Below are 56,366 nucleotides of genomic sequence, written 5' to 3'. Positions count from 1 at the left end.
CTGGCAGCCATTTTCGTGCTGTGGCAGGTGGGCGGCTGGTACCGGCTCAACCACCTGGCCGCCGGCGCGCGCGCCAAGCCCAAGGCGGCGGCCGCCGCGGCTGTCAGCCCGGTGCCGCCGCGCACCGTGGCGCTGGCCATTGGCGTGCTGCTGGTGCTGATCTTCAGCAAATATTTCTACCTGACCAGCATCACCAGCTACTACACCTTCTATCTGATGACGCGCTTTGGCCTGTCGGTGCAGGCCGCGCAACTGCACCTGTTCGCCTTTCTGTTCGCCGTCGCCGCGGGCACGCTGGCCGGCGGGCCGATTGGCGACCGCATCGGTAGAAAACGCGTGATCTGGTTCTCCATCCTGGGCGTGGCGCCGTTCACGCTGGCACTGCCGCACGTCGGGCTGTGGTGGACGGGGGTGCTCAGCTGCATCATCGGGCTGATTCTGGCGTCGGCCTTCTCGGCCATTCTGGTGTTTGCGCAGGAGCTGATGCCCGGCAAGGTGGGCACCGTGTCGGGCCTGTTCTTCGGTTTTGCCTTCGGCATGGGCGGCATTGGCGCCGCGGTGCTGGGGGCGCTTGCCGACGCGCGGGGCATCGTCTTCGTCTATGCGCTGTGCGCCTGGCTGCCGCTGCTGGGCATGCTGACCATCTTTTTGCCCGACCTGCGCAAGGGGCAGCTGGTCAAACACTGAGCGGCGCCAAGCGCCAAGCACCGGACAGGGGCAAAGGCGTGGTTACGATCGGCGCCAGGAACCAAACGCGCCCGCCGCAGTCCCACCCCGTTGCCATGTTGCCCCACCTGTTCCAACGCCTGAAGGCCCTGCCCTCCCTCGCCGCTGCCGCAGCCCTGGTGCTGCTGGCTGCCGCGCCCGCGCCCGCTGCGGCGCAATTCCTGCTCAAGAGCAGCGCCGGCGGAGCCAGCACCGTCAGCACGCCACGCGTGCAGGCCGAGCTGGTCGCCCACGCGCCCGAGGGCATCGGCGCGGGCCGCCCGCTGACGCTGGGCCTGCTGCTGACCCACGCGCCCGACTGGCACACCTATTGGCGCAATCCGGGCGATTCGGGCCTGCCCACGCAGCTGACCTGGCAGTTGCCCGAGGGCATGGACGCCGGCGAGATCGCCTGGCCCGTGCCGCGCAAGATTCCCATCGGCACGCTGGCCAACTACGGCTACGAGGGCCGCGTGCTGCTGCCGGTGCCGGTCACCGTATCGCAGGCGTTCACGCCCGGCCCGCTGCAGCACGAGGCGACGTTTGAGTTGCACGCATCGTGGCTGGTGTGCCGCCAGGAGTGCATTCCCGAGGAAGGCAGCTTCACGCTGAGCGTGCCGCTGGAAGGCTCCACGGGGGGGCATTCCCAGGATTTTGCCGCCGCCGCCAAGGCCCATCCGCAGCCGCTTGCGGCGGGCGCGGACAGCTACGCCAGCGTCGAAGACGGCGCGCTGGTGCTGCGCGTGGCCGGCCTGCCGCAGGTGCTGCAGGGCCGGGCGCTGGACGTCTTTCCAGAAACCGAGGGCGTGGTGCACAACGCGGCTGCGCCGGAGCAGCGCTGGGACGGAGCCCTGTGGACCGCGCGCTGGGCGCTGTCGCCCGAGCGCAGCGCCAGCCCCGAGACCCTGCCCGTGGTGCTGGCCCAGGACGGGCGCGGCTGGCGCACCGCGCTGGCGGTGCAGGGCAGCTGGCCGGCGACGCGGCCGCTGGCCGAGGTGTCGCCCGCGCTGGCCGCAGCGCTCAAGGCCAATGCACAGCTGGGCTCCACCAGTGCGTCCGCGGCGGGCAGCGTGGACGCGGCGCCGCTGGCCACCTGGCTGGCTGCGCTGGGCGCGGCCCTGCTGGGCGGCGTCATCCTGAACCTGATGCCCTGCGTGTTTCCGGTGCTGGCCATCAAGGTGGCCGGCTTTGCACGCCACGCCGACAACCGGCGCGCCCACCGCATCTCGGGCCTGGCCTACACCGCCGGCGTGCTGCTGTCCTTCGTCGCGCTGGGCGCGCTGATGCTGGCGCTGCGCGCGGCCGGCGACGCCGTGGGCTGGGGCTTTCAGCTGCAGTCGCCCACGGTGGTGGCGCTGCTGGCGGCGCTGTTCACGCTGATCGCGCTCAACCTGCTGGGCGTGTTCGAGTTCACAGCCATGCTGCCCTCGCGCCTGGCCGGCCTGCAGGCGCGCCACCCGGTGACCGATGCGTTTCTCACCGGCGTGCTGGCCGTGGCCGTCGCCTCGCCCTGCACCGCGCCCTTCATGGGCGCGTCGCTGGGGCTGACCGCCACGCTGCCCGCCGCGCAGGCGCTGGGCATTTTTGCCGCACTGGGCCTGGGCCTGGCACTGCCCTATCTGCTGGCCAGCTGGCTGCCGGCGGTGGCGCGCTGGCTGCCGCGCCCGGGTGCGTGGATGGAGGCGCTGCGCCGCCTGCTGGCCTTCCCGATGCTGGCCACCGTGGTCTGGCTGACCTGGGTGCTGGGCCAGCAAAGCGGCATCGACGGCGCGGCCGCGCTGCTGGCGCTGCTGGTGCTGCTGGCGCTGCTGGTTTGGGCGCTGACGCTCAAGGGCCGCTGGCGCGCGGCCGTGGCGCCGCTGGCGCTGGCCGCCGGCGCGTGGTTGACCTGGTCATGGGCGCCGCTGATCCACCCGGCCGAGCCGCCCGCGCTGGCGGCCACCTTGCCGACAGACCAAACCACCGGCTGGCAGCCCTGGAGCGCCGAGCGCACCGAGGCGCTGCTGGCCCAGGGCCGGCCGGTGTTCGTCGACTACACCGCCGCCTGGTGCGTGACCTGCCAGTACAACAAGAAGACCACGCTGGCCGACGCCGAGGTGCTGGCCGATCTGGCTGCCAAGAACGTCGCGCTCTTGCGCGCCGACTGGACGCGGCGCGACCCCGCGATTACCGCCGCGATCACCGCGCTGGGCAGAAGCGGCGTGCCGGTCTACGTGCTTCTGGCGCCTGGGCGCGCGCCGCAGGTGATGAGCGAGATCCTGAGTGCGTCGCAGTTGCGCAGCGCGCTGGCCGGGCTGTAAAAGCGCGGAGGCCCGCCTCGGGCCGATGGATGTTGCGCCGGAGCCGATTGCGGGGAGGGCGCCGCTCCCACAGGGGCCGGCCTTGCGCACGAGGGGCTTGTTTGCGCATCGCCCTAGGGCCTGTTAACGCTATTTTTGACGGATGCGTTGTGATCAAAAGGGCCACTCGCCAAGGCGCCAGCCGCAGCCAAGGTGCCACCCTTGGCAAGGCTGGCAACGCCGGCGATGGCCCTTTTGATCGCAACCCGAAGGGAACATACTCAGAACGGCGCCACTCTTCGTTGCGCTCCTTGCCCAGACACCCGGTCTGGGCTGCGTCGCACGTCTCGATTGACGCCGTTCTGAGTATGTTCGCACCGCCAAAAATAGCGTTAACAGGCCCTAATCCTCGCCAAAGGCTGCCACGATCCACTGCAGCTGCCCGCCGTCGATGACCACCGCGTCGAAGCGGCAGGCCGGCGGCGCGCTGCCCCAGCGCATCAGGTAGTGGCGCGCGGCCAGCAGAATGCGCCGGCGCTTGGCCGCGCCGATGCTGGCGGCCGCGCCGCCAAAGCCCGGGCGAGCGCGGCTGCGCACCTCGACGAAGACCAGCGTGGCGTCGGGTGCGCGCATGATCAGGTCGATTTCTCCGCCGCCGCGGCCCGGGGTTCGATAATTGCGCTCCAGCAGCTGCAGACCGGCGCCGCGCAGGTGCTGCAGGGCCAGGTCTTCGGCGCTTTGCCCGCGCACGCGGGTGCTGGTCCCGGTGGCGGCCTGCGGTGGCGGCGCTGTCTTTTTGCCCAGGAAAAGGAACCCCATTGATCACCTCTTTTCAGCAGGCATTGGGCGCCGCCCGCGATGCGGCGGCCATGCAGGATTACCCCCAGGGGGCGCTGTACGTCGTGGCCACGCCGATCGGCAATCTGGCCGACATCACGCTGCGCGCCCTGCACGTGCTGCAGCTGGCCGACGCGATTGCCTGCGAGGACACGCGCCACAGCCAGGCGCTGCTGCGCGCCTATGGCATCGACAAGCCGGGCGGCGCCTGGCTGGCCGTGCACCAGCACAACGAGGCCGAGGCCGCACACAAGGTACTTGCCGCGCTGCAGGACGGCCAGCGCGTGGTCTATGTGAGCGACGCGGGAACGCCCGGCGTGAGTGACCCGGGCGCGCGCCTGGTGGCAGCGGTGCGCGCGGCGGGGCTGCGCTGCATTCCGCTGCCCGGTGCCAGCAGCGTGACCACTGCCGTCAGCGTGGCTGGCTGCGTGGCGCATGATGCGCAGCACGGCGGCTTCGAATTCGTCGGTTTTCTGCCCACGCGAGCTGCAGCGCGGCGCGACGCGCTGCAGCAGCTGGCGCGCCAGCGCGGCTGCCTGGTGCTGCTGGAGGCGCCGCACCGCATCCTGGATCTGGCGCAGCAGCTGCAGGCCTGGGGCGGGCGCCAGGTCACGCTGGCGCGTGAGCTGACCAAGCAGTTCGAGGAGGTTGCCACGCTGCGTTGCGACGCGTTGCACGACTGGCTGCGAGCCGATGCGCGGCGTACGCGCGGCGAGTTCGTCGTGGTGCTGCATCCCGACGCGGCGCCGGCGGATGGCGACGAACGCGCGCATGCCGCAGCCGACACACTGCAGCTGCTGCTGCAGGAACTGCCTTTGAAAACCGCGGTGAAGCTGGCGGCGGAGCTGACCGGCCAGCCGCGCAATGTGCTGTACGAGCAGGCCCTTCAGTGGAAGAAGGCGCAGGGCGGCGCGTCTGATCCAGCGTGATGAACAGATGTGATGTGCAGGTGCGCCGACTGCGTTTTGCAACAAGCCCCGCGCGCGGCGCGACTATGATCGGCGCCCATGCTTGAACCGCGCATCCAGCAGCACTTCGTCGACAGTGCAGACCTCGCCTACCAGTCGGCACAGGTGCTTGGCCCCGCCATCGAATCGGCCGTCCAGGCGCTGGTGGCGGGCATTACCAGTGGTGCCAAGGTGCTGGTCTGCGCGTCGCCCCAGTCGCATGCGCTGGCCGAGCGCTTTGCGCTGCTGTGCGTGACGAGCTTCGAGCGCGAGCGCCCGGCGCTGGCCGCGCTGGCGCTGGGCTCGCACGCCATCTGCGCGCGCCAGATCCATGCGCTGGGCCAGCCCGGCGACGTGCTGCTGGTGGTCAGCGCGCAGCCCGCAAACGAGGCGTTGTGCGACGCGGTGCAGGCGGCGCACGAGCGCGAAATGACCGTGGTGGCGCTGTTGGGCGCGGGCAGCGATGCCTTGCTGGCGCAGCTGCGCGAGACCGACGTGCCGATCTGCGTGGCGCACGAGCGTGCGGCGCGCGTGCATGAGATCCACACCATCGTCGTGCACTGCCTGTGCGATGGCGTGGATCTGCAATTGCTTGGTGAACAGGAGAATTTTCAATGAGATTGCAACCCTTGCGCGCCACCTGCGCGGTGCTGGCCGGCGCCAGTCTGATGCTGGCGCTTAGCGCGTGCGCGCCGCTGGTCGTCGGCGGCGGCGCCGTCGTCGGCACCCTGGTGGCGGTGGACCGGCGCACAGCCGGCGCGCAACTGGACGACGAGAACATCCAACTGCGCGCGGCCAGCCGCATTCGCGAGGCGCTGGGCGACAAGGCCCATGTCAACGTGACCAGCTACAACCGCCAGGTGCTGCTGACCGGCGAGGTGCCGGCGCTGGCCGACATCGACCGCGCGCAGCAGGCGGCGGCGACGGTGGAGAACGTGCGCGGCCTGATCAACGAGCTGGCGGTGATGCCGGCGTCGTCGCTGGGGGCGCGCTCGAACGACACCTACATCACCGGCAAGGTGCGCGCCAGCCTGGTCGATGCCCAGGATCTGAGCGCCACCGCGTTCAAGGTCACGACCGAGCGCGGTGTGGTCTACCTGATGGGGCGCGTGACCCAACGCGAGGCGCAGCGCGCCAGCGACATTGCCCGCGGTGTGAGCGGGGTGCGCAAGGTGGTGCGCATGTTCGAGACCATCTCCGAGAGCGAAGTGCCCCGTGCGGGGCAGCAGCCTAACAAGGACAATTGATGCAGGTGCGTCTTCAGCCTTGCTCGCGCTGCGCCAGCCGCGCGATCAGGCTGGAGGTGTCCCAGCGCCCGCCGCCCATGCGCTGCACCTCGGCGTAGAACTGGTCGACCAGCGCGGTGACGGGCAGCAGCGCGCCGTTGCGCTGCGCCTCTTGCAGCACCAGGCCCAGATCCTTGCGCATCCAGTCCACGGCAAAGCCGAAGTCGAAGCGCCCCTCGGCCATGGTCTTGCCGCGGTTGTCCATCTGCCAGCTTTGCGCCGCGCCCTTGCCGATGACGTCGAGCACCAGCGGCATGTCCAGTCCCGCCTGCTGGCCGAACGCCACCGCCTCCGACAGACCTTGCACCAGGCCGGCGATGCAGACCTGGTTGACCATCTTGGCCAGCTGGCCGCTGCCGCTGGCGCCGATCAGCGTGCAGGCGCGCGCGAAGGCCATAGCCACGGGACGCATTGCCTCGAAGTGCGTGCTCTCGCCGCCGCACATCACGGTGAGCTGACCGTTCTGCGCGCCTGACTGGCCGCCCGAGACCGGCGCGTCGACGAAGCCCACGCCCTGCTGCGCGGCCACGGCGGCCAGCTCGCGCGCAACCTGGGCCGACGCGGTCGTGTGGTCGACGAACAGCGCGCCGGCGGCCATGCCGGCCAGCGCGCCGTGCTCGCCCAGCACCACGCTGCGCAGGTCATCGTCGTTGCCCACGCAGCAAAAGACGATGTCGGCGTCCTGGACCGCTTCGCGCGGCGTGGCACCGCTGCGCCCGCCGAACTCGGCGCACCAGGCGCCGGCCTTGGCGGCAGTGCGGTTGTAGACGCTGACCTGGTGGCCGGCGGCGGCCAGGTGGCCGGCCATCGGGTAGCCCATCACGCCCAGGCCGAGAAAGGCGATCTTGCGTGCGGGGGCGCTCTCGTAGCTGCGGGGGGTGATGCTGGTGGTCATGGTGGTATCCAGTGCAAAAAGGTTCAAACGATGGCGAAATCCTCGGTGCCGGCGGCCAGGTCGCTGGAGCGGCTGCGCTGGCTGCCCAGCTTGATCTGCAGGCGCAGGTCGTTGACCGAGTCGGCGTTGCGCAGCGCGTCCTCGTAGGTGATCTGGTGGGCCTCGTACAGGTCGAACAGCGCCTGGTCGAAGGTCTGCATGCCCAGCTCCCGGCTTTTCTTCATGACCTCCTTGATCTCGGCGACCTCGCCCTTGAAGACCAGGTCGGCGATCAGCGGGGAGTTGATCATCACCTCGACCGCGGCGGTGCGGCCCTTGCCGTCCTGGCGCGGCAGCAGGCGCTGCGAGACCATGGCGCGCAGGTTCAGCGACAAGTCCATCAGGAGCTGCGCACGCCGCTCCTCGGGGAAGAAGTTGATGACCCGGTCGAGTGCCTGGTTGGCGCTGTTGGCGTGCAGCGTGGCCAGGCACAGGTGGCCGGTCTCGGCAAAGGCCACGGCGTGCTCCATGGTCTCGCGGTCGCGGATCTCGCCCATCAGGATTACGTCGGGCGCCTGGCGCAGCGTGTTCTTGAGCGCCGCCTCCCAGCTGTCGGTATCGAGCCCGACCTCGCGCTGCGTGATCACGCAGTTCTTGTGCGCGTGTACGAACTCGATCGGATCCTCGACAGTGATGATGTGGCCGAACGAGTTCTCGTTGCGCCAGTCGACCATGGCGGCCAGCGTGGTCGACTTGCCCGAGCCGGTGGCGCCCACCAGCACGCACAGGCCGCGCTTGGTCATGGCCAGCTCCTTCAGGATCGGCGGCATGCCCAGGCCGTCGATGGTCGGCAGCGTCAGCGGAATGGTGCGCAGCACCATGCCGACGCGCCCCATCTGGATGAAGGCGTTGACGCGAAAGCGCCCGATGCCTGCGGGCGAGATGGCGAAGTTGCATTCCTTGGTGCGCTCGAACTCGGCGATCTGGCGGTCGCTCATGATCGAGCGCGCCAGCGTCAGCGTGTGCCCGGGGGTGAGCGGCTGGGGCGAGACCTTGGTGATCTTGCCGTCGACCTTGATCGCCGGCGGGAATTCGGCGGTGATGAACAGGTCGCTGCCGCCGCGGCTGACCATCAGCTTGAGCAGGTCGTTGATGAATTTGCTGGCCTGGTCGCGTTCCATTGTCAGTCCTCCCGGGTTGATGCGCTGGCGCACGCACGTATCGAGCTCATTGTCGCTGCTCGCTCAGCCGCGCCCCGATGACGCGCAGGCGCTGCGAGAGCTTGCGCGCCAGCAGCGTCACGACGCTGGCGGCCAGCATCGGGTCGCGGTCCATCATGTCGTCCATGGCCTCGGCGCTGAGCACCGCGATCTCGCAGTCGCTCAGCGTAGTGCAGGCCGAGAAGCGGATGCCGCTGTCGATCAGCGACATTTCGCCCAGGATGTCGCCGGGCTGCGTCAGCGCCAGGCGCTGCTGCTCGCCGCCGGCGTGCTGGCGTTCGATCGCCAGCGTGCCGTCGAGCACGACGGCCATGAAGTTGCCGTATTCGTCCTGGCGGATCACCTCGCGCCCGGCGGGCACATGGGCAAACAGGCAAAACCGCGCCAGTCGCTCGATTGCCTCGCTGCCCAGCACCGCCATGGTCGCGTCCTGCGCCCACAGCTGCGCCAGGCGCCGCCCGCCCTGGCGGCGCGACAGCTTCGAGGCGCCCACCTCCACGGCGCGCGCCTCCCAGGGCACGAGCCGGGCAGCGTCCACGCCCTGGCCGGCGAAGGCCGTGGTGAAGAAGGTGGTGTCCTGCGCGCTGGGCGCTGCGCTGCGCGCGGCGGGCCTGAGCAGGCCGAGAATGCCTTTCATCGCGGCTCCATCGAAGGCGTCATCCTGGGAAATTCTCCGGGATCTTGGCCTTGCTGCGCGCCTCGGCCGCGCTGATCACGTTGCTGCGCACCAGGTTGGTGAGGTTCTGGTCCAGCGTCTGCATGCCCACGTTGTTGCTGGTCTGGATGGTGGAGTACATCTGCGCCACCTTGGCTTCGCGGATCAGGTTGCGAATGGCGCTGGTGCCCAGCATGATTTCGTGCGCCGCCACGCGCCCGCTGCCGTCCTTGAGTTTGCACAGCGTCTGCGAGATGACGGCCTGCAGCGACTCCGACAGCATGGCGCGCACCATCTCCTTTTCCTCGGCCGGGAAGACGTCGATGATGCGGTCAATCGTCTTGGCGGCGCTGCTGGTGTGCAGCGTGCCGAACACCAGGTGGCCGGTTTCGGCGGCGGTCATCGCCAGGCGGATGGTCTCCAGGTCGCGCAGCTCGCCCACCAGGATGGCGTCCGGGTCTTCGCGCAGCGCCGAGCGCAGCGCGGCAGAGAACGACAGCGTCATCGGCCCGACCTCGCGCTGGTTGATCAGGCATTTCTTGGACTCGTGCACGAACTCGATCGGGTCTTCGATGGTCAGGATGTGGCCGTACTCGCTCTCATTCAAGTGGTTGACCATGCCGGCGAGCGTGGTCGATTTGCCCGAGCCGGTGGGGCCGGTGACCAGCACCAGTCCGCGGGGTTTCAGCGCCAGATCGGCAAAAATCTTGGGCGCGTTGAGCTGCTCCAGCGTCAAAATCTTGCTCGGAATCGTGCGGAACACCGCTGCCGCGCCCCGGTTCTGGTTGAAGGCGTTGACGCGAAAGCGCGCCAGCCCGTCGATCTCGAACGAGAAGTCGACCTCCAGGTACTCTTCATAGGCCTTGCGCTGCGCGTCGCTCATGATGTCGTACACCATGGCATGCACCGTCTTGTGGTCGAGCGCCGGCACGTTGATGCGGCGCACGTCACCGTGGACGCGGATCATCGGCGGCAGGCCCGACGACAGGTGCAGGTCGGAGGCCTTGTTCTTGACGCTGAACGCCAGCAGCTGGGTGATGTCCACGAAGCAGTCCCTTGAAGTGATTTTTCAAACCCGAACCGGCCCTGGGCGCGCCAGTGGGCCGGGGTTCTACATTTGGTAAAGATTATGACCACGATTGCCAGCCAGCTCCAGCAAGTCAACGCCCGCATTGCCGCCGCCTGCGCACAGGCCGGGCGCAGTGCGGACAGCGTCGCGCTGCTGGCCGTCTCCAAGACCTTTGGCGCCGACGCGGTGCTGCAGGCCGCGCAGGCCGGCCAGCGGGCGTTTGGCGAGAACTACATCCAGGAGGCGGCCGACAAGATGGCGCAGCTGCGCGCGCTGGCGCCCGCGCTGGCCGCGCAGCTGCAGTGGCACTGCATCGGCCCGATCCAGAGCAACAAGACGCGGCTGGTGGCCGCGCACTTTGACTGGGTGCACACGATGGACCGGCTCAAGACGGCGCAGCGCCTGTCGGACCAGCGCCCGGACGGCCTGGCGCCGCTGCAGCTGTGCATCCAGGTCAACGTGGACGGCGGCGCCACCAAGTCGGGCGTGGCGCCCGGCGACGCGCTGGCGCTGGTGCAGGCCATCGCCGGCCTGCCGCGGCTGCAGTTGCGCGGGGTGATGAGCATTCCCGACCCGGTCGAGGGCTTTGACGCGCAGGTGGCGCTGCACCGGCGCGTGCGCGCGGTCTTCGACGCGGTGGCCGCCAGTGGCCTGCCCGGGCTGCAGCGCTGGGATACGGTGTCGCTTGGCATGACGGCCGACCTGGAGGCGGCAGTGGCCGCGGGCAGCACGCTGGTGCGCGTGGGATCGGGCATCTTCGGGGCGCGCAGCTACCCGGCTGCGTGACCGGGCGCGGGCGGCTGCGGGGCCGCATCGGCAAGTCCCAGCATGCGGCAGGCCAGCGCCGTCAGCTCGGCCTCCATCGCCTCGGGTGACAGGCGCCCGTCGGGGCGGTACCACTGGTAGAGAAACCCGGGAATGCTGCACGCGGCCTGCGCCGCGATGCGTGCCTCGCCGCCCCGAAACCAGCCCTCGCCGCGTCCCTGCTCCAGCAGTGTGCACAGGCGCTCGTAGAAGTGATTGGCCAACTGCTTTTGCGCGGCAACGAACTGCGGCCGGTAGACCTGCGGCTCGCGGTAGGGAAAGAACGCCGCCGGGTAGTGGGCGATGGTGGCGTGGATCAGCTGGCGCAGGCCCGCGTGCACCTTCTCGCGCGCACTGCGCCGGTCGCCGTCTTCAAAATCCATCGCCGTGAAACATGCGACGGCCGGGCGCCAGGACAGCATCTCGAAGATTTCTTGCTTGTTGCGAAAGTAGTAGTAGACGTAGGGCTTGGTCACGCCCAGTTGCTGCGCGATCTGCTCCATCGTCGTGCGGTCATAGCCCTGGGTGGCGAACAGCGCTGTCGCCGCTTCTAGGATGGCCTCGCGCTTGGCGTCGCTGGAGGCGCTGCCCGCCAGTTCGGCGCGCTGGCGCCCGCGTCCGCGTCCGCGGGCGGCTTGCTGTGCTTCTGTCACCTTGGTTATACCCATGGGTAGAATTATCCCGCCTCCAGGCTTAAGCTGGGGAAAATCTTCCACAGGAGACGCCTTGATGACATCCCCGCTGCCCTTGCACGAACATCTGCGCCGCCATGCGCGCACCCGCCCCGACGCCGCCGCCTTGGTCTGGTACGGCCGCAGCTTCACCTGGTTCGAGCTGGACGCGATGAGCGACGCCTTCGCCGCGCGCCTGCAGGCGCTGGGCGTGGCGCCGGGCGATCCGGTGGTGCTGTTCCTGAACAACTGCCCGCAGTACCTGGTGGCGCACTACGGCATCCAGAAGGCCGGCGCCATCGTCTGCCCCAGCGGCCCGCTGAACAAGGCGCACGAGCTGGGCTACCAAGTGGGCGACCTGAAGGCGCGCGTCATCGTTGCCGCCAGCGACCTGCTGCCGGTGGTGGCCCAGGTGCGCGGGGAGGGCAGCACGCTGGCCCACGTGTTTGCGGTGCACTACGCCGACTGGCTGCCCCGGGAGCCCGCGCTGCAGCTGCCCGCCGAGCTGCAGGCCGCACGGGGCGCCGCGCGCGCGCAGCCGATGGATGGCGAGGATTTCGAGGCCGTGGCGCTGTCCGGCGCCCGGCCCGCGCCGGTGGCGCTGGCGCTGGACGACGTGGCGCTGATGACCTACACCAGCGGCACCACCGGCCTGCCCAAGGGCGCGATGCTGAGTTACGGCAACGCGCTGTTCAAGACCGAGGCCACCACCGCCTCGGCCGGGGTGCAGGCGGACAGCGTTGCGTTGTCGGTCGCGCCGCTCTACCACATAGCCGGCATGCTGATGGGCGTGAACGTGCCGGTCTACGCCGGCGCCACGCAGGTGCTGCTGTTTCGCTTCGACCCGGTCGCGGTGCTGCAGGCCATCGACCGCTACCGCGTCACGCACTGGTACTCGATCGCGCCGATGAACGCCGCCTGCATGCAGGTGCCCGAGCCCGGGCGCTTCGACCTCACCAGCCTGCAACGCAACCCGGTGACCAGCTTCGGCATCACGCTGACCGAGCCGCTGGCGCAGCAATGGCAGGCCTTCACCCAGGGGCCGTGCGTGAGCTACGAGGCCGCCTACGGCCTGTCGGAGACGCACACCATGGACACCGGCATGCCACATGACGCCATCCGCTGGGGCACGCAGGGCAAGCCGCTGCCGGGCGTGAGCATCCGCATCATCGACCCGGCCACCGGCGCCGAGCTGCCGGTGGGCGAGATGGGCGAGATCACTGTGCGCTCGCCAGGCAACTTCCAGGGCTACTGGAACAGGCCCGAGGCCACGGCCGCCACGCTGCAGGGCGGCTGGGTGCACACCGGCGACATGGGCAAGGTGGACGCCGAGGGCTACCTGACGTTTTCCGGCCGCTTCAAGGAAATGATCAAGGTCTCGGGCTACAGCGTGTTCCCCGAGGAGGTCGAGACCATCCTGATCCGGCACCCGGCCGTGGCCCAGGCCGCCGTCATCGCCGAGCCCGACGCCGACAAGGGCGAGGTGGTCAAGGCCTTCATCGTGCGCCGCCCGGGCCAGGCGCTGGACGAGGCCGCGCTGATCGCCTGGGCGCGCGAGAACATGGCGACCTACAAGGCGCCGCGCCAGGTGCGCTTCATCGACGCGCTGCCGGTGACCGGCGCGGGCAAGGTGCTGCGGCGCCTGCTCAAAGACTCTTGAAACCATAGCTGTCAGCGCAGGCAGTGCCTGGGTTTGAAGCGTATTTCGCTGTAAGAGCGTGTTTACGATCTCTGTTTGATCATTCTTCCCCGTCATACCGGCGAAAGAACGTCACCCCGGACTCTGATCCGGGGCCGGTATCCAGCCCTCGCCGTGAAGGAGGCGTCGTCGCTGGATTGCGGCTTTCGCCGCAATGACGGAGTAAGGGAATTCCTGTCTCTGGGTGGGCAGCGAGCTGCGGAAAGATCGTAAACACGCTCTAAATAACGCCTGGAAGGCTGCATGTTCAACAAAGTCCTCATTGCCAACCGAGAGGGTCCTGCCGCAGGCAGGGCGAAGCAAATTGCACGGCACGCGCAGCGTGCGCAGGGCGATGAGCCGCGAGACCACCATGTTTAAAAAAGTCCTTGTCGCCAATCGCGGCGAAATCGCCCTGCGCATCGTCCGCGCCCTGCAGGACCTGGGCGTGCCCAGCTGCGCCGTCTTTGCCGACGACGACGCCCACGCGCCCCATGTGCAGGCCGCTACCACGGCGGTGGCGCTGGGCGACAGCGGCCCGGCCGCCTACCTCGATGGCACGCGGCTGATCGCCATCGCCCAGGCGCAGGGCTGCGACGCCATCCACCCCGGCTACGGCTTCCTGGCCGAGCGCGCCGACTTCGCCCAGGCCTGCCTCGACGCGGGCCTGGCCTTCGTCGGCCCGACGCCGGCGCAGCTGGCGCTGTTTGGCGACAAGGCGCAGGCGCGCGCGCTGGCCGAGCAGCAGGGCGTGCCGCTGATGCCCGGCACGCAGCACGCGGTGACGCTGGAGCAGGCGCAGGCCTTCTGGCGTGCGCAGCAGGCGGGCGGCACGGCCGTGGGCATCGTCATCAAGGCGGTGGGCGGCGGCGGCGGGCGCGGCATGCGCGCGGTGACCGCCGAAGACCAGATCGCCTCCGCCTGGCAGACCTGCCGGCGCGAGGCGCAGGCGGCGTTCGGCGTGGCCGACGTCTATGTCGAGCGGCTGATGCAGGGCGCGCGCCACGTCGAGGTGCAGGTGCTGGGCGATGGCCAGGCGCAGATCGCTCTGGGCGAGCGCGAGTGCACGCTGCAGCGGCGCTTCCAGAAGCTGGTCGAGATCGCGCCCAGCCCGTCGCTGCCGCCGGCGCTGCGCGAGCGGCTGCAGCAGGACGCGCTGGCCCTGGCGCGCGCCGTCGGCTACCGCGGCCTGGGCACCTTCGAGTTCCTGGTCGATCTGGCCAGTAGCGACCTGCCCTATGTGTTCATCGAGGCCAATGCGCGCCTGCAGGTCGAGCACACCATCACCGAGGAGGTCACCGGTGTCGATCTGGTGCAGGCCCAGCTGCGCCTGGCCGCGGGCGAGACGTTGAACGATGTGGGGCTGGATCCGGCCGCGCCGCCGCCGGTGCGCGGCTGCGCCATCCAGTGGCGCATCAACGCCGAGACGCTGGACGCACAGGGGCGGGCGATTCCGAGCAGCGGGCCGCTGACGCGTTTCGACCTGCCCAGCGGCCCCGGCGTGCGCGTCGATACGCACGGCGTCGCCGGCGGCACGCCGTCGCCGCACTACGACACGCTGCTGGCCAAGCTCATCGTCCACGCGCCGGGGGGCTTCGGCGCCGCGCTGCGCCGCTCGCGCCGCGCGCTGGCCGAGCTGCGCATCGAGGGTCTGGCAACCAATGCGCCATTGCTCGCCGCGCTGGCCGCGCACCCGCAGATGGCCGACCAGCAGGTGCACACGCGCTGGCTGGAGTCGGTGCTGCCGCAACTGCTCGATGCTGCTGAAACAATGGCTGCCAGCGCTTTCCAGGCAAGCGTTGCAGACCAAAAAGATCCAAAAACCGAAGCATCCGCCCCTGAGGGCGCGGTCTGCGCCCCGATGGCCGCGCGCCTGGTGCAGCGCGGCGTGGCCGAGGGCGCGCTGGTTGCCGCCGGCGCCGAGCTGGCAGTGCTTGAAGCAATGAAGATGGAGCATGTGCTGACCGCGCCGCACGCCGGCCGCGTGCGCGCCTGGCTGGCCGCGCCGGGCGCGATGCTGGAGCCGGGCCAGACGCTGGTGCTGCTCGACGCGGTCGAGGACACGCAGCTGCAGGCCGATGAGGCGCAGGCCGCCATCGACCTGGACGCGCCGCGCGCCGACCTGCAGCGCGTGATCGACCGCCACGCCTTCACGCTCGATGCCGCCCGCCCCGAGGTCATCGCCAAGCGCCACGCCCAGGGCGGGCGCAGTGCGCGCGAGAACGTCGCCGACCTGTGCGACGCCGGCAGCTTCATCGAATACGGCGCGCTGGCCGTGGCCGCGCAGACGCGCCGGCGCAGCATGCAAGACCTGATCGCCCACACGCCGGCCGACGGCATGGTCACCGGCATCGGCGGCGTCAACGGCGCGCTGTTCGGCGCCGAGGCCGCGCGCACCGTCGTGATGGCGTATGACGCCACGGTGCTGGCCGGCACGCAAGGCATGCGCAACCACGCCAAGACCGACCGCATGCTCGACATCGCCGGGCGCGAGCAGCTGCCGGTGGTGCTGTTTGCCGAAGGCGGCGGTGGGCGTCCGGGCGACACCGACGCCGCCGTCGTCGCCGGCTTGCACATCACCACGTTTGCGCGCTACGCCCAGCTGTCGGGCCAGGTGCCGGTGGTTGGCGTGGTGCACGGGCGCTGCTTTGCCGGCAATGCTGCGCTGCTGGGCTGCAGCGACGTGATCATCGCCACGCGCAGCGCCAATATCGGCATGGGTGGGCCGGCGATGATCGAGGGCGGAGGCCTGGGGGTGTTTCGCCCCGAGGACATCGGCCCCGCGCCGGTGCTCACTGCCTGCGGCGTGATCGACCTGCTGGTCGACGACGAAGCCCAGGCCGTAGCCGCGGCGCGCCACTACCTGTCGTTCTTCCAGGGCCGCGTGGCCGATTGGAGCGCGCCCGACGCGCGCGCGCTTCGCGCCGTGGTGCCGGAAAACCGCCTGCGCGCCTACGACAGCCGCGCGGCCATGCAGGGTCTGGCCGACGAGGGCAGCCTGCTCATGCTGCGCAGCGGCTTTGGCGCAGGCATCCACACGGCGCTGGCGCGCATCGAGGGCCGCCCGGTCGGCCTGATCGCCAACAACCCGCTGCACCTGGGCGGCGCCATCGACGCGCCGGCGGCCGACAAGGCGGCGCGCTTTCTGCAGCTGTGCAACGCCCACGGCCTGCCGCTGGTCAGCCTGATCGACACACCCGGCTTCATGGTCGGTCCGGAGGTCGAGAAGACCGCGCAGGTGCGCCACGTCAGCCGCCTGTTCGTCGCCGCCGCCAAGTTGCGCGTGCCCATGGTCGGTGTCGTGCTGAGAAAGGGCTACGGCCTGGGCGCGATGGGCATGGCCGCCGGCAGCCTGCATGCGCCGCTGGCCACCATCGCCTGGCCGACGGGCGAATTCGGCGCCATGGGGCTCGAAGGCGCGGTGCGCCTGGGCTTTCGCAAGGAGCTGGCCGCCGCGGCCGAGGGCGCCGAGCGCGACGCGCTGTTCCAGAAACTACTGGCGCAGCAGTACGCGCACGGCGAGGCGCTGCACATGGCCAGCACGCTGGAGATCGACGCGGTGATCGATCCGGCCGAGACGCGCGCCTGGATCGTGCGCGCGCTGGCCGGCAGCCGGGTGCGCGAGGGCGGAGCGCGCTTTGTCGACACCTGGTAGCTGGCAAAACCCGCCCGCGCGTGAGGGCAGTGGGGCGGTGGTGGTGATAAGCTGAAAAACATTGCGCCAGACGCACCCACCACCCCCGCACAAGGAGAAAAACATGGCCGCACTGCTACCCGACGTCGACCCCGATGGCCTGCTCGAATTTTCGGTCGTCTACACCGACCGCTCGCTCAACCACATGTCCAGGCGCTTCGTCGGCGTGATGCAGGACATCCTGGGCGTGCTCAAAGAGGTCTACCACGCGCACAGCGCGGTGCTGGTGCCCGGCAGCGGCACCTTCGGCATGGAAGCGGTGGCGCGCCAGTTCGCCAACCAGAAGAAGGTGCTGATCGTGCGCAATGGCTGGTTCAGCTACCGCTGGAGCCAGATCTTCGACGCCGACAAGGGGCTGGGCGGCGGCGCCGTGGTCTGCAAGGCGCGCCGCCAGGGCGAGGGCGCGCAGGCACCCTGGGCGCCGTGCCCGGCGGGCGAGGTGGCCGCGGCGATCCGCGCCGAAAAGCCCGCCGTGGTGTTTGCCCCGCACGTCGAGACGGCCAGCGGCATCATGCTGAGCGACGACTACGTCCGCACCATCGCCGACGCGGCACACGAAGTCGGCGCGCTGATGGTGCTCGACTGCGTCGCCTCGGGCGCGGTGTGGGTGGACATGGAGAAGACCGGCGTGGACGTGCTGATCAGCGCGCCGCAAAAGGGCTGGAGCAGCTCGCCGTGCTGCGCCATGGTGATGCTGTCGGCGCGTGCGCGCGAGGCGATCGAGTCGACGCAAAGCTCCAGCTTTTCGTGCGACCTGAAGAAGTGGCTCACCATTGCCGAGGGCTACGAGAAGGGCCAGCACGCCTACCACACGACCATGCCGACCGACGCGCTGGTGCGCCTGCGCGACGTGATGCTGGAGACGCGCGCCTACGGCTTCGAGCGGGTGCGCGCCGAGCAGTTCGCGCTGGGTACGCAGGTGCGCGCGCTGCTGGAGGGCCGGGGCTTTCCCAGCGTCGCCGCCGAGGGCTGGAAGGCGCCGGGCGTGGTCGTCAGCTACACCACCGACCCGGGCATCCAGAGCGGCAAGAAGTTTCTCGACGTCGGCCTGCAGGCCGCCTCGGGCGTGCCGCTGCAGTGCGACGAGGGGCCGGATTTCAAGACCTTCCGCATCGGCCTGTTCGGGCTGGACAAGTGGCACGACGTGGAGCGCACCGTCGGCCATTTGCGCGCGGCGCTCGACCGCATGGAATGAAACGCCGCGCCGTCAGGAGTGGGCGTTGCGCTCGGCCTCCTCGGCGGCGTGGGCGTGGGCGCGGGCGATGGCCAGGATCACGTCACGCACCAGCCGCCGCTTGGGCACCGGCAGGCGCAGATAGAGGTCGAACAGCTCCCGATCCTGGTAGCCCAGGCCGGCATGTCACTGGGGTTGCTTTTCCTGTACCCGATGGGGGCTTCCCTGCGGGTCGTACAGGTCGGCCACCGACAGGTTCAGCCAGGTCGCCAGGGTGGCCAGCTTGCTGTAGTCGGGCATGGTCTGGCCCAGCAGCCAGCGGCGCAACGTAAGAAGGGAAGAAATCATGCCCAGATACACCACCGATCCGGGGGGGCCAGTGCCCGGCTCCGACGGGGCGGGCGACCACCGGGATGCCGCGCGCCGCGGCCCCTTGCCTGCGCCGCTCACGCGCGCGCAGCGCGAAGCCATGCAGGAGAACCTCCGGCGCCTGCGCGAGCTCGACCAGCACGATAGCCTGAACAGCCGCGGGAGCGCGCCAGGCACGTCGACATAGCGTCAGGCCGCCGAAGAGGGGTGCGGCCTGCCCGCGCCGCGGCTATGCTCACGGGCATGCAAGCCTTTTCCGCGGATCATGAATCGCAGCAATCGGCTGCACCCGACGAGCACGCCCGGCTGCTTCGGCGTGCCAAGCACCAGGCCACGGGGCTGCTGCTGGCGGTGGTGGCCGTCTTCGTCCTGACCCATTTCCTGCCCCGCGGCCTGGCCGTGGATTGCGTGCGCGCCGTCGCCGAGGCGGCGATGGTCGGCGCGCTGGCCGACTGGTTCGCGGTCTCCGCGCTGTTTCGGCGCATTCCGCTGCCGCTGCTGGCACGCCACACCGACATCATTGCGCGCAACCAGGCGCGCATCGGCGCCAATCTATCGGCCTTCGTGCGCGACAAATTCCTCGATGCACCGTCGCTGGTCACGATGATCCGCCGCCACGACCCGGCCGATCTGCTGGCGCAGTGGCTGACCGCGCCCGACAACGCCGACCTGCTCGGGCGCCAGGCCGCGCGCCTGGTGCGCATGCTGCTGGACGCCGTCGAAGACCAGCCCGTCGAGCAACTGCTGGTGCGGGCGCTGCGCTCGCTGGTGGGGCAGCTCGACCTGTCGCGCAGTTCGGCGGCGGCGCTGGCCGCGCTCACGCGCGAGGGGCGCCACCAGGTGCTGCTGGACGCGCTGCTGGCCCAGCTGGGCGAGCGCGTGCGCAGCGAGGGCGCGCGCACGCTGGTGGCCGATACGCTGGCGCAGTGGCTGCGCCGCGAGCATCCGCTCAAGCAGCGGGTTTTGCCCACCGAGTGGCTGACCGACAAGGGCGCGGACGCGGTCACGCATGCGGTCGACCAACTGCTGAAGAACCTGGCCGACGACCCGCAGCACGAGCTGCGCGGCGCGCTGGATGCGGCGCTGGCGCGCCTGATCGAGCGCCTGGACAGCGACCCCGACTGGCGCCGCCGGGGCGATGCGATGCGCGACTTTCTGCAAAGCGACGAGCGCCTGGCGCACTATGTGCACGGCCTGTGGCGCGGGCTGCGCCGGCGCCTGCGCGCCGACCTGCGCGACGAGGGGTCGCGCCTGTCGGCGAGCGTGACGCAGATGGGCCAGTGGCTGGGGCAGGCGCTGGCGCAGGACGCGGCGCTGCGCGTGCGCCTGAACGTGCGCCTGCAGCTGTGGGCCGCCAGCTTCGCGCCTGAGGTGGCGCAGTCGGTGGCCGACCACATCCGCGCCACCATTGCGCGCTGGGACGCGCAGGAGATGTCGCGCCTGGTGGAGCTGCACATCGGGCGCGACCTGCAGGTCATCCGCATCAACGGCACCGTCGTCGGCGGGCTGATCGGGCTGCTGCTGTTCGCGGTCGGCAATGCCGGTGCGCTCTGGGCTTTGGCGAGCGGCTGATTCCATTTCTATATCGATCGAGTACGCGAAGGTGAAGCGCAGACAGTGCTGCAGCACGACAAGCGAAGCCGACAAAGTAATCGGTTGATATATTGCTCCGGCCTTGTGATGTTTGAACTCGTCATCCCGGCGAAGGCCGGGATCCAGTGCCTTTGAGAGGAAGTCATGGATTGCGGCCTTCGCCGCAATGACGAAAAATTGCTACTTCAAAGGGCCGAATCAATAGAAATGGAATCAATCAATCGATCGCCGGCGGCAGGTCGATGGCCCCCGCGCCTGCGCTTTGCACCGACAGCAGCAGCGCCTGCACGCCGTCCCAGACGATCTCCACGCCCACGGCCAGCAGGATGAAGGCCATCAGGCGCAGAAAGACGATCTGGCCCACGTCGCCCAGGCGGTGAAGCAACTGATTGGCGTAGCGAAACGTCACCGCAATCAGCAGCCCCAGCAGCAGCGCCGCCACCAGGCCACCGGCCACATTGGCCATCGACAGCGTCCAGCTGCTGCGCGTGCGCAGGCTGGCGCCCAGCGCAATCGCCACTGCAATCGTCCCTGGCCCGCAGGTCAGCGGAAAGGTGAGCGGGTAAAACGCCTTGATGCGCGCCTTTTCCTCGGTCAGCGACTGCGCCATTTGCGTTGCGTCGTCGCTCACGGTCTGCTGTGCGTTGAGCATGCGCCAGGCAATCGACGCCACGATCAGCCCGCCGGCCACGCGCACCACGGGCAGTGATACGCCGAAGAAATGCAGCACATGCGATCCCAGCAACATCGCGGCGACGATCAGCACGAACACATGCTTGCCGATGTTCATCGACAGATGGGCGCGGCTTTCGTCGCTCAGGCCGCGCGTCATGTCCACGAAGATCGGCGCCGATGCCAGCGGGTTGATGATCGGCAGAATGCCGGCCAGCACGAACAGCAGGCTTTTGCCAAAGGCGGCCAGCAGGGGGAGGGCGATGTTTTCCATGGGCAGCGAGGGGGAAGGACGCGGCATCCAGGGCCGCAGCGCGAATGTATACCGGCAAGCCTGCCCCTTGCCTGCGTGCGCCCGGGCAGACCCGGCCAACCGTGCCGCGTGCGCACCGTGGTTTTTTGGGGAAAACCATATCTATGGTTTTTCTCGGTGGAAAAACGCTATATATTGCGTCCGTCGGTATCCGGCCGCTGCGTGCAGCGGAGGGATTGAAAAGGGAATCCGGTGCGAACCCGGAGCTGCCCCGCAGCGGTAAGTGGAATGCGACCGGCCTCAAGAATGTTCTGCGTCACCCTCGCGCGTCGGTGGCAGTGCAGATCGGGATGGGATGCAAGGCGCTTTTCTTGCCGATAGCCGCAGCTATCGGCAAGAAAAGCAACGCAGCAGACCGCCCGAGGCTGCGCTGTCACAGACCGCAGGGAGTGATGCGGGACATTCTCAGCACTGGATGCCAGCATCCGGGAAGCGAGGTCCAGTAGGTGGAGAAAGGCGCAAGCGCGCAGCCTCCGTGCCACGAGTCCGAAGACCTGCCGACACACTGCCGCCGCCGCGGCGGTGCGGGTGGCGTCTTCCGCGGGGAGGTGCGTCGCAGGCCGGGCCGACGGGGTTCGGCCGTGCGCGCGCTTTCCCCCACGTCCCCACCGGTCCTGCGCGAGGGAGCAGGTGATTGGTCTGCGCGCCGCCAGCCTGTCTGCGGTGCGCCTCCGAGGGATGCCTGCGTGCTCGAACTCATCATCAAACGCGACGGCCATGTCGAGCCGTTCACCCCCTACAAACTCAACCAGTGGGGCCAGTGGGCCGCACAGACGCTGGGCGACGCTGTCGATTGGCCCTCGGCCGTGCTCGAAGCGGTTTCCACGCTCTCGACCACCGCCACCTCGCGCGAGCTGCAGCAGCAGCTGATCCGCACCTGCCTGAACTTTGACACCTGGTCGTACAACCGCATGGCCGGGCGCCTGTATGCGACGCTGATCCGCAAAGACCTGTACCGCAACAGCCGCCCCACGGTGCTGGAGCTGCACCGCAAGCTGCAGCAGCTGGGCTTCATGGAGATGCTCGACTACTCCGCGTCCGAGTACGCGGTGATCCAGGAGTGGATCGACCATGAGCGCGACTTCGAGTACGCGCACTACCAGTTGCACACCCACCTGACCAAGTACGCGATTGCCGACCGCGTGGCCGGCGTGTACTACGAGTCGCCGCAGTTCATCTATATGCGCATGGCCATGGCGCTGGCGGTGGACCAGCCGCGCGAGCGGCGCATGCGCGACGTGCAGCGCTTCTACGAGCATTTGTCGAAGAATCGCATCAACGCGCCGACGCCCAACCACGTCAACCTGGGCACGCCGCTGCGCGGCTACGCCAGCTGCTGCCTGTACACGGTGGCCGACAACGCGCGCTCGATCGCCGTGGGCAACCACATCGCCAACACCATGACCTATATGAGCGCGGGCATTGGCGCGCACATGGCGACGCGCTCGGTCAACGACCCGGTGCGCGGCGGCGTGATCCGCCACCAGGGCAAGCTGCCCTACTACCGCGCGCTGGTGGCGGAAGTGAAATCCAACCTGCAGAACGGCCGCGGCGGCGCCTGCACCACCTACTTCCCCATCTTCGATCCCGAGGTGGATACGCTCTTGCGACTGAAGAACCCCATGTCCACCGAGGACAAGAAGATCCGCGGCATGGACTACTCCTGGGGCGGCAACCGTTTCTTCGCGCGCAAGGTGGCGCGTAACGAGGATATCTTTCTCTTCAACTGCCACACCGCGCCCGACCTCTACGGCGCGCTGTACAGCGGCGACGAGGCCGAGTTCGAACGCATCTATGCCCGCTACGAGGCCGACGAGGGCTTCGAGAAGAAGTGGGTCAGCGCGCGCGAGCTGCTCATTACCGCCAGCAACGAGTGGAACGAGACCGGCCGCGTCTACGAGCACAACATCTCGGAGATGAACCGCCACACCCCCTTCAAGGACACCATCCACAGCTCCAACCTGTGCGCCGAGATCGCCCTGCCGACGGCCGCCTACAACCACATCACCGAGCTGTACGCCGAGGACGACATCTCCTTCGTCGAAGTGCAACTGATCGACGGCACGCGCCGCGAGCTGCCGGGCAAGGCGCAGGTGGCCACGCAGCGCGGCCCGCAGTGGCCCGACGACCTGCAGGCGGGCGACGAGATCGACGGCGTGCCGATCGAGTCCGTCGTGCGCAGGAGCGCTCCCGAGGTCGCCACCTGCAACCTGGCAGGCATCGTCGTCTCCAACGTCGAGTCCGAGGAGCAGTACGCCGAGGTGGCCTACTACGCGCTCTTGATGATCGACAAGTGCATTCATCTCGCGCACTACGAGCTGCCCCAGGTGGGCGTGACCAGCCGCCAGCGCCTGAACGCGGGCGTCGGCATCCTGGGCCTGGCGCACCTGATGGCCAAAAACGGCCAGCGCTACACCACCACCGAGGGCAAGCAGTTCATCCACGAAGTGGCCGAGCGCCACTACTACCACCTGCTGCGCGCCAGCCTCAAGCTGGGCCAGGAGCTGGGCAACGCGCCCTGGATGCACAAGACGCGCTGGCCCCAGGGCTGGCTGCCCACCGACACCAGCAACCCGCACGTCGAGAAGATCGCGCCGTTCGCGCCGCGCTACGACTGGGAGGCGCTGCGCCGCGAGATCGTCGCCAACGGCGGTATCCGCAACTCGGTGCTCGTCGCCCACATGCCGACCGAGACCAGCGCCAACGCCTCGGGCACGACCAACGGCCTGTACCCGGTGCGCGAGCTGACGCTGATCAAGACCGACAACCAGCGCGTCAACTACTGGGCCGCGCCCGAGGGCGACACGCTGGCCGGGCGCTACGAATCGGCCTGGGACGTGCCGACGCGCGACATGACCGAGATGTACGCCATCGTGCAGAAGTGGACCGACCAGGGCATCTCGGCCGACTTCTACCGCCGCGTGATCGGCGACGCGTCGATCTCCTCGTCCGAGCTGATCGAGGACTACCTCTACCGCGTCAAGCTGGGCCTGAAGTCCAAGTACTACATGAATCAGAAGACTTCCAACGGCATGCGCGCCGTGGCCGATACGGTGTCGGCCGCCGAATCGGCACCCGCCGCCGCCGATACGCAGGACAGCGACTGCGAAGCCTGCACGCTGTAACCGCTCCCGCTCCCTCCCTCAGAGGGGGAAGGAGAAAGACAACCCCTTGATTGCGAGGACACACCATGCTTGAGACCGTCTTCAACTACGACAAGACCGACTACGAAAAGCCGCTGCTGCTCTTGGGCCAGCGCCCTGGCCTGTTCGACACCGTCAACCGCCACTACCCCGAGATCTGGAAGCTCTACAAGGCGCAGAAGTCGCTGGACTGGGACGAGAACGAGTTCGACTACTCGTCGTGCAACGCCGACTTCAAGAGCTGCTCGCGCGCCACCTACGACATGATGATCAAGACGCTGGCCTGGCAGTGGGAGGCCGACTCGGTGGCGTCCCGCGCCATCGCGCCGGTGCTCGCGCCCTTCATCACCTCCAGCGAGCTGTGGGCCGCCTGGCAGCGCATCTCGGACAACGAGGTGGTGCACGCCGCCACCTATTCAGAGATCGTGCGCAACTCGTTCGACGATCCCAGCGTCATCCTGGACGAAATCCTGCGCGTGCAGGAGGCGCACGAGCGCCTGGGCGAGGTGGCGCGCGCCTTTGCCGCCGGCTACGAGGCCTCGCACAAATACGCCCTGGGCCAGATCGCCAACGACCAGGCCACCTACAACGCGGTGTTCATGACCATCGTCGCGCTGCTGTGCATGGAGCGCATCCAGTTCATGGCCAGCTTTGCCGTCACCTTCGCCATCTGCGATACCGGCCTGTTCCAGCCGATCGGCAAGGCCATCCAGAAGATCGCGCAGGACGAGCTGGAAATCCACGTCGAGCTCGACCGCGCCGTGCTCAAGAACGAACTGGCCACCGAGCGCGGCCAGGCGGCGTTTGCCCAGTGCCGTCCGCAGATCGAAAAAATGATCGAGGAAGTGATCGACAGCGAGCTGCGCTGGATAGCCTACCTGTTCTCCGAAGGGCGCGAGCTCGTCGGCATGAACGCCGAGCGCCTGTCGGCCTGGACGCTGTACTGCGCCAAGGACGTCTACCAGCTGTTTGGCCTGACGACCGAGCGCTACCCACTGCCCGCGCACAACCCGCTGAAGTTCATGGAGAAGTGGCTCAACATCTCCAAGACCCAGGCCTCGCCGCAGGAGCAGGACATTGCCGCCTACAAGGTCGGCGTAATGCGCCGCACCGACGAGAACCTCGTCTTCGACGTGGATTTCTGACCCATTCCCATTCCCACCCTCACCAGGAGAACTTCATGGAAATCATCATCTACGGCAAGGACGGCTGCGTGAACTGCGAGCGTGCGCGCATGCTGTGCCAGATCCAGTCGCTGGCGCACCAATTGCTCAAGCTGGACGCCGACTACAGCGCCGAGGCGCTGCAGGCCAGGGTCGGCCGGCCGGTGCGCGGCCTGCCGCAGATTTTTGTGCGCAGCGGCGAAGATGCCCACCACGTCGGCGGCTACGACGAGCTGCGTGCGTATCTGCGCCAGTCGCAGGCGCAGGCCGCTTGAGCGGATTTCAGAACAACGAAGCCGGCAGCCAGCGAAACACCAGCGGCATCAAGAGCGCGGCCAGCAGCACCTGCAGGCCCAGCGCCAGGCCGGCGTAGGCGCCGGCGCTGGGGTGCACCTGCAGCGCGTGCGCCGCGCCAATGCCGTGCGAGGCCGTGCCCAGGCCGAAGCCGCGGATGCGCCAGTCCTCCTCGCTGTTGCCAAAACCCATGCGCCGGTACAGGAAGCGCGCGCTCACCGCGCCTATCACGCCGGTGGGCACGGCAAAAAAGGCTGCCAGCGCCGGAATGCCGCCAATCTTCTCGGCAATGCCCATGGCCACCGGCGCGGTGACCGACTTGGGCGCCAGCGACAGCAGCACGTCGTGCGGCAGTCCCATCAGCTTGCCCAGGATCACGGCCGACGCCGCGGCCACGCTGCCGCCCACCAGCGCGCCCAGCAGAATGCGGTGCCAGTGCGCGCGCAGCTCGCCCAGGCGCTCGAACAGCGGCCAGCCCAGCGCGACGACGGCCGGGCCCAGCAAAAAGTGGATGAACTGGGCGCCGGCGAAATAGGTCTCGTAGTCCACGCCGGTCAGCAGCAGCGCGCCGGTCAGCACCACCATGCTCCACAGCACCGGGTTGGCCCAGGCGGCCTGGTGGCTGCGGCGGTAAAAGCCCATGGCCAGCACGTAGACCACCAGCGTGGCGGTCAGCCCGAACAGCGGCTTGGACGCCAGGTAAATCCACAGCGCAACGAAATTGGGCATCAGCGCGGCGCTCCCTCACCGGGCGCGGCGCGCCGGCCGGTGGCGCGCAAGACCCACACGGTGGCCGCCATGCCGGCCCAGGTCGACAGCGTGATGACCACCAGGATGCGCACGCCGTAGGTGGCCAGCAGGCCCAGGTGGGCCATTACGCCCACGCCCACCGGCACGAACAGCAGCGACAGGTGGCGCAGCAGAAACTCGGCGCAGGTGCCTACGTGGCGGCGCACCGTGGGCTGGGCCAGCAGGCCCAGCAGCAACACCATGCCGATCACCGGGCCGGGGAACGGCAGTTTCAGCGCATGCGCCAGCACCTCGCCGAGCGACTGCAGCGCCAGCAGCCAGGCCATGCCCTTGAGGCCGTCCAGGCTGGGGTCGGGCGTTGCCATCAGAAGCGCTCCAGCCCGGCGAACGGCAGCCGTCCGCCGCGCACCAGCATCTTGCCGTCGGCAATGCAGCGCTGCAGCGTCGGGATGGCCTTGCCCGGGTTGAGCAGGCCGGCCGGGTCGAACGCGTCTTTCAGCGCCAGCATCTGCGCGTTCTCGTCGGCGGTGAACTGCGCGCACATGCTGCTGAGCTTCTCCACGCCCACGCCGTGCTCGCCGGTCACCGTGCCGCCCATGGCCACGCTGGTCTCCAGGATGTCGGCGCCAAACGCTTCGCAGCGGCGCAGCTCGTCGGGATCGTTGGCGTCGAACAGGATCAGCGGGTGCAGGTTGCCGTCGCCCGCGTGGAACACGTTGCAGCAGCGCAGCCGGTATTTCTTCTCCATCTCCTGGATGGCCAGCAGGATGTCGGCCAGGCGCTTGCGCGGGATGGTCGAGTCCATGCACATGTAGTCGGGGCTGATGCGCCCGCTGGCCGGAAATGCGTTCTTGCGCCCGCTCCAGAAGCGCAGGCGCTCCTCCTCGCTTTCGCTCACCGCGATCTGCGTGGCGCCGGCGCCGCGCAGCACCTCGCTCATGCGGGCAATCTCTTCCTCGACCTCCTCGGGCGTGCCGTCGCTCTCGCACAGCAAAATCGCCTCGGCGTCCAGGTCGTAGCCGGCCTTGACGAAGTCCTCGACGGCGGCGGTCATCGGCTTGTCCATCATCTCCAGCCCCGCCGGGATGATGCCGGCCGCAATCACCGCGGCCACCGCGTCGCCGGCGCGGCGCACGTCGTCAAAGCTGGCCATGATGCAGCGCGCCAGCTGCGGCTTGGGCGTCAGGCGCACCGTCACCTCCAGCGCCACGGCCAGCATGCCTTCGCTGCCGATCACCGCGGCCAGCAGGTCCAGGCCCGGCGCGTCCAGCGCCGCGCTGCCAAAGGTGGCCGGCTCGCCCTCCATCGTGTAGCCGCGCACCGCCAGCACGTTGTGCACCGTCAGCCCGTACTTCAGGCAGTGCACGCCGCCCGAGTTCTCGGCCACGTTGCCGCCAATGGTGCAGGCGATCTGGCTGCTCGGGTCGGGCGCGTAGTACAGGCCGTACTGCGCCGCCGCCTCGCTGATCGCCAGGTTGCGCACGCCGCACTGCACGCGCGCGGTGCGGCTGTGGGGGTTGACCTCCAGGATGCGGTTGAAGCGCGCCAGCGACAGCGTCACGCCCATGGCGTGCGGCAGCGCGCCGCCCGACAGCCCGGTGCCCGCGCCGCGCGCCACCACCGGAACACCCAGGCGGTGGCAGGCGCGCAGCACGGCCTGCACCTGTGCCTCGGTCTCGGGCAGGCACACGACCAGCGGGCGCTGGCGGTAGGCGGTCAGGCCGTCGCATTCGTAGGGCGTGGTGTCCTCGGCGTGCCACAGCAGCGCATCCGGCGGCACGCAAGCGGACAGCGCGTCGACGACTTCGCGCTGGCGCGCCGTGCGTTCGGCGGGCGTCGGAGAGGGCGTGGTGGTGGGGTCTTGGCTTGTCATGGGAGCCACTGTAGGACAAGCGCGGGCGCCCGGGTTGCATGTTTTTTTGATCCTGGCGTGAAAGCGCTTGAAACCCGTTCATCGTCTTTCATGGAGCCCGCCTGCAAGCCATCGGCACCTTCATTTCATCGCGGCCAGGCGCTGGCCTCCTGCGGCGCCTGAAAAATCCTGTGGGAGCGGCGTCCTTGCCGCGATGCCTGCTGCTTTGGAGCGTGCTCACGATCTTTCCGCAGCTCGCTACCCACCCAAAGACAGGAATTCCCTTATTCCGTCATTGCGGCGAAAGCCGCAATCCAGCGACGACGCCTCCTTCACTGCGAGGGCTGGATACCGGCCCCGGATCAGAGTCCGGGGTGACGTTCTTTCGCCGGTATGACGGGGAAGAATGATCAAACAGAGATCGTAAACACGCTCTTACGCCTTGGCCCAGCGGCGCAGCAGGTTGTGGTACACGCCGGTCAGCTGCACCAGCCGCATGTCGTCGGGCGCGACCAGCGGGGTCAGCTGCTGGATGGACTGGTCCAGGTCGAACAGCAGCGTGCGCTCGCCCTCGTCAGCCACCAGGCTTTCGATCCAGAAGAACGAGGCGACGCGCGCGCCGCGCGTCACCGGGGTCACGCGGTGCAGGCTGGTTGCGGGGTAGAGCACCATGCCGCCCGCCGCCAGCTTGACCGCCTGCACGCCGAACGGCCCTTCCACCTCCAGCTCGCCGCCGTCGTACTCATCGGGCTCGGCCAGGAACAGCGTGGCCGACAGGTCGGTGCGCATCTGCTCGCTGGTGCCGGGCAGGTACATCAGCGCGCTGTCCACGTGCGCGCCGTACTGGCCGCCGCCGGCGTAGCGGTTGAACTTCGGCGGGTAGATGGTGCGCGGCAGCGCGGCGCTGATGAACAGCGGCGTCTCGGCCAGGCGGCGCAGTATGGCCTGGCCCAGGCGCGTGGCCAGTGCGCTGGCGTCGTCAATCTGCTGGTTGCGCTTGACCGCCTTGGCCAGCGTGCCGGCGGTGCGGGCGCCCTCGATCCAGGCGGCGGCGTCCAGCTCGGCGCGAAACTGCGCCACTTCGGTTTTGGTCAGTACGTTGTCGATCGAGATCAGCATGGCAGTGCAGGGGTGAGGGTGTCGGGGGTGATGTCGCAAAGCTGGGCGCAGCCGGCCTGAGCCATCGTCGCATGCAGCTCTTCGGTCAAGAGCTGCAGCATGTGGGCCACGCCCAGCGCGCCGGCGCAGGCCAGCGCGTACATCTGCAGCCGGCCGACGAGCACCGCGTTGGCGCCCAGCGCCAGTGTCTTGAAGGCGTCGGCGCCACTGCGGATGCCGCCGTCCATCAGCAGCGGGTAGCCGCCGCCCACGGCGGCGCGCACGGCCGGCAGCTGGGCGAGGCTGGCCGGCGCACCGTCCAGGCTGCGCCCGCCGTGGTTGGAGACGATTAGGCCGGCGCAGCCGGCGTCCTTGAGCGCCACCGCGTCCTGCGGGTGCAGCACGCCCTTGACCCACACCGGCAGGCGGGTGCGCGCCAGCAGCCAGCGCAGGTCGTCCCAGGTGGGGGCGTGGCGCATTGCGCCCTGGAAGATGCGGCTGTCGCCCTCGGCCAGCGCCGGCACCTGGGGCGGGGCAAGGCCGGCCAGATTGGCGGGCGTGCAATCGGGCGGCATGGCAAAGCCCGCGGCCAGCGCGCTGCGGCTGGCCAGCTGGATGCTGGCGTCCAGCGTCAGCACGATGGCGCGGTAGCCCGCGGCCTCGGCGCGCTGCACCAGCGCCAGCGAGTCCTCGCGGCGCGGTTGCAGATAGAGCTGAAACCAGCGCGCCGGCCCGCAGGCGGCGGCAATGTCCTCCAGCGTGCACGACGACAGGGTGCTCGCCACCATCAGCGTGCCGGTGGCGGCCGCCGCGCGCGCCGTGGCCATCTCGGCCTGCGGGTGCGCCAGCCGCTGGTGCGCCACCGGCGCCAGCAGCAGCGGGTGGGGCAGATCCAGCCCGCCCAGCGCCAGCCGCGTGTGGCCGGCGCGCACGTCGCGCAGCAGCCGCGGCACGATGTGCCAGCGCCCGAACGCCGAGCGGTTGGCCGCCACCGTGCTGTCCCAGCCGCAGCCGCCGGCCACGTAGGCATGGCGGCCCGCGTCCATCGCCTGCGGCGCCAGGCGCTCGTAGTCGATGGCGTTGTAAATGCCGGCGGGAATGCGGTCGGGAGGGTTCATGGCGGGGAAAGAGATGAACGGGCGATGGTAGGCGAGCGCGCGGTGTCGGTCATTGACGCAGCGCAGCGCGGATTTTCTCCCTCCCCCTTTGGGGGAGGGCAGGGGTGGGGGCCTGCGACGCCCGAGCCGCCATGCCGGCCCCATGCAAGGCGCTGAAAAACCGCAGGCCACGCGCTCCGGGGTGGGGCGGGTGGCCTGCTTTTCAGGGTGAGCGCTCACGCGCCCAGCGGCGGATGCGCTGCTTCAGAAGTCCAGGTTCAGCGTCAGCCGCACCGCGCGCGCGTCGCCCTTGTACAGAAAGGCGCCCGAGCGGTAGACCGCCGTGTAGTAGTCCTTGTTGGTCGCGTTGAGCACGTTCAGGCGCAGGTCGGCATGCTTGTTGATCTTGTAGGTGGCAAACAGGTCGTAGACGCTGAAGCTGGGTATCGGCTGCGAGCAGTAGCCGGCTGCGTTGAAGCCTGCACCGGTGTCGGGCTGGCCGCCGCACTTGCTGCTCTCGTAGCGGGCAATCGCGCCAAAGGCGAAGTTGGGCGTCAGTTGGTACTTGCCCTGGATGGCCGCCGAGCGGTCGGCAAAGTTGGACAGCGGATGGCCAACGTTGGCTGGCGTGTTCGACTCCAGCACCTTGGATTTCATGAAGGTCACGCCGGCCTGCATCTGCAGCTTGGGCGTGACGTTGCCCGCCAGCCCCAGCTCGATGCCGCGCACGCGGTTCTTGCCGGTGTTGAAGGTGCCCACGGTGTCGTAGTCGGCGCCCTCCATCACGTCGCTCTTGGTGGTCTGGAAGATGGCGGCGGTGGCCAGCAGCTTGTCGTCCAGCAGGTTCCACTTGGTGCCCAGCTCCAGGTTGATCGAGGTCTCGGGCTTGGCGCCGGCCGCCTTGCCGTCATGGATCACCAGACCGCCGTAGCCGCTGCTGGTGCCGGTGTCTGCCTCGCCGCCGTTGATGTCCTGGGCAGAGCTGATGCTGCCGTAGACCATGCCGAACGGATTGATCTTGTAGCTCAGGCCGAAGTGACCATTCACCAGCGTGTCGTTGAAGCCGTAGTCGCCGGTCTGCGCACCCGTGGTGTTGTTGTAGGTGAGCAGGCTCAGGTCGTAGTGGTCGGCGCGGATGCCGCCAAACGCGGTCCAGCGGTCGGTCAGATCCACGGTGTCCATGGCCGACAGTGCAAAGGTCTTGACGCTCCAGTCACGCGTCATGCCACGGCGCGTGTAGGTGCGCCCGGTCAGGCCGCCAATATTGGGTAATGCAACGCCGTCCACGTCGGTGATGCAGAAACCAGGCTGCAGCGTGCCATCACGGCCCGAGACGGTGCAGTTTGGAGTACCTGTGGTCGTGACGCCGTAGTTGCCGGATTTGACCTTGTGGTCGGTGTATTCGAAGCTGAAGATGAACTCGTGCTTGAGACCACCGATTTCCTTGTCCCAGCGCAGGTTGTCCTGGTGGGCAAAGTACTTCACCTCCTGCCAGCCGGTATGGCCGCCGTCCAGGGCCGGGCGCCCCGCAAAGGCATTGAACGATGCACCCGTGGTCGCGTAGCCGTTATCCGAGGTGCCGTAGCGTGTCAGGCTGGTCAGCCTGAGATCGGGGGTAAAGCGGTAGTTGATGCGAGCCGTGCCGGTATCCACATCGGAGTTCATGAAGTCATTGTCCTGTGCGTAGACAGGCACGCCCTTGGCAGGGCGGCGATTGGGCGTATCGCCCACCAGAAAGCCGCCCAGGTCGGGCCGCTTGTCCTTGGCACGCAGGCCGTAGTAGTCCAGCGTGACCGACAGGTCGTCATTGGCCTGCCACAGGCCCGACAGCGCCAGGCCGTTGCGCGTGCGGCGCGACGGGCCGCGGTCGGGCACGTCCTCGCCGGCGACCAACGCGTTGGCGCGCAGCGCAAAGCTGTCGCCAAAGCCCTTGTTCATGTCCATGGTCAGGCGGTGGTGGCTGTCGGTGCCCAGGCCGATGCTGGCGCGGGTGAAGTCGTAGTCCAGCGTGGCCTGCTTGGTCACGGCGTTGACGGCGCCGCCGGCCGAGCCGCGCCCGGCAAAGCTGGAGTTGGGGCCCTTGGTGATCTCCACCTGCTCCATCGCAAAGCTCTCGCGCGTGGTCATGCCGGGGTCGCGCAGGCCGTCGACGAAGACATCGCTCTTGGCCTCCTGGCCGCGGATGATGTAGCGGTCGCCAAAGGCGTTGCCGTTCTCGCCCGTGCCCAGCGTGATGCCCGGCTGCGTGGCCAGGATCTGCTTCAAGTCGGTGGCGCCCGAGTCGTCGATGGCGGTCTTGGTGATGACCGAGATGGTCTGCGGCGTCTCCGCCAGCGGGCGGGTGTGGCGCGTGTCGGCCGAGGTTTTGGCCTTGTAGGGCGCGCCGACCTCGGCGTTGGGGTTGGGGTCGATCGCCTGCTCCTGCACCGTCACGGTGGGCAGCTGGTGCGATGCGGCCTGCTCGGCGGCTGCGGCGGGCTGGGCGGTCTGCGCCAGCGCGCCCAGCGGCAGCAGCGCGGCGGCGACGCCCACCAGGCGCAGGCTGCGTGGCTTTTTCAAATAGGAAGAATTGTTCATGTGGAGTCTCTGTTCAAAGGCCGGGGAATACGCCGCGGATTATTGATACGAATCAGTCGCATTAGTGAAAATATCGGGAAAATCACGGCAGGCGTGGTGCGTCTACGGGTTTGTACTGATTCGTTTGTTGCCGCAGGGCAACGTGGGCGGGAGGAGCCGGCTTCTTGTTTTCTGGACTCCGGCCTGCGCCTCGATACCGGGTTGTGGCGTGTTGCGCGGACGCGAGAACGGCGCGGATCGACCCGGGTCAGCTGTCGTGCAGCACGCCGTCTTCAAGCCGGGCGGCGCCGGCCTGCGCAAGTTCTTGTACCAGCGCCAGCGACCAGTCGTGCAGGCCGTGGTCGGCAAAGTGCTCGTCGTGCAGGCGCACGAAGTAGGGCGTGCCGGCCAGCCAGGCCAGCGCGTCCGGCAATGCAATGTGCTGCCACTCGATCAGCTTGTATTTCAGCAGCACCTTGGCTGCGTGGCGCGCGTGGCGCTGCGGGTCGGCCACGAAGCCGGCCAGGCGGCGGCGGGCGATGGCCAGCGCCGTGTCCACGTCGTCGAACACCGGGCCGTGGCCCGGAATGACGACGGCCGGCTGCAGCTGCTCGATCAGGTCCAGCGTGGCGCCCACCTGGGCAAAGCCGGGAATGTGGTCGAGCTCGGGGAAGACGACGCCAAAGCCGTTCTGCCACAGCGCGTCGCCCGAGATCAACACCCGCGTGCCGGCCTGGAACAGCAGCACCGCGTCGTTGTCGTGCCCGGGTGCGGCGTGCACCTGCCAGGGGCGGCCGGCAAGCAGCACGGTGCCGTCCGGCAGCAGCTCGTCGTCGGCGCGAAAGCGCGGGCATTGCTGGCCGGTGGCTTCGTAGCTCAGCCTGGCCTCGTCCCAGTCGCGCACGGCGGCGAATTGCCCGGGCGGAATGGTGGTGCGTACCTGCGGCCAGCGCGCCTGCAGCGCGGCGTTGCCGCCGCAGTGGTCGCTGTGCAAATGGGTGTTGAGCAGGCGCGTGAGAGGCCGCCCGTCCAGCGCCTGCTCGACCAGCGCAACAGTCTGCGCCGCGTCGGTGCAGTAGCCGCTGTCGACCAGCACGGTTTCGTGCGCGTCGGTCAGCAGTATGTTGTTGGCCGACAGCCAGCTGCGTTCGAGTACGGTGACGTCGGCGGGCAGGAGGGGGTGCTGAGGGGGCATGGCTTGTCTCTCTTGTCGTGAAGGCGCGCGATGGATGGTTGCCGGTGGTTGTAACCCAGGCCTGGGCGGCTGCTGGCCAACGGCAGTGCGGCCGCCACCCCAAAGCCCCATCAACCCCGCAGCTCGCGCCGCAAAATCTTGCCGACGTTGGTCTTGGGCAGCTCGTCGCGGAACTCGATCGAGCGCGGGCGCTTGTAGCCGGTGAGCTGGTCGTGGCAGTAGCGCAGCACGTCGTCTTCGCTCAGCGACGGCTGGCTGCGCACGACGAAGACCTTGATTGCCTCGCCCTGCTTCTCGTCGGGCACGCCGATGGCGGCGCATTCGAGCACGCCGGGGCACTGGGCGATGACCTGCTCCAGCTCGTTGGGGTACACGTTGAAGCCGCTGACGACGATCATGTCCTTCTTGCGGTCGACGATGTGCGTGGCGCCGCCGTCGTCCATCACGCCGACGTCGCCGGTGCGCAGCCAGCCATCGGGGGTAAAGGCACGGGTGTTTTCCTCGGGGTGCTGCCAGTAGCCGGGCGTGACGTTGGGGCCGCGGATGCAGACCTCGCCGGGCTGGCCCAGCGGCAGGTCGTGGCCCTGGTCGTCCTTGATCGCGACCTCGATGCCCGGCAGCGGGTAGCCGATGCTGCCGCTGAACTGGGTGGCGTTGACCGGGTTGTTGGTGCCGATGGCGCAGGTCTCGCTCATGCCCCAGCCTTCGATCATCACGCTGCCGGTCACCTTCTGCCACTGGCGCGCCGTTGCCTGCGAGGCGGCCATGCCGCCGGCCTGCGAGACGCACAGCTGCGAGAAGTCGACCTGCGCGAACTGCGGGTGCTGAAGGAGTGCGTTGAACAGGGTGTTGACCGCCGGCAGCAGGTGGAACGGGCGCTTCTTGAGCGTGGCGACCAGGCCGTCGATGTCGCGCGCGTTGGGGATCAGCGTCAGGTGCGAGCCCTGGCGTATCGCCAGCAGGCACAGCGTGAGCGCGAAGATGTGGTACAGCGGCAGCGCCGCGATGCTGTTGATCCGCCGCGCGTCGCCGATGCGCGCCAGCGCCGGCGCAAACCAGGCTTGAGCCTGCAGCGTGGCGGCAATGATGTTGCGCTGGGTGAGCACCGCGCCCTTGGACAGGCCGGTGGTGCCGCCGGTGTATTGCAGGAAGGCGGGGCTGTCCGGCCGGGCGGCGATCGGCGTGAGGCGCCGGCGCGCGCCCAGTTTCAGCGCCTGCTTGAAGGTCAGCACCTGGCGGCCGCCGGTCAGCGGCAGCTCGTAGGCCGGCACCATTTTTGCCAGGTGGCGCACCGCGAAGCTGATCCAGCGCCCGTACCAGGCGCCGAGCAGGTCGCCCATCGACGCGATGACGACTTGCTGCACCGGCGTGTCCTCGATCACCTCGGCCAGGGTGTGGGCGAAGTTCTCCAGGATGACGATGACGCTGGCGCCCGAGTCGCGCAGCTGGTGGCGCAGCTCGCGCGCTGTGTACAGCGGGTTGACGTTGACGCAGATGTGGCCGGCGCGCAGCACGCCGGCCATGGTGACGGCGAACTGCGGCACGTTGGGCAGCATGATGGCCACGCGCGCGCCCTCGGGCAGGTACAGGCCCTGCAGCCAGGCGGCCAGGCGGGCGCTCTCGCGGTCCAGGTCGCGGTAGCGCATCCAGCGGTCCATGCAGACGGAGAACGGCTGGTCGGCGTGGCGTGCGAAGGACTCCTCCAGCAGGCTGGCGACCGACGGGTAGGCGTCTGCGTCGACGGTGTGGGGCACGCCCGGTGGGTAGTGCGCGAACCAGCGGTTGTCCATGGATACTCCCGGCAAGATGACGGCGCATTGTGGGCGCGGTCCACGCGGCGGCGTACCGGGCTTGCCCCGAGCGGCGCGCCGTCGTCGTCACCCTTGCGACACAGGACAGGAATGGAGAAGCCGGATGAACGCACGTTGGCAACGCTGGCTGGTCGCCGCCCACTGGACCGTGCTGGCGCTGTGGCTGGCGTGGTGGTGGCCGCGCTCGCCCGCCTGGGCGCTGGCCGGGTGGGTGCTGGTGCCCTTGGCGTCGCGCCTGGCGCTGGCGCCGCAGTTCGTGCTGGCCGCCTGGGTGGGGCGCCATGACCCGTCGCCGCGGCCCGGCGCGCTGCAGTGGATTGCGGCCTGGGCGCGCGAGTCGCACTGGGCGGCGCTGGTCTTCGGCTGGTGGCAGCCGTTTCGCAGCAACGCGCTGCCCGACGCGCTGGCGGGCCAGGCCGGGCGGCGCGGCGTGGTGCTGGTGCATGGCTTGCTGTGCAACCGGGGCTTCTGGACGCCCTGGCTGCGCCTGCTGCGTGCGCGCGGCCACGCGGTCGTCGCGGTGACGCTGGAGCCGCCGTTCGCCGGCATCGATGGTTATGCGCCCGCCATCGACGCGGCGGTGCGCCGCGTGGCGCAGGCCACGGGCCGCGCGCCGCTGGTCGTCGGCCACAGCATGGGCGGGCTGGCCGTTCGCGCCTGGCTGCGGGCGTTCCATGACGCCGACGCGCGCGCGTGCCGCGTGGTCACGATTGGCTCGCCGCACCACGGGGCCTGGACGGCACGCGGCGCGCGCAGCGCCAATGGCGTGCAAATGGCGCCGGGCAGCGCCTGGCTGCGCGCACTGGCAGCGCAGGAGCCGCCGGCGCGGCGCGCCGCCATGGTGTGCTGGGCGTCCAACGCCGACAACGTGGTCTACCCGCCGTCCACCGCCCACCTGGAAGGCGCGGACAACCGCTGGCGCCTGGGCGTGCCGCACATCACGCTGGCCTTTGACCGCGAGGTGCTGCAGCACTGCCTGCAATTGCTGGACGCGCCGGACGCCGCTGGCGGAGAAAACGCGCCACGGCAGTGGCACCATTGCGCCCCATGACGCGCCCTACGCCGCCCCCCGAGGTCATCCGCATCGACGAGCAGGACTTGCGCACCGTCACGCTGGCGCAGGCCATCGAGGCGAGCGACGGCGCGCACCGCTGGGTGGGCGCCGAGGAGGTCGAGCGCGCGACGCAGGACGCGCTGCAGGCCGCCCGGGCGCGCGGCGTCGCCCGCCCGGGCGTGGCCGACGTGGTGCGCGAGCGCGCGCAGGCCATCGTCGCGCGCGCCGCCGGGCGCAACGCCACGGTGGCCGCGCTGCGCAGCCCCGGGGCCTGGACGCACTGGGGCATGCGCGTGGTGCCGGCGCTGGCGCTGCTGCTGGGCCTGCTGTCCGACCAGGTGGCCAACGCGCACCACGTGGACTTGTTCTCGCCGCCGCTGCTAATGCTGCTGGCCTGGAATTTGGTGGTCTATGCACTGCTGCTGGTGCGCGCGCTGTGGCCGCGCCGCTCTGGCCGCGCGGAGCAGGGCGACGCAGCGAAGCCGCCGCCGGACGCTCTGGACGCCCCGGACGGCGCCGCAGCGGCACATCGCCCGGGCGCCGCCCGCCTGCTGCGCGCGCTGCTGGCCGCGCTGGCGCGCTGGCGCCCTGCGAGAGAGCGCGCGTCGGCGCGCATTGCCGCCGCCTTCGAGCAGCGCTGGTGGGCGCGCACCCAGGCGCTGTGGGGCCAGCGCCTGGCCTGCATGCTGCACCTGGCCGCCGGCGCCTGGGCCGTGGGTGTGGCCGCGTCGCTGCTGCTGCGCGGGCTGGTGGTGCATTACCAGTTCGGTTGGGAGAGCACGTTTCTGGACGCGCCCACGGTGCATGCGCTGGCGCGGCTGCTGTTTGCGCTGCCGGTGGCGCTGCTGGGCCTGCCGCCGCTGGCGCTGGCCGACATCGAGGCCGCGCAGAACTTTGCCGCCCAGGGCGTGGCCGCCAGCCGCTGGGTGTGGATGTACGTCGGCCTGCTGGTGCTGTTCGTCGTGCTGCCGCGCCTGCTGCTGGCGCTGTGGGCGGGGCTGCGTGCGCGCCGGCTGGCGCAGCGCTGCACGCTGGACCTGGGCAGCAGCGACTTTGACGCGCTGCACGGCGTGCTGCCCGGTGACCTGGTGCTGGGCGTGCCGGACGCCGCCGGCGTCCGGGCGCTGGGCCAGCTGCTGGCGCGCCACGGCGGGCAGGGCGGCGCCTGGAGCGCGGGCGACGACCGCCTGTGCCTGGTGCCGGCAGATGGCGCCGGCGATGCGCCTGCGGTCGACGCGGTGCTGGCAGCCGCGGGCGCGACCGATGCGCTGCCCGCCGCCTGGCAGGGCGCGCCGCGCCTGGCGTGGCCGGCACCGGGCGCTGGGCACGACCTGCCGTGGGCGGCGCTGGAACAGGCGCTGGCCGCGCCCTGGCAGTGCAGCCGCCTGCAGCGCCTGCGTGCGGCCTGGCAGGTGCAGCAAGCGGGCCGGCTGGACCAGGCTGCCCAACTGCTGGCCCGGCACCTGGCCGCCTGCGCCGCGCTGCTGGGTGATGCGGCCGAGCTTGAACGCCGCTACCCCCAGCTGCTGCAGGCGCTGGATCTGCGGCTGCAGGCGCTGTATGCGGTTGACGCGCCCACCCCGGCCGTGCCAGCGGCGGGCGACGCGGCCCCGCCGCACGCGCCCGCATCTCCATCTGCCAGCCGCAACTGGCCAGTGGTGGGCGACGCCGACGCCGCGCTGCGCGCCGCCGGCACCGCAGCAGGGGCGGCGACCGGCGCGGCCATGGGCGTCAAGGCCGGCGCGCTGCTGGACATCGGCAGCGGCGGCATGACGCTGGGCCTGGGCACGGCCACCGGTGCGCTGCTGGGCACGATGACCGGCTGGCTGATCGGCAAGCTGCAAAAAGAGGGCGGCGACGGCGACGAGCGCTGGCTGGCCGTCGTGCGCCTGGCTTGCCTGCACTGGCTGGCCACCGCGCGCCAGGCCGATCTGGCGCAGGCCGAGGGTGCGCCAGAACAGGTACTGGCGCCCTGGCGCGCCGCGACCGACGCCGCGGTGGCAGGGCAGGCACAGGCGCTGCGCGCCTGGTTGCAGGCGCGGCCCGAAGGGGCGGGCGAAGCGGGCGACGTGGATGGACTGCAGGCGCTGGTGCTGGCCATGCTGAGCCGGCTGGAGGCGCCGGCGCCCTGATTCCATTTCCATATCAACCGATTACTTTGTCGGCTTCGCTTGTCGTGCTACACAAAACCCCTGTAGAAATTGTGCATCGCAACAAAATGCGTGCGTGAATCTAGGGTTAACCCTAGAATCACCCCATCATGCCTATTACGACCAACTGGCTCGGCGCTTCGGTGCCAAGCGTCAAGACCGCGCCCAAGGGCGCGCATCCGGCCGCATCGCGCCGGCCCCACAAGGGATTGGCCATGCGCTCCATGTTCACTCCGATCCGCACCCTGGGCGAGTCGCACCGCGAGCGCATCAAGCAGCACCTGCTGCAGCTGTCCGAGCGCGACCGCTACCTGCGCTTTGGCTACCTGGCCACCGACGAGCAGGTGAATCGCTATGTGCGCATGCTGGACTTCGAGCGCGACGAGGTGCTGGGCGTGTTCGACGACGCGCTGCAACTGGTCGCCATCGCACACGTGGCCTTCATCGAGGAGCCGGGCACCGAGGGCTGCGCCGAGTTCGGCGTGTCGGTGCACGAGCGCGCGCGCGGCAAGGGCCATGGCGCACGGCTGTTCGACCGCTCGGTGCTGCTGGCGCGCAACCGCGGCGTGGGGATGATGTTCATCCACGCGCTGACCGAGAACGTGGCCATGCTGCGCATTGCACGCAACGCCGGCGCCAGCGTGCAGCACGACGGCAGCGAGTCGCAGGCCCACCTGAAGCTGCCCGTGGCCGGGGTCGACAGCCGCTTCGGCGCGCTGGTGGCCGACCAGCTGGGCGAGGCGCACTACCAGCTCAAGAAGCAGGCGCGCCACTTCTGGCGCTTTCTGGAGCAGGTGCAGGAAATTCGCCAGGGCGTGGCCCAGGCGCGCCAGCAGTCCGGGCAGTAAAGCGACCATCGCGGCGCCCTCGCCGCGATTTTTATTGGTGCCAGTGCATCCATTGGCCCCTGAAGCAGGCCCGCTGCAAAGCGCCGCAGTCCATCCGCTATCCTTGGCATCCCTGTTCAACGACTGCGAAATCGCCCCCGTGTCCGACCCCAACCCTGCGCGCGCCGCCGACAAGGACGACAAGCGCTCCCTCCTGCAGCGACTGCTGGAATTCATCAACCCCGGCCCGGACTCGACCGATGAGCTGATCGCCACGCTGGCCGAGGCCGAGGACAACGAGGTCATCAACGCCGACGCGCGCGTGATGCTCGAACGCGTGCTGCGCATGGCCGTGATGAGCGTGGGCGACGTGCTGGTAGCCACGCGCCACATGGACATGCTGGACATCGAGGCGCCGCTGGGCGACCTGCTCACCCAGGTGATCCGCACCGCGCATTCGCGCTTTCCGGTCTACCAGGGCGGGCGCGACAACATCATCGGCATTCTGCTGGCCAAGGACTTGCTCAAGCTGCAGCGCTCGCCGCAACTGAGCCTGCGCACGCTGGTGCGCCCGGCGCTGTTCGTGCCCGAGAACAAGGGTCTGCACGAGTTGCTGCGCGAGTTCCGCGTGACGCGCAACCACCTGGCCATCGTGATCGACGAGTTCGGCCACATCGCCGGGCTGATCACCTTCGAGGACGTGATCGAGCAGATCGTCGGCGAGATCGAGGACGAGTTCGACGAGCCCGAGGACGAGGGCGACATCTTCGCGCTGGCCGACGCCAGCTGGCGCGTCAGCGGCGACACGCCGATCGAGCGCGTGGCCGAGGCCTTTGGCGCCACGCTGCAGGCCAGCGACCCGGACGAGCACTTCGAGACCATCGGCGGGCTCGTCGCCCATGAGATGGGGCGCCTGCCGCGCAAGGGCGAGAGCTTCACGCTGGGCGGGCTGCGCTTCACCGTACTGCACGCCCAGGGCGGCGCGGTGCGCTGGTTCAAGGTGACGCCGGCGGACGGCGACGACGCACAAAACTGATTCCATGACCACGGTGCAGCACCACGGCGCGCCCGCCGGGCCGCGCCCACGGGCGCTCTTGCTGGCGGCCCTGGCCGGCCTGGGCCAGGCGGTGGCGCTGGCGCAGCCCGGCAGCGGCCAGTCGCTGTGGTGGCTGCAAATCCTGTCGCTGGCCGGGCTGGCCGCGCTGCTGCGGCGCGCTGGCGGCACGCGCCGCGCCTTTGCGCTGGGCTGGCTGTTTGCCACGGTGTGGCTGGTCGGCAGCTTCTGGTGGCTGTTCATCTCCATGCACCGCTACGGCGGCCTGGCCGCGCCGCTGGCCGGTGCCGCCGTGCTGGCGCTGGCATTGGCACTGGGCAGCTACTACGCCGTGGCTGCCGCGCTGTGGTGGCGCTGGCGGCCGGGCCAGCGCCTGGGCGCGGCACTGCTGTTTGCCGCGCTGTGGCTGCTGGCCGAGCTGGCGCGGGGCCAGTGGTGGACCGGCTTTCCCTGGGGCGCGGGTGGCTATGCCCACGTGCAGGGGCCGCTGGTGCATCTGGCGCGCTATGGCGGCGTCTACGGCATTGGCGCGGTGGCGGCGCTGCTGGCCATGCTGGCGGTGCAGTTGCGCGCGCGGGATTTGCGCAGCGCGCGCGCCTGGGCACTGCTGCTGGCGCTGGCGCTGGCCTGGGGCGCTGCCGCCTGGCAGCGCCAGCAGGCGCTGGCAGCGGGCGACGCTGCGGCCCGCCCGGCGCTCACGCTGGCGCTGCTGCAGGGCAATGTCGCGCAGGACGAGAAATTCCAGCCGGGCAGCGGCGTGGCGCAGTCGCTGCAGTGGTATGGCGAGCTGCTGCGCAGCGTGCGTGCCGACCTGGTCGTCGCGCCCGAGACCGCGGTGCCGCTGCTGCCCCGGCAGCTGCCCGAAGGCTGGCTGGACACCGTGGCCCAGTACTACCAGGACGCGGCCGCGCCGCAGGCGCTGCTGCTGGGCATGCCGCTGGGCGACGCGGCGGCGGGCTACACCAACTCGGCGCTGGGCCTGGCGCCGGGCCTGGCCGCGCCCTACCGCTACGACAAGCACCACCTGGTGCCGTTTGGCGAGTTCGTGCCGCCGCTGTTTCGCTGGTTCACAGAGCTGATGCAGATCCCGCTGGGCGACTTTCGCCGCGGCCCTCTGGTGCAGCCGGCCATGGATTGGCGCGGCGAGCGCCTGGCGCCCAACATCTGCTACGAAGACTTGTTCGGCGAGGAGCTGGCCGCGCGCTTTGCCGACGCGCGCCAGGCGCCGACCGTCCTGGTGAACATGAGCAACATCGGCTGGTTTGGCGACACGCTGGCGGTCGACCAGCACCTGGCGATCGGCCGCATGCGCACGCTGGAGCTGGAGCGCCCGATGGTGCGCGCGACCAATACCGGCGCCACCGCGGTGATCGACCACCGCGGCCGCGTCACGGCGCGCCTGCCCGCGTTCACCCGCGGCGTGCTGCACGCCAGCGTGCAGGGGCGCGCGGGCAGCGCCACGCCCTACGCCTGGTGGGCCGGGCGCTGGGGGCTGGCGCCGCTGTGGGCGCTGGGCCTGGCGGTGCTGGGCGGCTGCTGGTGGCGGGGGCGGGGCCGCAATGCAGCGGGACAGGTGCCGCGCAGTTGATGTGGTACGGTTATTTCTGCGCCGTTTTTGACCTTTTGACACCCCCATGCCTGGGCCTGTGCGGCCACACACGGGATAATGCGCGTTTTGCGTGCCCGCCGCGCCCTTGAAAGTTCCACGGCACTTTGCCGCAACGACACGACTGATCTCTCATGGCTGAATCCTTTTCCTACGAACAATTGATCGCCTCCGGCGAGGGACGGCTGTTCACGCCCGACAGCGGGCGCCTGCCGCTGCCGCCGATGCTGATGTTCGACCGCATCACCCACATCGACAGTGACGGGGGAGCGAATGGATTGGGCCGCATCGTGGCCGAGCTGGACGTCAGGCCCGACCTGTGGTTCTTCGACTGCCACTTCCAGGGCGACCCGGTCATGCCCGGCTGCCTGGGGCTGGACGCCATGTGGCAGCTGATCGGCTTCTACCTGACCTGGCTGCGCCTGCCCGGGCGCGGGCGCGCCCTGGGCGCGGGCGAGGTCAAGTTCACCGGCGAGGTGGGGCCGGATGTGAAGCTCGTCACCTACGAGATCGACATCAAGCGCGTCATCAAGCGCAAACTCAACATGGCCATTGGCGACGCGCGCCTGCTCGCCGACGGCAAGGAAATCTATGTTGCCAACGACCTGCGCGTAGGTCTGTTCCTGCGCGAGGGCGGCAAGGCTGGGGAAACAGCATGAGTGGTTTGGGAAGCAAGGGCCAGGCACGGCGCGTCGTCATCACCGGCGCGGGCATCGTCTCGTGCATCGGTAACGACCTGGCCAGCGTCGAGCAGTCGCTGCGTGCGGGCACCAGCGGCATCCGCGCCGTGCCCGAGATGACCGAGATGGGCCTGCGCAGCCAGGTCGCGGGCGTGCCCAACGTGGACATCGAGGCGCGCATCGACCGCAAGCAGCTGCGCTTCATGGGCGACGCCGCGGCCTACGCGCAGATCGCGCTGGAGGACGCCATTGCCCAGGCGGGCCTGGCGCCCGAACAGGTCAGCCATCCGCGCACCGGCCTGATCATGGGCTCGGGCGGCGGCTCGCCGGCCAACCAGATCGAGGCGGCCGACACGCTGCGCGCCAAGGGCATACGCCGCGTCGGGCCCTACCAGGTCACGCGCTGCATGAGCTCCACCGTCTCGGCCTGCCTGGCGACCAACTTCAAGGTCAAGGGCATCAACTACTCGATCACCTCGGCGTGTTCGACGTCGGCGCACTGCATAGGCGCGGCGGCGCAGCAGATCGCCTGGGGCCAGCAGGACGTGATGTTCGCCGGCGGCAGCGAGGAATTGAGCTGGGGCATGTCGCTGCTGTTCGACGGCATGGGCGCGATGTCCAGCAAGTACAACGCGACGCCCGAGCAGGCGTCGCGCGCCTACGACGCCGACCGCGACGGCTTCGTGATCGCCGGCGGCGGCGGCGCGGTGGTGCTGGAGAGCCTGGAGCACGCCCAGGCACGCGGCGCCACCATCCTGGCCGAGGTCGTGGGCTTTGGCGCCACCAGCGACGGCGAGGACATGGTCGCGCCCTCGGGCGACGGCGCGATCGCCTGCATGCGCCAGGCCATCGACGGGCTGCAAGGCACGATCGACTACGTCAACACCCACGGCACCTCGACGCCCGTGGGCGACATGCAGGAAGTGCGCGCGATGCGCGAAGTGTTCGGCAGCGCCGTGCCGCCGTTCTCCAGCACCAAGTCGCTGACCGGCCACTCGCTGGGCGCCACCGGCGTGCAGGAGGCGATCTACTGCCTGATCATGCTGAACAAGGGCTTCATCGCCGGCTCGGTCAACGTCCAGACGCCCGACCCGCTGCTCGGCGACATGCCGCTGGTCACCACCACGCGCGACGCCGAGCTGACCCAGGTGCTGTCCAACAGCTTCGGCTTTGGCGGCACGAATGCGTCGCTCGTCCTGCGCCGCTGGCAGGGCGCCTGACGCTCCTGATGCACACCAACGGGGGCCGAGGCCCCCGTTTTGCGTGCCGTCCTAAAATGCCCGGTTTGCGCCCGGCTGGTTGCGCTCCTCTTTTGCACTTGTCGCCATGCTGACCTTCCAACAAATCATTCTCCAACTGCAGACCTACTGGGCCGGCCAGGGCTGTGCGCTGCTGCAGCCCTACGACATGGAAGTGGGCGCGGGCACCAGCCACACGGCGACGTTTCTGCGCGCCATCGGCCCCGAGCCCTGGCGCGCCGCCTATGTGCAGCCCAGCCGCCGGCCCAAGGACGGGCGCTACGGCGACAACCCCAACCGCCTGCAGCACTACTACCAGTACCAGGTGGTTCTGAAGCCCGCGCCGGCCAACATCCTGGACCTGTACCTGGGCAGCCTCACGGCGCTGGGGTTCGACCTGAAGCAAAACGACATCCGCTTCGTCGAGGACGACTGGGAGAACCCGACGCTGGGCGCCTGGGGCCTGGGCTGGGAGGTGTGGTTGAACGGCATGGAAGTCACCCAGTTCACCTACTTCCAGCAGGTTGGCGGCATTGATTGCAAGCCCGCCACCGGCGAGATCACCTACGGCCTGGAGCGCCTGGCCATGTATTTGCAGGGCGTGGACAACGTCTACGACCTGGTGTGGACCGAGGGCGCGGACGGCCAGCGCCTGACCTATGGCGATGTCTACCACCAGAACGAGGTCGAGCAGTCGACCTACAACTTCGAGCACAGCGACGCGGCCTTTCTGTTCACGGCGTTCGACGCGCACGAAAGCCAAGCCCAGCACCTGGTGGCCGAGCAGCTGGCGCTGCCGGCGTATGAGCAGGTACTCAAGGCCGCGCACACCTTCAACCTGCTGGACGCGCGCGGCGCGATCAGCGTGACCGAACGCGCCGCCTACATCGGCCGCATCCGCAACCTGGCGCGCGCCGTCGCCAAGAGCTACCTGGACAGCCGCGCCCGCCTGGGCTTTCCGATGGCGCCCAAGGCCCATGCCGAGGAAGTGCTGGCCGAACTGGCCAAGGCCGCGCAGCAGCAAGGCAAGAAGGCGGCGTGACCATGACGGCGCCCGCCCGGGGGCTCCCTCCCCCATTGGGGGAGGACTGGGGCGGGGGCCCGCCAGGCGCCCCCGGCATGCCAGCCCCCATCCCTGCCTTCCCCCAGAGGGGGAAGGAGCAAATCCCATGCACAGGCAGCTGGCATTTTCAGCGCCACCTGCGATCGAGACCGATATGATCATCGCCAACCTGCTCGTTGAACTCTTCGTCGAAGAACTGCCGCCCAAGGCGCTGCAAAAGCTCGGTGACGCCTTTGCCGGCGTGCTGCGCGAGCAGCTTGCCGCCCAGGGCCTGGCCGCGGCCGATGCGCCTTTGATCGCCTACGCGTCGCCGCGCCGCCTGGCCACGCATGTGGCCGGCGTGCTGGCGCAGGCGCCGGACAAGGCGGTGTCGCAAAAGCTGATGCCGGTCAGCGTCGGCCTGACCGCCGACGGCCAGCCCACGCCCGCGCTGCTCAAGAAGCTGGCCGCGCTGGGCGCCGGCGCCGCGGCGATGGAGAGCCTTGCGCGCGTGCACGATGGCAAGGCCGAGCTGCTGTACTACGAGAGCACCGCGCGCGGCGCCACGCTGGCCGCCGGGCTGCAGAAGGCGCTGGACGAGGCCATTGCCAAGCTGCCCATCCCCAAGGTCATGCGCTACCAGCTCGAAGACGGCTGGTCCAGCGTGCACTTCGTGCGCCCGGCGCACGGCCTGGTGGCGCTGCACGGCGCCCACGTCGTGCCGGTCGGCGCGCTGGGCCTGACGGCCGGCCGCAGCACGCACGGCCACCGCTTCGAGGCGGTGCAAGACCCCATCGTGCTGCGGGATGCCGACAGCTACGCCGCGCAGCTCAAGGACGAGGGCGCGGTCATCGCAAGCTTCGACGAGCGCCGCGCCGAGATTGCGCTCCAGCTGCAGGCCGCGGCCGACGCGGTGGGCGGTGGCGTGCGTGCCATCGACGACGCGGCGCTGCTCGATGAAGTCACCGCGCTGGTCGAGCGGCCCAAGGTGCTCACCTGTCAGTTCGAGCAGGAATTCCTCGCCGTGCCGCAGGAATGCCTGATCCTGACGATGAAGGCCAACCAGAAGTACTTCCCGCTGCTGGGCGCCGAGGGCAAGCTCACGCACCAGTTCCTGATCGTCAGCAACATCGCGCCGGCGGACGCCCGCGCCGTCATCGAGGGCAACGAGCGCGTCGTGCGCCCGCGCCTGGCCGACGCCAAGTTCTTCTTCGACCAGGATCGCAAGAAGACGCTGGTCTCGCGCGTGCCGCAGCTGGCCAAGGTGGTCTACCACAACCAGCTCGGCACCCAGGGAGAGCGCGTCGAGCGCGTGCGCGCGATTGCCAAGGGCATTGCCGGCCAGCTGTTTGCTGCGCTCAGCGTGCGCCACCGCATCGACGGCACGCAGGACGCCGAGGTGGTGCAGGACTATTTGATGACCTGCGTGGACAACGCCGCGCTGCTGGCCAAGACCGACCTGGTGACCGACATGGTCGGCGAATTTCCCGAACTGCAGGGCGTGATGGGTGCGTACTACGCGGTCAACGACGGCCTGCCCGACGACGTCGCGATGGCCATCGAGGACCACTACAAGCCGCGCTTTGCCGGCGACAGCCTGCCGCGCCACAACGTGGGCCTGGTGGTGGCGCTGGCCGACAAGCTGGAGACCCTGGTCGGCATGTTCGGCATCGGCAACCTGCCTACCGGCGAGCGCGACCCGTTCGCGCTGCGCCGCCACGCGCTGGGCGTGATCCGCATGCTGGTCGAGAAAGACCTGCCGCTGGAGCTGCCCGCGCTGTTGGCCGCCGCGGTGCCGGCCTTTGGCGACAAGATTGCCGATCCGACGGCGGCGTTGGCCGACTTCATCTATGAACGCCTGGCCGGCAGCCTGCGTGAGCAGGGCTTTGCCGCGCAGGAGGTCGACGCGGTGCTGGCGCTGCGCCCGGCGCGCCTGTCGCTGGTGGCGCAGCAGCTGGCGGCGGTGCGCGCCTTTGCCCAGCTGCCCGAGGCGCCGGCGCTGGCCGCGGCCAACAAGCGCATCACCAACATCCTGAAAAAAGCCGGCAACGGCGTCGATCCGCACGTCAACACCGAGCTGCTGCGCGAGCAGGCCGAGCAGGATCTGTACGCGCAGATGCAGACCATCGTGCCCGACGCCGACCTGCAGTTCGCCAGCGGCGACTACACCACCAGCCTGCAGACGCTGGCCGCGCTGCGCGCGCCGGTCGATGCGTTCTTCGACGACGTCATGGTCAATGCCGAGGAGCTGGCGCTGCGCCTGAACCGCCTGGGCCTGCTCAAGAGCCTGCACGATGCAATGAACCGCGTCGCCGACCTCTCGCGCCTGGCCGCCTGATGGCCGGCGCCAGCGCCCTGGGCGCGGCAGGCGAGGCCCGCAGCCGGCGCACCGCCTGGTTGCTGTTCGCGCCCCTGGCGGCCGTCGTCGGCCTGCGCTGGGTGCTGACCTGGCTGGACGACCGCGCCAGCGCGCCGCCCGCATGGCCGCTGCGCGTGTTTGCCGGCGCGCAAGACCCCTGGGCGTGGCTGGCGCCGACGGCCGCCGTGCTGCTGGTGCTGGCCGCCGTGCTGCTGCTGGCGCGCCTGGCGTGGCGCAGCGGAGCACGCCGCGCGGTGCTGCGCTGCGCCGCTGCCGCCTGGCTGCTGCTGTGCCTGGCCGCCTGCGGCGCGCAGCTGCAGCGCCATCTGAACCAGGCCCGCCTGCAGCCGCAGCCGCCGGTGGCGGCGCAGGTGCTGGGCACGCATTTCCAGCCGCCGTCGCTGCGCTCGACCGGCGGCACGCTGCTGGTGCTGCGGGTCGACGGGCTGGCCGCGCCGCAGCAGGTGCTGGTCGACGCGCCGGCCGCCGCCGGTCTGCAGGTGGGTCAGCCGCTGCGCCTGGCCTGGGCGCGCGGGCGCTGGCAGGGGCGCTTCGTCACCGGCTGGCAGGTTGATGCGGCCCCGGCACCGGCTGCGCCGCGCGGATAATGCGCGCCATGCAACTGGCCATTCTCGACCGCGACGGCACGCTCAACGCGCTGGGCGACGGCGTCATCACCACGCCCGAAGACTGGGTGGCGCTGCCCGGCGCGCTCGAAGCCATTGCCCGGCTGAACCAGGCGGGCTGGCGCGTGGCCGTCGTCACCAACCAGCCGGGCCTGGGCCGCGGGCTGCTGGACGCGCAGACGCTGGCGGCCATTCACGCCAAGCTGCAGCGCCAGCTGGCCGCCGTCGGCGGGCGCATCGACGCCTTCTTCTACTGCCCGCACGCCGACGACGAGGCCTGCGCCTGCCGCATGCCCCAGCCCGGGCTGATGCAGCAAATCCGCGAGCGCTATGGGCTGGAGGGCGCGCAAATGCTGGTTGCCGCCAGCGCGCCCGCGCCGCTGCAGGCCGCCGCCGGCCTGGGCGCCGCGCTGCACATGGTGTGCTCCGGCGCCAGCGCCGAGGTCGACCCCGGCGCGCCACTGCCGCCCGCCTGGCCTGCCGGCACGCGCGCCCACGCCAGCCTGCAGGCGCTGGTCGACGCGGTCACGGCGCCCTGACTTTCTTTTTCTGACTCACCCGGCCGCTTTGCCGCTGCTCCACGCTCCACCACATCCATGGCCCTGATTCGCTCGCTGCTGCACCTGGTGGTGCTGGTCGTCACCGTCATCCCCTACACCCTGGCCATTTTGCTGTTGCGCGTCTTTGGCGCCCCGGTTCGGCTGCGCTACCGCGTCGCCCGTGCCTGGCTCAAGCTGTCGGTCGATTCGGCGCGCTGGATCGTCGGCATCCGCACGCGCATCACCGGCCTGGAGCATTTGCAGGGCGACCCTGCGCAGGGAGCGGTGCTGCTGGCCAAGCACCAGTCGGCCTATGAGACGCTGCTCATGCCCGCGCTCCTGCATCGGCCACTGGCCTATGTGTTCAAGAAGGAGCTGCTGAGCATTCCGTTCTTCGGCTGGTCGCTGGCCAGCCTGGACATGGTCCACATCGACCGCGGCCACCCGGCGCGCGCCTTCGTCAAGATGCTGCAAATGGGCCAGCAGCTGCTGGCGCGCGGGCACTGGGTCATCATCTTCCCGGAGGGCACGCGCGTGGCGCGCGGCCAGCAGGGCAAATACATGGCCGGCGGCGCGCAGCTGGCCATCAAGGCGGGCGTGCCGGTGATCCCGGTGGCGGTGACCTCGGCGCGCGTGTGGCCGCCCAAGGCCTTCATCAAGCGCGCCGGCATCGTCGACGTGTCGATCGGCCAGCCCATTGCCACCACCGGGCGCAAGCCCGATGAGCTGATGCGCGAGGTGCAGCAGTGGATCGAGGCCGAAATGCACCGCCTGGATCCCGACGCCTACGCGCACGCGGCGCCGGACGCGCCGCAGCCATGAATGGCGCCGTCGCCGCGTTCCTGCACCCACGCGCCAACCGTGAGCTGCAGCTGGGCGACACGCGCGTGGCCTATGTGTTCGAGCGCGCGCGCCGGCGCAGCATCGGCCTGAGCGTCGGCCCCGAGGGGCTTGCGGTGCGCGCACCCGCCTGGGCCACGCAGGCGCAGGTGGCGCAGGTGCTGAACGACAAAGCCGGCTGGATCGTGCGCAAGCTGGCTGAGCAACGCGAGCGCGCGCAGCAGCAACAGGTCGGCCGCATTGCCTGGCAAGACGGCGCGCAGCTGCCCTATCTGGGCGCTCTGCTGACATTGCGCCTGGACGCCGGCCTGCATCCGGGCACCGCCAGGCTGGTCGATGACGAGGCAGCCCCCACGTTGCTGCTGCGCCTGCCGCCGCAGGCCGAACCCGCGCAGCTGCGCGCGGCAGTCCACGCCTGGTGGCGGCGCCAGGCGCTGGCGCACTACGGCGAGCGCATCGCGCACTACGCGCCGCAACTCGGCGTGCACTGCCAGCGCCTGCTGCTGACCCAGGCGCGCACCCGCTGGGGCAGCGCCAGCGCGGACGGCACCATCCGCCTGAACACCCGCCTGCTGCACTACCCGCAGGCCATCATCGACTACGTCGTGGTGCACGAGCTGGCGCACCTGCGCCACATGGATCACAGCCCGCGCTTCTGGGCCGTCGTTGCCAGCGTGCTGCCCGATCACCAGCAGCTGCGGCGCCAGCTGCGCGCCCAGCCGGCGCCGTTGTGGGGCGATGTGTAATTCCATTTCCATATCAACCGATTACTTTGTCGGCTTCGCTTGTCGTGCTACAGCACTGTCTGCGCTTCACCTTCGCGTACTCGATCGATATAGAAACGGAATAAGCGAACACTTACATGCGCGACGCTCAGAGTCACACAATGGATTGCACTGGGGCTCACCCCAGGGAGACACAGCAATGATTGCCAATATTCCCAACATCCCTCCAGCAGACGGTTATGCCGGCGACGTGCCGCCCGAGCTGGCCTGGCAATGGGTGCAGGCCGGACAGGCCGTGCTGGTCGACGTGCGCACCGACGCTGAGCGCGCCTGGGTCGGCAGCGTCCCCGGCGCGCTGCCGATTGCCTGGAAACAGTGGCCGGCGATGGAGGTCAACCCCGACTTCGACGCGCAACTGCAAGCCGCCGTACCCGCAGGCACCAAGGTCGTGCTGCTGTGCCGCAGCGGAGTGCGCTCCATCGCCGCCGCGCGCCGCGCCGCCGCGCTGGGCCTGCAGGCCTACAACATCCTTGAAGGCTTCGAAGGCAGCCTGGACGGCAGCCGCCAGCGCGGCAAGCTGGGCGGCTGGCGCTGGCGCGGCCTGCCGTGGGAGCAGGGCTGAGTCTGAGTGATTGTTGCGCCGCCATAGGAGGCCAGCCCCTGGCCGATGAAACGTCAGCCAGGGGCGCGGCGTGCCGGTCGCAGCGACGCTTTTATTTGGCCAGCGGCGGGATGCGCAGCTTCTGCCCCGGATAGATCTTGTCCGGGTGCGTCAGCATGGGCTTGTTGGCTTCGAAGATCACCGGGTACTTGTTGGCGTCGCCGTAGAACTTCTTGGCAATGGCGCTGAGCGTGTCGCCGCGCACCACGTCGTGGTACTGCGCCTCGGGCTCGGGGTTGGTGACGCTCATCTGGTTGTCCACGCTGGTCACGCTGGCCACGTTGCCGCAGCACAGCGTCACCTTCTCCTTGGCCGCCTGCGTGGGCGCGACGCCGGTGACGGTGACCTTGCCCTCGGGGCCTTCGAAGGCGACGTTGACCTCGCTCACGCCCAGGTTCTGTGCGTTGATGTAGTTGGCAATGGCGCTGCCGGCCTTGGCGTTGAGGTCGGCCTGGCTGGGCGCGGCGGCCTCGGCGGCCTGCGCGGGGGCGCCGCCAAACAGCTTTTCACCGGCTTCCTTGATGAAACTGAACAAACCCATGGTGTTGGCTCCTGTCGTGTGGTGGAAGAAACAATGCACCTGACAATGTAACGGCGTGGCGGCGCGCATGCGGGGTAATCACGAAGATTGACATTTCGTCGCCTGCGCGTCAAAGCCATGGCCCAGCAGGCGCAACCGCAGTCATAATGCGGCGCCATGAGTTTTCTGGCCATCGACGTCGGCAACACCCGCCTGAAATGGGCTCTGTTCGACGCACCGCGCCCCGGTGCCCGGCTGCTGGAGCAGGGGGTGGAGTTCCTGGAGCACATCGACCGCCTGGCAGAAGGCGCCTGGGCGGATCTGCCCGCGCCCACGGCCATGCTGGGCTGCGTGGTGGCGGGCGATGCGGTCAAGCACCGCGTGGCCGAGCAGATGGAGCTGTGGGACGTGCCCGCCAGCTGGGTCGTCCCCAGCAGCGAGGAAGCGGGCGTGGTCAACGGCTACGATCACCCGATGCGCCTGGGCGCCGACCGCTGGGTGGCGATGATCGGTGCGCGCCACCACATGCTGGCCCAGGGGCCGGCGCGCCCGCTGGTGCTGGTGATGGTGGGCACGGCCGTGACGGTGGAGGCCATCGACACCGAGGGACGCTTTCTGGGCGGCCTGATCCTGCCGGGCCACGGCATCATGCTGCGCGCGCTGGAGTCGGGCACCGCCGGCCTGCACGTGCCCACGGGCGAGGTCTGCCCCTTCCCGACCAACACCAGCGACGCGCTGACCAGTGGCGGCACCTATGCGATTGCCGGCGCGGTCGAGCGCATGGTGCAACACCTGAAGATGCACTGCGGCCAGGAGCCGGTGTGCATCATGACCGGCGGTGCCGGCTGGAAGATGATGCCCAGCATGGCGCGCCCGTTCGAGCTGGTGGAGAACCTGATCTTCGAAGGCCTGCTGGAGATTGCCGCGCGGCGCTTTGCAGCGTAAGCGTGCGCCCTGCGGCAGCCGGCCGGTTGTTGCTTGTTGACACGGCTGCAGGGGGCATGGAAATGCCTGCATGGGATAATTCCATGCTTTTCCGCTCTGCTGCTCCCACGACATGATCCTAGTTACCGGTGGCGCCGGCTTCATCGGCGCCAACTTCGTTCTTGACTGGCTGGAACACGGCGACGAGCCGGTTCTCAACCTCGACAAGCTCACCTACGCCGGCAACCTGCACAACCTGGACAGCCTGCAGGGCGACGCGCGCCACGTCTTCGTGCAGGGCGACATCGGCGACCGCGCGCTGCTCGACCGCCTGCTGGCCGAGTACCAGCCGCGCGCCATCGTCAACTTCGCGGCCGAAAGCCATGTGGACCGCTCCATCCACGGCCCCGAGGACTTCATCCAGACCAACGTCGTCGGCACCTTCAGGCTGCTGGAGGCGGTGCGCCACTACTGGAGCGCGCTGCCGGCAGGCGGCAAGGCGGCCTTTCGCTTCCTGCACGTCAGCACCGACGAGGTCTACGGCACGCTGGCGCCCGAGGATCCGGCCTTCACCGAAGAGCACCGCACCGAGCCCAACAGCCCCTACAGCGCCAGCAAGGCCGCCAGCGACCACCTGGTGCGCGCCTGGCACCACACCTACGGCCTGCCGGTGCTGACCACCAACTGCAGCAACAACTACGGGCCGCTGCACTTTCCCGAGAAGCTCATCCCGCTGGTCATCGTCAACGCACTGGCCGGAAAACCGCTGCCCGTCTATGGCGACGGCATGCAGGTGCGCGACTGGCTGTACGTGGCAGACCACTGCAGCGCCATCCGCCGCGTGCTGCAGGCGGGCGAGCCCGGACAGGTCTACAACGTCGGCGGCTGGAACGAAAAGCCCAACATTGACATCGTCAAGACCGTCTGCGCGCTGCTCGACGAACTGCGCCCGCGTGCCGACGGCGCCAGCTACGCCGGGCAAATCACCTACGTCACCGACCGCCCCGGCCACGACCGCCGCTACGCCATCGACGCGCGCAAGATCGAGCGCGAACTGGGTTGGAAACCGGCCGAGACCTTCGAGACCGGCATCCGCAAGACCGTGCAGTGGTATTTGGACAATCCCGAATGGGTGACCAACGTGCAAAGCGGCGCCTACCGCGAATGGGTGGCCAAGCAGTATGCGGACTGAGCGGGGCGCCTTCTCCCTCCCCCTGGTTTTCCTCCCTCCCCCTCTGGGGGAGGGTTGGGGTGGGGGCCAGCGACGCTGGACGAATCATGTGTTTGCTGCGGTGCCGGCCGCCCCCATCCCTGCCTCGGTGCTGGCGGCGAGACGCCGCCGCTCTTCGGGCCGTCCAGCTCCGCACTGGCGGAACTGGAGCCGCGGCCCTCAGCCCCAGCGGGGGAAGGAGTAAAGCCAGCTACCGATGAACATCCTCCTCCTAGGCAAAAACGGCCAGCTCGGCTGGGAACTGCAGCGCAGCCTGGTGCCGCTGGGTGCTGTCACCGCGCTCGGCCATGCCGAGGCCGACTTGGCCCAGCCCGGGCAGGTCGCCGCGCTGGTGCGTGCGCAGCGGCCCGACGTGATCGTCAACGCTGCCGCCTGGACGGCCGTCGACCAGGCCGAAAGCGAGCAGGACGCCGCCCGCCTGGTCAACGCCATCACTCCCGCCGCCATCGCGCACGAAGCCGCCCGCCTTGGCGCGCTGCTGGTGCACTACAGCACCGACTACGTCTTTGACGGCAGCGGCGAGCGCCCCTGGCGCGAAGAAGACACGCCCGCGCCGCTGTCCGTCTACGGCGCCACCAAGCTGGAGGGCGAGCAGGCCATCCAGCAGTCCGGCTGCCGCCACCTCATCCTGCGCACCAGCTGGGTCTACGCCGCGCGCGGCGGCAACTTTGCCAAGACCATGCTGCGCTTAGGCAGCGAGCGCGAACGCCTCACCGTAATCGATGACCAGTGGGGCGCGCCCACCGGCGCCGAGCTGCTGGCCGACGTGACCGCCCACGCCATCCGCCACCTGCGCCACCATCCCGAGGCCGCGGGCCTGTACCACTGCGCCGCCGCCGGCGCCACCACCTGGCACGCCTACGCAAGCCACGTGATCGACCAGGCCCGGTGCCTGCGCCCCGACCTGCCGATCAAGGCCGCCGACGTCGCCCCCGTGCCCAGCAGCGCCTTTGCCACCGCCGCCCGCCGCCCGCACAACTCGCGCCTCGATTGCAGCAAGCTGCAGGCCGCCTTCGGCCTGACGCTGCCGCCGTGGCAGCAGGGCGTGGAGCGCATGCTGGCGGAAATTCTGTGAACCCCATTTCTCTTAGAGCGTGTTTACGATCTTTCCATGATGCCCGCAATGCAGCAAAAAGTCGCAATCGAGGCGCGCGCCGCAGGCCATGCTGGTGGCCTGGACAAGGTGCGCAACGCTGAGTGCGGCTTTTTGCTGCATTGCCCGAAGGGTTGCCCCGCAAAAGCAGCGTCTGCGGCGCAAGCAAATACTCGCCGGGCCACCAGCCCGGCTGCGCTTTGCGCCATAGCAGCCACCGCCTTTGCGGGGCAACGGGCACTATGAAAAAATCGTAAACACGCTCTTATCCACGATGAACCAATTCGCCGAAACCCAACCCATACCGCTGCCGCGCGACGATGACGAGATCGACCTGCTGGAGTTGCTCGTCGTCATCGCAGAAAACCTCAAGCTGCTGATCCTTGGCCCGCTGGTCGCCGGCGCGCTGGCGCTGGGCGTGGCCTATCTGCTGGAGCCGACGTATGAGAGCGTGTCGGTTCTGCAGACCGGCAAGACCAGCCCGCAGCTGGTGGCCAGCCTGGCGCGATCGGCCGACGTGCTGGCCGCCGTGGCTCAGGAGCTGAAGGTGACGCCCGAGGCCACGCATTCGCAGCGTCTCAAGACCATGCAAACCAGGGTGTCGCCCGCCGTTGGCCGCCAGGACAACCTGGTGACGCTGACCACGCGCGCCTCCACGCCAGAGCAGGCGCAGAAGCTCAACCAGGCCGTGTGGCAGCACGTCTATCCGTTGACGCTGCCCTTGCCTGCCGATGCGCACCGCATCGAGGCCCAGATCAAGGCCTTGCAAGAGGCCCTGGAAACCGGGACGGAGCTGGAGCAAGCGACGGCCAAGCGGCTGGAAGCGGGCCAGATTTCAGAGGGCACGGCCCGTCTGTACGCCGACGTGACAAGCGCCAACGCCCAGCGCGTGCGCTCAATCGCAGACCTGCAAACCCAGCTGGAAGGCCTGACGGAGGCCAATCTGGTGCAGCAGCCCACGCTGCCCGACATGCCCGCCAAACCCAAGAAAGCGTTGATCGCGATCATCGCCGCGCTGGCCGCAGGAATGCTGCTGCTGGTGTTTGTCTTTGTCCGCCAGGCGTTTCGCGCCGCCAGCAGCAACCCCGAGCAGGCCGGCACCCTGCGCCGGCTGCGCGCTGCGCTGGGGTTGAGGGGGTGATGGCCGCTGGGGCGGTGTGCTGCTTGAATTTTGTCATCCGGAATTCTTAGGGAAATCCTGCAAAACCTCCCCGTCTGTCTGGTAGGTGTCAGCCACCGCTGGCATTCTCCTCATCCATGAAGCAAACCAACCTCGCCCTGAACCTGAGCACGCGCAAGACGCGCAAGCAAGTCTTCCTCGAACAGATGGAGCAGGTCGTGCCCTGGCAAGACTTGGTACAGCTGATCGCCCCGTACTACCCCGAAGGCAGGAATGGT

The 56,366-nt window shown here is 69.3% G+C and carries 48 protein-coding genes, 1 pseudogene and 1 riboswitch (1 of these 50 running past the window's edge); of the genes and pseudogenes, 32 read left to right on the top strand and 17 right to left on the bottom strand.

What is annotated here, in order from left to right:
• Both ABD767_RS10350 and ABD767_RS10345 read left to right on the top strand, forming a co-directional pair.
• Window positions 1-687: the 3' portion of an MFS transporter gene (locus tag ABD767_RS10350; RefSeq protein WP_103045625.1), read on the top strand. Its footprint begins 543 nt before the window's first position; the window shows 687 of its 1,230 coding nt (coding positions 544-1,230); the start codon falls outside the window, past its left edge; its stop codon occupies window positions 685-687.
• A 95-nt stretch (window positions 688-782) separates the two neighbouring features.
• Window positions 783-3,005, top strand: a complete 2,223-nt coding sequence (locus tag ABD767_RS10345; protein WP_344869605.1) for a protein-disulfide reductase DsbD family protein — start codon at window positions 783-785, stop codon at window positions 3,003-3,005.
• Window positions 3,006-3,386: 381 nt separating this feature from the next.
• Here ABD767_RS10345 and ABD767_RS10340 read toward each other — a convergent pair whose 3' ends face one another.
• Window positions 3,387-3,803 carry a YraN family protein gene (locus ABD767_RS10340; protein ID WP_344869604.1) on the bottom strand — a complete coding sequence of 139 codons (417 nt, stop codon included), beginning with the start codon at window positions 3,801-3,803 and terminating at the stop codon, window positions 3,387-3,389.
• Here ABD767_RS10340 and rsmI point away from each other — a divergent pair.
• From rsmI to ABD767_RS10325, 3 genes are all read left to right on the top strand, one after another.
• On the top strand, window positions 3,803-4,750 hold the full coding sequence (gene rsmI, locus ABD767_RS10335) for a 16S rRNA (cytidine(1402)-2'-O)-methyltransferase (protein WP_344869603.1): 948 nt from the start codon (window positions 3,803-3,805) through the stop codon (window positions 4,748-4,750). The two genes, ABD767_RS10340 and rsmI, sit on opposite strands and share 1 nt — an antisense overlap.
• A 78-nt stretch (window positions 4,751-4,828) precedes the next feature.
• On the top strand, window positions 4,829-5,386 hold the full coding sequence (locus ABD767_RS10330) for an SIS domain-containing protein (protein ID WP_344869602.1): 558 nt from the start codon (window positions 4,829-4,831) through the stop codon (window positions 5,384-5,386).
• Entirely contained in the window at window positions 5,383-6,015 is a 633-nt protein-coding gene (locus ABD767_RS10325) for a BON domain-containing protein (protein WP_344869601.1), read from the top strand. The genes ABD767_RS10330 and ABD767_RS10325 overlap by 4 nt, the downstream gene beginning before the upstream one ends.
• Before the next feature lie 13 nt (window positions 6,016-6,028).
• On the opposite strand, the gene ABD767_RS10320 is transcribed toward ABD767_RS10325, so the two are convergent.
• The 4 genes from ABD767_RS10320 to ABD767_RS10305 are packed head-to-tail and all read right to left on the bottom strand — an operon-like array spanning window position 6,029 to window position 9,848.
• Window positions 6,029-6,949 (bottom strand): NAD(P)-dependent oxidoreductase, encoded by a 921-nt coding sequence (locus ABD767_RS10320; protein WP_344869600.1) that lies wholly within the window; start codon window positions 6,947-6,949, stop codon window positions 6,029-6,031.
• Window positions 6,950-6,972: 23 nt separating this feature from the next.
• Complete coding sequence (locus tag ABD767_RS10315; RefSeq protein WP_103046305.1) at window positions 6,973-8,109, bottom strand: PilT/PilU family type 4a pilus ATPase; 1,137 nt, start codon at window positions 8,107-8,109, stop codon at window positions 6,973-6,975.
• 46 nt (window positions 8,110-8,155) lie between these two features.
• Window positions 8,156-8,785, bottom strand: coding sequence for a cyclic nucleotide-binding domain-containing protein (locus ABD767_RS10310; protein WP_103046304.1), 630 nt, complete (start codon window positions 8,783-8,785; stop codon window positions 8,156-8,158).
• A 19-nt stretch (window positions 8,786-8,804) separates the two neighbouring features.
• Window positions 8,805-9,848, bottom strand: coding sequence for a PilT/PilU family type 4a pilus ATPase (locus tag ABD767_RS10305; protein ID WP_103046303.1), 1,044 nt, complete (start codon window positions 9,846-9,848; stop codon window positions 8,805-8,807).
• 84 nt (window positions 9,849-9,932) lie between these two features.
• Here ABD767_RS10305 and ABD767_RS10300 point away from each other — a divergent pair, with 84 nt between their 5' ends.
• Window positions 9,933-10,658 carry a YggS family pyridoxal phosphate-dependent enzyme gene (locus ABD767_RS10300; protein WP_344869599.1) on the top strand — a complete coding sequence of 242 codons (726 nt, stop codon included), beginning with the start codon at window positions 9,933-9,935 and terminating at the stop codon, window positions 10,656-10,658.
• Here ABD767_RS10300 and ABD767_RS10295 read toward each other — a convergent pair.
• Window positions 10,643-11,344, bottom strand: coding sequence for a TetR family transcriptional regulator (locus tag ABD767_RS10295; protein ID WP_103046301.1), 702 nt, complete (start codon window positions 11,342-11,344; stop codon window positions 10,643-10,645). The two genes, ABD767_RS10300 and ABD767_RS10295, sit on opposite strands and share 16 nt — an antisense overlap.
• 61 nt (window positions 11,345-11,405) lie before the next feature.
• Here ABD767_RS10295 and ABD767_RS10290 point away from each other — a divergent pair, with 61 nt between their 5' ends.
• The 3 genes from ABD767_RS10290 to ABD767_RS10280 all read left to right on the top strand — a co-directional run bounded on the left by ABD767_RS10290 (window position 11,406) and on the right by ABD767_RS10280 (window position 17,914).
• On the top strand, window positions 11,406-13,007 hold the full coding sequence (locus ABD767_RS10290) for an AMP-binding protein (RefSeq protein ID WP_103046300.1): 1,602 nt from the start codon (window positions 11,406-11,408) through the stop codon (window positions 13,005-13,007).
• Between the two features lie 391 nt (window positions 13,008-13,398).
• A complete protein-coding gene (locus ABD767_RS10285) occupies window positions 13,399-16,680 on the top strand; it encodes an acetyl-CoA carboxylase family protein (protein ID WP_344869598.1) in 3,282 nt (1,093 codons plus the stop codon).
• A gap of 103 nt (window positions 16,681-16,783) precedes the next feature.
• Window positions 16,784-17,914, top strand: a complete 1,131-nt coding sequence (locus ABD767_RS10280; protein WP_103046539.1) for an aminotransferase class V-fold PLP-dependent enzyme — start codon at window positions 16,784-16,786, stop codon at window positions 17,912-17,914.
• A gap of 165 nt (window positions 17,915-18,079) precedes the next feature.
• On the opposite strand, the gene ABD767_RS10275 is transcribed toward ABD767_RS10280, so the two are convergent.
• A complete protein-coding gene (locus tag ABD767_RS10275) occupies window positions 18,080-18,241 on the bottom strand; it encodes a hypothetical protein (RefSeq protein WP_344869597.1) in 162 nt (53 codons plus the stop codon).
• Between the two features lie 264 nt (window positions 18,242-18,505).
• Between ABD767_RS10275 and ABD767_RS10270 the strand changes: the two genes are divergently transcribed.
• On the top strand, window positions 18,506-19,834 hold the full coding sequence (locus tag ABD767_RS10270; RefSeq protein ID WP_344869596.1) for a DUF445 domain-containing protein: 1,329 nt from the start codon (window positions 18,506-18,508) through the stop codon (window positions 19,832-19,834).
• Between the two features lie 238 nt (window positions 19,835-20,072).
• Here the strand turns inward: ABD767_RS10270 and ABD767_RS10265 are convergent, their stop codons facing one another.
• The gene (locus ABD767_RS10265) at window positions 20,073-20,801 is read right to left on the bottom strand and encodes a MarC family protein (RefSeq protein ID WP_344869595.1); all 729 of its coding nucleotides are present in this window, start codon (window positions 20,799-20,801) and stop codon (window positions 20,073-20,075) included.
• 167 nt (window positions 20,802-20,968) lie between these two features.
• A riboswitch (cobalamin riboswitch) is annotated at window positions 20,969-21,217 on the top strand.
• 309 nt (window positions 21,218-21,526) lie between these two features.
• Between ABD767_RS10265 and ABD767_RS10260 the strand changes: the two genes are divergently transcribed.
• The 3 genes from ABD767_RS10260 to ABD767_RS10250 all read left to right on the top strand — a co-directional run bounded on the left by ABD767_RS10260 (window position 21,527) and on the right by ABD767_RS10250 (window position 25,421).
• Complete coding sequence (locus ABD767_RS10260) at window positions 21,527-23,965, top strand: ribonucleoside-diphosphate reductase subunit alpha (RefSeq protein ID WP_344869594.1); 2,439 nt, start codon at window positions 21,527-21,529, stop codon at window positions 23,963-23,965.
• A 65-nt stretch (window positions 23,966-24,030) separates the two neighbouring features.
• Window positions 24,031-25,128 carry a ribonucleotide-diphosphate reductase subunit beta gene (locus ABD767_RS10255; protein WP_103046419.1) on the top strand — a complete coding sequence of 366 codons (1,098 nt, stop codon included), beginning with the start codon at window positions 24,031-24,033 and terminating at the stop codon, window positions 25,126-25,128.
• 35 nt (window positions 25,129-25,163) lie between these two features.
• Entirely contained in the window at window positions 25,164-25,421 is a 258-nt protein-coding gene (locus ABD767_RS10250; protein ID WP_103046418.1) for a glutaredoxin domain-containing protein, read from the top strand.
• Between the two features lie 7 nt (window positions 25,422-25,428).
• On the opposite strand, the gene ABD767_RS10245 is transcribed toward ABD767_RS10250, so the two are convergent.
• The 8 genes from ABD767_RS10245 to ABD767_RS10210 all read right to left on the bottom strand — a co-directional run bounded on the left by ABD767_RS10245 (window position 25,429) and on the right by ABD767_RS10210 (window position 35,778).
• The gene (locus ABD767_RS10245) at window positions 25,429-26,169 is read right to left on the bottom strand and encodes an LrgB family protein (RefSeq protein ID WP_103046417.1); all 741 of its coding nucleotides are present in this window, start codon (window positions 26,167-26,169) and stop codon (window positions 25,429-25,431) included.
• The gene (locus ABD767_RS10240) at window positions 26,169-26,534 is read right to left on the bottom strand and encodes a CidA/LrgA family protein (protein WP_425549912.1); all 366 of its coding nucleotides are present in this window, start codon (window positions 26,532-26,534) and stop codon (window positions 26,169-26,171) included. Before ABD767_RS10240 ends, ABD767_RS10245 begins: the two co-directional genes overlap by 1 nt.
• 20 nt (window positions 26,535-26,554) lie before the next feature.
• Window positions 26,555-28,063, bottom strand: a complete 1,509-nt coding sequence (locus tag ABD767_RS10235; protein WP_103046415.1) for an FAD-linked oxidase C-terminal domain-containing protein — start codon at window positions 28,061-28,063, stop codon at window positions 26,555-26,557.
• Window positions 28,064-28,477: 414 nt separating this feature from the next.
• Complete coding sequence (locus ABD767_RS10230; protein ID WP_103046258.1) at window positions 28,478-29,161, bottom strand: Fe2+-dependent dioxygenase; 684 nt, start codon at window positions 29,159-29,161, stop codon at window positions 28,478-28,480.
• Window positions 29,155-30,258 carry an alpha-hydroxy-acid oxidizing protein gene (locus ABD767_RS10225; protein ID WP_103046259.1) on the bottom strand — a complete coding sequence of 368 codons (1,104 nt, stop codon included), beginning with the start codon at window positions 30,256-30,258 and terminating at the stop codon, window positions 29,155-29,157. The genes ABD767_RS10230 and ABD767_RS10225 overlap by 7 nt, the downstream gene beginning before the upstream one ends.
• A gap of 243 nt (window positions 30,259-30,501) precedes the next feature.
• Complete coding sequence (locus tag ABD767_RS10220) at window positions 30,502-32,814, bottom strand: TonB-dependent receptor domain-containing protein (protein ID WP_103046260.1); 2,313 nt, start codon at window positions 32,812-32,814, stop codon at window positions 30,502-30,504.
• A 247-nt stretch (window positions 32,815-33,061) separates the two neighbouring features.
• Window positions 33,062-33,988: an MBL fold metallo-hydrolase gene (locus ABD767_RS10215; protein WP_103046261.1), complete on the bottom strand. Its 927-nt coding sequence runs from the start codon at window positions 33,986-33,988 to the stop codon at window positions 33,062-33,064.
• A 110-nt stretch (window positions 33,989-34,098) separates the two neighbouring features.
• Entirely contained in the window at window positions 34,099-35,778 is a 1,680-nt protein-coding gene (locus ABD767_RS10210) for an AMP-binding protein (protein WP_103046262.1), read from the bottom strand.
• Between the two features lie 124 nt (window positions 35,779-35,902).
• Between ABD767_RS10210 and ABD767_RS10205 the strand changes: the two genes are divergently transcribed.
• The 14 genes from ABD767_RS10205 (at window position 35,903) to ABD767_RS10140 (ending at window position 51,161) form a co-directional block, all read left to right on the top strand.
• Window positions 35,903-36,850 carry an alpha/beta fold hydrolase gene (locus tag ABD767_RS10205; RefSeq protein ID WP_103046263.1) on the top strand — a complete coding sequence of 316 codons (948 nt, stop codon included), beginning with the start codon at window positions 35,903-35,905 and terminating at the stop codon, window positions 36,848-36,850.
• On the top strand, window positions 36,847-38,985 hold the full coding sequence (locus ABD767_RS10200; RefSeq protein WP_103046264.1) for a DUF2868 domain-containing protein: 2,139 nt from the start codon (window positions 36,847-36,849) through the stop codon (window positions 38,983-38,985). The genes ABD767_RS10205 and ABD767_RS10200 overlap by 4 nt, the downstream gene beginning before the upstream one ends.
• 128 nt (window positions 38,986-39,113) lie before the next feature.
• Window positions 39,114-39,851 (top strand): GNAT family N-acetyltransferase, encoded by a 738-nt coding sequence (locus ABD767_RS10195; RefSeq protein WP_103046204.1) that lies wholly within the window; start codon window positions 39,114-39,116, stop codon window positions 39,849-39,851.
• Between the two features lie 139 nt (window positions 39,852-39,990).
• On the top strand, window positions 39,991-40,866 hold the full coding sequence (locus ABD767_RS10190; RefSeq protein ID WP_103046213.1) for a transporter associated domain-containing protein: 876 nt from the start codon (window positions 39,991-39,993) through the stop codon (window positions 40,864-40,866).
• Between the two features lie 4 nt (window positions 40,867-40,870).
• Window positions 40,871-42,472 carry an apolipoprotein N-acyltransferase gene (gene lnt / locus ABD767_RS10185; protein WP_103046205.1) on the top strand — a complete coding sequence of 534 codons (1,602 nt, stop codon included), beginning with the start codon at window positions 40,871-40,873 and terminating at the stop codon, window positions 42,470-42,472.
• Window positions 42,473-42,624: 152 nt separating this feature from the next.
• Entirely contained in the window at window positions 42,625-43,149 is a 525-nt protein-coding gene (fabA, locus tag ABD767_RS10180; protein ID WP_103046206.1) for a bifunctional 3-hydroxydecanoyl-ACP dehydratase/trans-2-decenoyl-ACP isomerase, read from the top strand.
• Window positions 43,146-44,390, top strand: a complete 1,245-nt coding sequence (fabB, locus tag ABD767_RS10175) for a beta-ketoacyl-ACP synthase I (RefSeq protein ID WP_103046207.1) — start codon at window positions 43,146-43,148, stop codon at window positions 44,388-44,390. Before fabA ends, fabB begins: the two co-directional genes overlap by 4 nt.
• Before the next feature lie 106 nt (window positions 44,391-44,496).
• Window positions 44,497-45,450, top strand: coding sequence for a glycine--tRNA ligase subunit alpha (glyQ, locus tag ABD767_RS10170; RefSeq protein WP_103046208.1), 954 nt, complete (start codon window positions 44,497-44,499; stop codon window positions 45,448-45,450).
• Window positions 45,451-45,625: 175 nt separating this feature from the next.
• Complete coding sequence (glyS, locus tag ABD767_RS10165) at window positions 45,626-47,788, top strand: glycine--tRNA ligase subunit beta (RefSeq protein WP_344869593.1); 2,163 nt, start codon at window positions 45,626-45,628, stop codon at window positions 47,786-47,788.
• On the top strand, window positions 47,788-48,417 hold the full coding sequence (locus ABD767_RS10160) for a hypothetical protein (RefSeq protein WP_103046210.1): 630 nt from the start codon (window positions 47,788-47,790) through the stop codon (window positions 48,415-48,417). Before glyS ends, ABD767_RS10160 begins: the two co-directional genes overlap by 1 nt.
• Before the next feature lie 8 nt (window positions 48,418-48,425).
• Window positions 48,426-48,974: an HAD-IIIA family hydrolase gene (locus ABD767_RS10155; RefSeq protein ID WP_103046214.1), complete on the top strand. Its 549-nt coding sequence runs from the start codon at window positions 48,426-48,428 to the stop codon at window positions 48,972-48,974.
• A 57-nt stretch (window positions 48,975-49,031) separates the two neighbouring features.
• Window positions 49,032-49,796: a 1-acyl-sn-glycerol-3-phosphate acyltransferase gene (locus ABD767_RS10150; RefSeq protein WP_103046211.1), complete on the top strand. Its 765-nt coding sequence runs from the start codon at window positions 49,032-49,034 to the stop codon at window positions 49,794-49,796.
• On the top strand, window positions 49,793-50,560 hold the full coding sequence (locus ABD767_RS10145) for a YgjP-like metallopeptidase domain-containing protein (protein ID WP_103046212.1): 768 nt from the start codon (window positions 49,793-49,795) through the stop codon (window positions 50,558-50,560). The genes ABD767_RS10150 and ABD767_RS10145 overlap by 4 nt, the downstream gene beginning before the upstream one ends.
• 178 nt (window positions 50,561-50,738) lie before the next feature.
• Window positions 50,739-51,161 (top strand): rhodanese-like domain-containing protein, encoded by a 423-nt coding sequence (locus ABD767_RS10140; RefSeq protein WP_103046637.1) that lies wholly within the window; start codon window positions 50,739-50,741, stop codon window positions 51,159-51,161.
• A gap of 91 nt (window positions 51,162-51,252) precedes the next feature.
• Here the strand turns inward: ABD767_RS10140 and lysM are convergent, their stop codons facing one another.
• Complete coding sequence (gene lysM / locus ABD767_RS10135) at window positions 51,253-51,741, bottom strand: peptidoglycan-binding protein LysM (RefSeq protein WP_103046638.1); 489 nt, start codon at window positions 51,739-51,741, stop codon at window positions 51,253-51,255.
• A gap of 156 nt (window positions 51,742-51,897) precedes the next feature.
• On the opposite strand from lysM, the gene ABD767_RS10130 reads away from it, so the two are divergent.
• The 5 genes and pseudogenes from ABD767_RS10130 to ABD767_RS10110 all read left to right on the top strand — a co-directional run.
• Window positions 51,898-52,665 carry a type III pantothenate kinase gene (locus ABD767_RS10130; RefSeq protein WP_103046639.1) on the top strand — a complete coding sequence of 256 codons (768 nt, stop codon included), beginning with the start codon at window positions 51,898-51,900 and terminating at the stop codon, window positions 52,663-52,665.
• 112 nt (window positions 52,666-52,777) lie between these two features.
• Window positions 52,778-53,836 carry a dTDP-glucose 4,6-dehydratase gene (rfbB, locus tag ABD767_RS10125; protein ID WP_103046640.1) on the top strand — a complete coding sequence of 353 codons (1,059 nt, stop codon included), beginning with the start codon at window positions 52,778-52,780 and terminating at the stop codon, window positions 53,834-53,836.
• Window positions 53,837-54,071: 235 nt separating this feature from the next.
• Window positions 54,072-54,950 (top strand): dTDP-4-dehydrorhamnose reductase, encoded by an 879-nt coding sequence (gene rfbD, locus ABD767_RS10120; RefSeq protein WP_103046641.1) that lies wholly within the window; start codon window positions 54,072-54,074, stop codon window positions 54,948-54,950.
• A gap of 292 nt (window positions 54,951-55,242) precedes the next feature.
• Window positions 55,243-56,109, top strand: a complete 867-nt coding sequence (locus ABD767_RS10115) for a Wzz/FepE/Etk N-terminal domain-containing protein (RefSeq protein WP_103045373.1) — start codon at window positions 55,243-55,245, stop codon at window positions 56,107-56,109.
• 116 nt (window positions 56,110-56,225) lie between these two features.
• Window positions 56,226-56,366: pseudogene (locus tag ABD767_RS10110) on the top strand (IS5 family transposase); the annotation flags it as partial.

Source organism: Comamonas faecalis (genome assembly GCF_039538025.1).
In the GTDB taxonomy this organism is placed as follows: Bacteria; Pseudomonadota; Gammaproteobacteria; order Burkholderiales; family Burkholderiaceae_C; genus Comamonas_C; species Comamonas_C faecalis.
Note: the sequence above shows the minus strand (reverse complement) of the source record. Positions and strands in the feature narration are given on the sequence as shown.

Coding starts and splice junctions, on each gene's coding strand:
- glyS (WP_344869593.1), top strand. CDS start 45,626: ATGATCATCGCCAACCTGCTCGTTGAACTCTTCGTCGAAGAACTGCCG.
- ABD767_RS10280 (WP_103046539.1), top strand. CDS start 16,784: ATGGCCGCACTGCTACCCGACGTCGACCCCGATGGCCTGCTCGAATTT.
- ABD767_RS10265 (WP_344869595.1), bottom strand. CDS start 20,801: ATGGAAAACATCGCCCTCCCCCTGCTGGCCGCCTTTGGCAAAAGCCTG.
- ABD767_RS10235 (WP_103046415.1), bottom strand. CDS start 28,063: ATGACAAGCCAAGACCCCACCACCACGCCCTCTCCGACGCCCGCCGAA.
- ABD767_RS10245 (WP_103046417.1), bottom strand. CDS start 26,169: ATGCCCAATTTCGTTGCGCTGTGGATTTACCTGGCGTCCAAGCCGCTG.
- ABD767_RS10345 (WP_344869605.1), top strand. CDS start 783: ATGTTGCCCCACCTGTTCCAACGCCTGAAGGCCCTGCCCTCCCTCGCC.
- ABD767_RS10325 (WP_344869601.1), top strand. CDS start 5,383: ATGAGATTGCAACCCTTGCGCGCCACCTGCGCGGTGCTGGCCGGCGCC.
- ABD767_RS10315 (WP_103046305.1), bottom strand. CDS start 8,109: ATGGAACGCGACCAGGCCAGCAAATTCATCAACGACCTGCTCAAGCTG.
- ABD767_RS10295 (WP_103046301.1), bottom strand. CDS start 11,344: ATGGGTATAACCAAGGTGACAGAAGCACAGCAAGCCGCCCGCGGACGC.
- ABD767_RS10145 (WP_103046212.1), top strand. CDS start 49,793: ATGAATGGCGCCGTCGCCGCGTTCCTGCACCCACGCGCCAACCGTGAG.
- ABD767_RS10115 (WP_103045373.1), top strand. CDS start 55,243: ATGAACCAATTCGCCGAAACCCAACCCATACCGCTGCCGCGCGACGAT.
- ABD767_RS10340 (WP_344869604.1), bottom strand. CDS start 3,803: ATGGGGTTCCTTTTCCTGGGCAAAAAGACAGCGCCGCCACCGCAGGCC.
- ABD767_RS10215 (WP_103046261.1), bottom strand. CDS start 33,988: ATGCCCCCTCAGCACCCCCTCCTGCCCGCCGACGTCACCGTACTCGAA.
- ABD767_RS10270 (WP_344869596.1), top strand. CDS start 18,506: ATGCAAGCCTTTTCCGCGGATCATGAATCGCAGCAATCGGCTGCACCC.
- ABD767_RS10285 (WP_344869598.1), top strand. CDS start 13,399: ATGTTTAAAAAAGTCCTTGTCGCCAATCGCGGCGAAATCGCCCTGCGC.
- ABD767_RS10195 (WP_103046204.1), top strand. CDS start 39,114: ATGCCTATTACGACCAACTGGCTCGGCGCTTCGGTGCCAAGCGTCAAG.
- glyQ (WP_103046208.1), top strand. CDS start 44,497: ATGCTGACCTTCCAACAAATCATTCTCCAACTGCAGACCTACTGGGCC.
- ABD767_RS10330 (WP_344869602.1), top strand. CDS start 4,829: ATGCTTGAACCGCGCATCCAGCAGCACTTCGTCGACAGTGCAGACCTC.
- ABD767_RS10210 (WP_103046262.1), bottom strand. CDS start 35,778: ATGGACAACCGCTGGTTCGCGCACTACCCACCGGGCGTGCCCCACACC.
- ABD767_RS10255 (WP_103046419.1), top strand. CDS start 24,031: ATGCTTGAGACCGTCTTCAACTACGACAAGACCGACTACGAAAAGCCG.
- ABD767_RS10225 (WP_103046259.1), bottom strand. CDS start 30,258: ATGAACCCTCCCGACCGCATTCCCGCCGGCATTTACAACGCCATCGAC.
- rfbD (WP_103046641.1), top strand. CDS start 54,072: ATGAACATCCTCCTCCTAGGCAAAAACGGCCAGCTCGGCTGGGAACTG.
- ABD767_RS10150 (WP_103046211.1), top strand. CDS start 49,032: ATGGCCCTGATTCGCTCGCTGCTGCACCTGGTGGTGCTGGTCGTCACC.
- fabA (WP_103046206.1), top strand. CDS start 42,625: ATGGCTGAATCCTTTTCCTACGAACAATTGATCGCCTCCGGCGAGGGA.
- ABD767_RS10320 (WP_344869600.1), bottom strand. CDS start 6,949: ATGACCACCAGCATCACCCCCCGCAGCTACGAGAGCGCCCCCGCACGC.
- lysM (WP_103046638.1), bottom strand. CDS start 51,741: ATGGGTTTGTTCAGTTTCATCAAGGAAGCCGGTGAAAAGCTGTTTGGC.
- rfbB (WP_103046640.1), top strand. CDS start 52,778: ATGATCCTAGTTACCGGTGGCGCCGGCTTCATCGGCGCCAACTTCGTT.
- ABD767_RS10230 (WP_103046258.1), bottom strand. CDS start 29,161: ATGCTGATCTCGATCGACAACGTACTGACCAAAACCGAAGTGGCGCAG.
- ABD767_RS10250 (WP_103046418.1), top strand. CDS start 25,164: ATGGAAATCATCATCTACGGCAAGGACGGCTGCGTGAACTGCGAGCGT.
- ABD767_RS10160 (WP_103046210.1), top strand. CDS start 47,788: ATGGCCGGCGCCAGCGCCCTGGGCGCGGCAGGCGAGGCCCGCAGCCGG.
- ABD767_RS10220 (WP_103046260.1), bottom strand. CDS start 32,814: ATGAACAATTCTTCCTATTTGAAAAAGCCACGCAGCCTGCGCCTGGTG.
- ABD767_RS10300 (WP_344869599.1), top strand. CDS start 9,933: ATGACCACGATTGCCAGCCAGCTCCAGCAAGTCAACGCCCGCATTGCC.
- ABD767_RS10155 (WP_103046214.1), top strand. CDS start 48,426: ATGCAACTGGCCATTCTCGACCGCGACGGCACGCTCAACGCGCTGGGC.
- ABD767_RS10275 (WP_344869597.1), bottom strand. CDS start 18,241: ATGATTTCTTCCCTTCTTACGTTGCGCCGCTGGCTGCTGGGCCAGACC.
- ABD767_RS10130 (WP_103046639.1), top strand. CDS start 51,898: ATGAGTTTTCTGGCCATCGACGTCGGCAACACCCGCCTGAAATGGGCT.
- ABD767_RS10140 (WP_103046637.1), top strand. CDS start 50,739: ATGATTGCCAATATTCCCAACATCCCTCCAGCAGACGGTTATGCCGGC.
- ABD767_RS10200 (WP_103046264.1), top strand. CDS start 36,847: ATGACGCGCCCTACGCCGCCCCCCGAGGTCATCCGCATCGACGAGCAG.
- ABD767_RS10310 (WP_103046304.1), bottom strand. CDS start 8,785: ATGAAAGGCATTCTCGGCCTGCTCAGGCCCGCCGCGCGCAGCGCAGCG.
- lnt (WP_103046205.1), top strand. CDS start 40,871: ATGACCACGGTGCAGCACCACGGCGCGCCCGCCGGGCCGCGCCCACGG.
- ABD767_RS10205 (WP_103046263.1), top strand. CDS start 35,903: ATGAACGCACGTTGGCAACGCTGGCTGGTCGCCGCCCACTGGACCGTG.
- ABD767_RS10290 (WP_103046300.1), top strand. CDS start 11,406: ATGACATCCCCGCTGCCCTTGCACGAACATCTGCGCCGCCATGCGCGC.
- fabB (WP_103046207.1), top strand. CDS start 43,146: ATGAGTGGTTTGGGAAGCAAGGGCCAGGCACGGCGCGTCGTCATCACC.